The organism is Corynebacterium sp. CCM 9204 (assembly GCF_041357695.1).
Classification (GTDB): Bacteria; Actinomycetota; Actinomycetes; order Mycobacteriales; family Mycobacteriaceae; genus Corynebacterium.
Map to the genome: position 1 here is coordinate 1 of NZ_JAUERX010000004.1, position 57,205 is coordinate 57,205.

At 62.6% G+C, this 57,205-nt stretch carries 55 protein-coding genes, 6 tRNA genes and 1 other RNA gene (1 of these 62 cut by a window edge); 29 read left to right on the top strand and 33 right to left on the bottom strand.

Annotated elements, in window-relative coordinates; translation table 11 throughout:
• Positions 1-298: 298 nt before the first annotated feature.
• Both QWU43_RS08720 and QWU43_RS08725 read right to left on the bottom strand, forming a co-directional pair.
• On the bottom strand, positions 299-1,330 hold the full coding sequence (locus QWU43_RS08720) for an aspartate-semialdehyde dehydrogenase (protein ID WP_370917638.1): 1,032 nt from the start codon (positions 1,328-1,330) through the stop codon (positions 299-301).
• Positions 1,331-1,405: 75 nt separating this feature from the next.
• Entirely contained in the window at positions 1,406-2,671 is a 1,266-nt protein-coding gene (locus tag QWU43_RS08725) for an aspartate kinase (protein ID WP_370914697.1), read from the bottom strand.
• Positions 2,672-2,841: 170 nt separating this feature from the next.
• Between QWU43_RS08725 and QWU43_RS08730 the strand changes: the two genes are divergently transcribed.
• Together QWU43_RS08730 and QWU43_RS08735 are read left to right on the top strand one after the other, a co-directional pair.
• Positions 2,842-3,696, top strand: a complete 855-nt coding sequence (locus QWU43_RS08730) for a DMT family transporter (protein WP_370914698.1) — start codon at positions 2,842-2,844, stop codon at positions 3,694-3,696.
• Between the two features lie 120 nt (positions 3,697-3,816).
• On the top strand, positions 3,817-3,939 hold the full coding sequence (locus tag QWU43_RS08735; protein ID WP_370914699.1) for a hypothetical protein: 123 nt from the start codon (positions 3,817-3,819) through the stop codon (positions 3,937-3,939).
• A 294-nt stretch (positions 3,940-4,233) separates the two neighbouring features.
• Here QWU43_RS08735 and QWU43_RS08740 read toward each other — a convergent pair whose 3' ends face one another.
• On the bottom strand, positions 4,234-5,118 hold the full coding sequence (locus QWU43_RS08740; protein ID WP_370917639.1) for a GAF domain-containing protein: 885 nt from the start codon (positions 5,116-5,118) through the stop codon (positions 4,234-4,236).
• Positions 5,119-5,598: 480 nt separating this feature from the next.
• On the opposite strand from QWU43_RS08740, the gene leuA reads away from it, so the two are divergent.
• A complete protein-coding gene (gene leuA, locus QWU43_RS08745; protein WP_370914701.1) occupies positions 5,599-7,440 on the top strand; it encodes a 2-isopropylmalate synthase in 1,842 nt (613 codons plus the stop codon).
• 154 nt (positions 7,441-7,594) lie between these two features.
• Here leuA and QWU43_RS08750 read toward each other — a convergent pair whose 3' ends face one another.
• A complete protein-coding gene (locus QWU43_RS08750; RefSeq protein ID WP_370914702.1) occupies positions 7,595-7,720 on the bottom strand; it encodes a hypothetical protein in 126 nt (41 codons plus the stop codon).
• 718 nt (positions 7,721-8,438) lie between these two features.
• On the opposite strand from QWU43_RS08750, the gene QWU43_RS08755 reads away from it, so the two are divergent.
• Complete coding sequence (locus tag QWU43_RS08755; protein ID WP_370917640.1) at positions 8,439-8,990, top strand: recombinase family protein; 552 nt, start codon at positions 8,439-8,441, stop codon at positions 8,988-8,990.
• A 127-nt stretch (positions 8,991-9,117) separates the two neighbouring features.
• Here QWU43_RS08755 and QWU43_RS08760 read toward each other — a convergent pair whose 3' ends face one another.
• Positions 9,118-9,465 (bottom strand): hypothetical protein, encoded by a 348-nt coding sequence (locus QWU43_RS08760; RefSeq protein ID WP_370917641.1) that lies wholly within the window; start codon positions 9,463-9,465, stop codon positions 9,118-9,120.
• A gap of 20 nt (positions 9,466-9,485) precedes the next feature.
• On the bottom strand, positions 9,486-9,911 hold the full coding sequence (locus QWU43_RS08765) for a hypothetical protein (RefSeq protein ID WP_370917642.1): 426 nt from the start codon (positions 9,909-9,911) through the stop codon (positions 9,486-9,488).
• A gap of 613 nt (positions 9,912-10,524) precedes the next feature.
• On the opposite strand from QWU43_RS08765, the gene QWU43_RS08770 reads away from it, so the two are divergent.
• Positions 10,525-10,773, top strand: coding sequence for a hypothetical protein (locus QWU43_RS08770; protein WP_370917643.1), 249 nt, complete (start codon positions 10,525-10,527; stop codon positions 10,771-10,773).
• Between the two features lie 126 nt (positions 10,774-10,899).
• On the opposite strand, the gene QWU43_RS08775 is transcribed toward QWU43_RS08770, so the two are convergent.
• Positions 10,900-11,580, bottom strand: coding sequence for a TetR/AcrR family transcriptional regulator (locus QWU43_RS08775; RefSeq protein WP_370914707.1), 681 nt, complete (start codon positions 11,578-11,580; stop codon positions 10,900-10,902).
• 55 nt (positions 11,581-11,635) lie between these two features.
• On the opposite strand from QWU43_RS08775, the gene QWU43_RS08780 reads away from it, so the two are divergent.
• From QWU43_RS08780 to QWU43_RS08790, 3 genes are read left to right on the top strand one after another with little or no spacing between them, the layout of a single operon-like run.
• Positions 11,636-12,742: a DNA polymerase III subunit epsilon gene (locus QWU43_RS08780; RefSeq protein WP_370917753.1), complete on the top strand. Its 1,107-nt coding sequence runs from the start codon at positions 11,636-11,638 to the stop codon at positions 12,740-12,742.
• A 30-nt stretch (positions 12,743-12,772) separates the two neighbouring features.
• Positions 12,773-14,056, top strand: a complete 1,284-nt coding sequence (locus QWU43_RS08785; protein ID WP_370914708.1) for a MurT ligase domain-containing protein — start codon at positions 12,773-12,775, stop codon at positions 14,054-14,056.
• On the top strand, positions 14,053-14,805 hold the full coding sequence (locus tag QWU43_RS08790) for a type 1 glutamine amidotransferase (protein ID WP_370914709.1): 753 nt from the start codon (positions 14,053-14,055) through the stop codon (positions 14,803-14,805). The genes QWU43_RS08785 and QWU43_RS08790 overlap by 4 nt, the downstream gene beginning before the upstream one ends.
• Here the strand turns inward: QWU43_RS08790 and QWU43_RS08795 are convergent.
• From QWU43_RS08795 to ffs, 6 genes are all read right to left on the bottom strand, one after another.
• Positions 14,802-15,458 carry a recombination mediator RecR gene (locus tag QWU43_RS08795; protein WP_370917644.1) on the bottom strand — a complete coding sequence of 219 codons (657 nt, stop codon included), beginning with the start codon at positions 15,456-15,458 and terminating at the stop codon, positions 14,802-14,804. The genes QWU43_RS08790 and QWU43_RS08795 overlap by 4 nt on opposite strands.
• 199 nt (positions 15,459-15,657) lie before the next feature.
• Positions 15,658-15,987, bottom strand: coding sequence for a YbaB/EbfC family nucleoid-associated protein (locus QWU43_RS08800; RefSeq protein WP_370914711.1), 330 nt, complete (start codon positions 15,985-15,987; stop codon positions 15,658-15,660).
• Positions 15,988-16,100: 113 nt separating this feature from the next.
• Positions 16,101-18,590: a DNA polymerase III subunit gamma and tau gene (locus QWU43_RS08805; protein ID WP_370917645.1), complete on the bottom strand. Its 2,490-nt coding sequence runs from the start codon at positions 18,588-18,590 to the stop codon at positions 16,101-16,103.
• Positions 18,591-18,623: 33 nt separating this feature from the next.
• Positions 18,624-19,286, bottom strand: a complete 663-nt coding sequence (locus QWU43_RS08810) for a hypothetical protein (RefSeq protein ID WP_370914713.1) — start codon at positions 19,284-19,286, stop codon at positions 18,624-18,626.
• Positions 19,287-19,343: 57 nt separating this feature from the next.
• A complete protein-coding gene (locus QWU43_RS08815; RefSeq protein WP_370917646.1) occupies positions 19,344-20,615 on the bottom strand; it encodes an aminotransferase class I/II-fold pyridoxal phosphate-dependent enzyme in 1,272 nt (423 codons plus the stop codon).
• Between the two features lie 193 nt (positions 20,616-20,808).
• Positions 20,809-20,905: signal recognition particle sRNA small type (gene ffs / locus QWU43_RS08820), an RNA gene on the bottom strand.
• A gap of 115 nt (positions 20,906-21,020) precedes the next feature.
• Here ffs and QWU43_RS08825 point away from each other — a divergent pair.
• Both QWU43_RS08825 and QWU43_RS08830 read left to right on the top strand, forming a co-directional pair.
• Positions 21,021-21,108, top strand: a tRNA-Ser gene (locus QWU43_RS08825).
• Positions 21,109-21,392: 284 nt separating this feature from the next.
• Positions 21,393-21,821, top strand: a complete 429-nt coding sequence (locus QWU43_RS08830; RefSeq protein WP_370917647.1) for a M48 family metalloprotease — start codon at positions 21,393-21,395, stop codon at positions 21,819-21,821.
• A 26-nt stretch (positions 21,822-21,847) separates the two neighbouring features.
• On the opposite strand, the gene QWU43_RS08835 is transcribed toward QWU43_RS08830, so the two are convergent.
• Together QWU43_RS08835 and QWU43_RS08840 are read right to left on the bottom strand one after the other, a co-directional pair.
• Positions 21,848-22,312 (bottom strand): hypothetical protein, encoded by a 465-nt coding sequence (locus tag QWU43_RS08835; RefSeq protein WP_370914717.1) that lies wholly within the window; start codon positions 22,310-22,312, stop codon positions 21,848-21,850.
• On the bottom strand, positions 22,312-22,914 hold the full coding sequence (locus QWU43_RS08840; RefSeq protein WP_370917648.1) for a hypothetical protein: 603 nt from the start codon (positions 22,912-22,914) through the stop codon (positions 22,312-22,314). Before QWU43_RS08840 ends, QWU43_RS08835 begins: the two co-directional genes overlap by 1 nt.
• 150 nt (positions 22,915-23,064) lie before the next feature.
• Between QWU43_RS08840 and QWU43_RS08845 the strand changes: the two genes are divergently transcribed.
• Positions 23,065-23,433, top strand: coding sequence for a hypothetical protein (locus tag QWU43_RS08845; protein ID WP_370914719.1), 369 nt, complete (start codon positions 23,065-23,067; stop codon positions 23,431-23,433).
• A 302-nt stretch (positions 23,434-23,735) separates the two neighbouring features.
• Here QWU43_RS08845 and gluQRS read toward each other — a convergent pair whose 3' ends face one another.
• The gene (gene gluQRS, locus QWU43_RS08850; RefSeq protein ID WP_370914720.1) at positions 23,736-24,659 is read right to left on the bottom strand and encodes a tRNA glutamyl-Q(34) synthetase GluQRS; all 924 of its coding nucleotides are present in this window, start codon (positions 24,657-24,659) and stop codon (positions 23,736-23,738) included.
• Positions 24,660-24,734: 75 nt separating this feature from the next.
• Here gluQRS and QWU43_RS08855 point away from each other — a divergent pair, with 75 nt between their 5' ends.
• Complete coding sequence (locus QWU43_RS08855) at positions 24,735-25,442, top strand: queuosine precursor transporter (protein WP_370914721.1); 708 nt, start codon at positions 24,735-24,737, stop codon at positions 25,440-25,442.
• Positions 25,443-25,529: 87 nt separating this feature from the next.
• Here QWU43_RS08855 and tgt read toward each other — a convergent pair whose 3' ends face one another.
• From tgt to QWU43_RS08885, 6 genes are all read right to left on the bottom strand, one after another.
• Positions 25,530-26,774, bottom strand: a complete 1,245-nt coding sequence (gene tgt, locus QWU43_RS08860) for a tRNA guanosine(34) transglycosylase Tgt (RefSeq protein WP_370914722.1) — start codon at positions 26,772-26,774, stop codon at positions 25,530-25,532.
• Between the two features lie 36 nt (positions 26,775-26,810).
• Positions 26,811-29,273, bottom strand: a complete 2,463-nt coding sequence (locus QWU43_RS08865) for an MMPL family transporter (RefSeq protein WP_370917649.1) — start codon at positions 29,271-29,273, stop codon at positions 26,811-26,813.
• Between the two features lie 177 nt (positions 29,274-29,450).
• Positions 29,451-29,541: transfer RNA gene (locus tag QWU43_RS08870), tRNA-Ser, on the bottom strand.
• A 65-nt stretch (positions 29,542-29,606) separates the two neighbouring features.
• Complete coding sequence (locus QWU43_RS08875; protein WP_370914724.1) at positions 29,607-29,804, bottom strand: CsbD family protein; 198 nt, start codon at positions 29,802-29,804, stop codon at positions 29,607-29,609.
• A gap of 194 nt (positions 29,805-29,998) precedes the next feature.
• On the bottom strand, positions 29,999-30,526 hold the full coding sequence (locus tag QWU43_RS08880; RefSeq protein WP_370914725.1) for a nucleoside deaminase: 528 nt from the start codon (positions 30,524-30,526) through the stop codon (positions 29,999-30,001).
• A 14-nt stretch (positions 30,527-30,540) separates the two neighbouring features.
• Positions 30,541-31,077 (bottom strand): tRNA adenosine deaminase-associated protein, encoded by a 537-nt coding sequence (locus QWU43_RS08885; protein ID WP_370914726.1) that lies wholly within the window; start codon positions 31,075-31,077, stop codon positions 30,541-30,543.
• A 37-nt stretch (positions 31,078-31,114) separates the two neighbouring features.
• Here QWU43_RS08885 and QWU43_RS08890 point away from each other — a divergent pair, with 37 nt between their 5' ends.
• Positions 31,115-32,128 (top strand): prephenate dehydrogenase, encoded by a 1,014-nt coding sequence (locus tag QWU43_RS08890; protein ID WP_370914727.1) that lies wholly within the window; start codon positions 31,115-31,117, stop codon positions 32,126-32,128.
• Between the two features lie 57 nt (positions 32,129-32,185).
• Here the strand turns inward: QWU43_RS08890 and QWU43_RS08895 are convergent.
• The 3 genes from QWU43_RS08895 to QWU43_RS08905 all read right to left on the bottom strand — a co-directional run bounded on the left by QWU43_RS08895 (position 32,186) and on the right by QWU43_RS08905 (position 32,610).
• Positions 32,186-32,258 (bottom strand) — tRNA-Arg (locus QWU43_RS08895).
• A 165-nt stretch (positions 32,259-32,423) separates the two neighbouring features.
• Positions 32,424-32,496: transfer RNA gene (locus tag QWU43_RS08900), tRNA-Arg, on the bottom strand.
• Between the two features lie 22 nt (positions 32,497-32,518).
• Positions 32,519-32,610: transfer RNA gene (locus QWU43_RS08905), tRNA-Ser, on the bottom strand.
• Positions 32,611-32,737: 127 nt separating this feature from the next.
• On the opposite strand from QWU43_RS08905, the gene hisC reads away from it, so the two are divergent.
• Positions 32,738-33,760, top strand: a complete 1,023-nt coding sequence (gene hisC, locus QWU43_RS08910) for a histidinol-phosphate transaminase (protein WP_370917650.1) — start codon at positions 32,738-32,740, stop codon at positions 33,758-33,760.
• Positions 33,761-33,949: 189 nt separating this feature from the next.
• On the top strand, positions 33,950-35,698 hold the full coding sequence (locus tag QWU43_RS08915; RefSeq protein WP_370917651.1) for a DUF5635 domain-containing protein: 1,749 nt from the start codon (positions 33,950-33,952) through the stop codon (positions 35,696-35,698).
• Positions 35,699-35,903: 205 nt separating this feature from the next.
• Here QWU43_RS08915 and QWU43_RS08920 read toward each other — a convergent pair.
• Positions 35,904-35,993, bottom strand: a tRNA-Ser gene (locus QWU43_RS08920).
• A gap of 153 nt (positions 35,994-36,146) precedes the next feature.
• Entirely contained in the window at positions 36,147-37,025 is an 879-nt protein-coding gene (locus tag QWU43_RS08925) for an alpha/beta fold hydrolase (protein WP_370917652.1), read from the bottom strand.
• A 200-nt stretch (positions 37,026-37,225) separates the two neighbouring features.
• Between QWU43_RS08925 and QWU43_RS08930 the strand changes: the two genes are divergently transcribed.
• Positions 37,226-38,185 (top strand): NAD(P)H-quinone oxidoreductase, encoded by a 960-nt coding sequence (locus QWU43_RS08930; protein ID WP_370914731.1) that lies wholly within the window; start codon positions 37,226-37,228, stop codon positions 38,183-38,185.
• Positions 38,186-38,187: 2 nt separating this feature from the next.
• On the opposite strand, the gene QWU43_RS08935 is transcribed toward QWU43_RS08930, so the two are convergent.
• A complete protein-coding gene (locus QWU43_RS08935; protein ID WP_370914732.1) occupies positions 38,188-39,444 on the bottom strand; it encodes an aminotransferase class V-fold PLP-dependent enzyme in 1,257 nt (418 codons plus the stop codon).
• 114 nt (positions 39,445-39,558) lie between these two features.
• Here QWU43_RS08935 and QWU43_RS08940 point away from each other — a divergent pair, with 114 nt between their 5' ends.
• Positions 39,559-40,428: an ABC transporter permease gene (locus QWU43_RS08940; RefSeq protein WP_370917754.1), complete on the top strand. Its 870-nt coding sequence runs from the start codon at positions 39,559-39,561 to the stop codon at positions 40,426-40,428.
• 14 nt (positions 40,429-40,442) lie between these two features.
• Positions 40,443-41,267, top strand: a complete 825-nt coding sequence (locus QWU43_RS08945) for an ABC transporter ATP-binding protein (RefSeq protein ID WP_370917653.1) — start codon at positions 40,443-40,445, stop codon at positions 41,265-41,267.
• A gap of 23 nt (positions 41,268-41,290) precedes the next feature.
• Here the strand turns inward: QWU43_RS08945 and QWU43_RS08950 are convergent, their stop codons facing one another.
• A complete protein-coding gene (locus QWU43_RS08950; protein WP_370917654.1) occupies positions 41,291-42,061 on the bottom strand; it encodes a FadR/GntR family transcriptional regulator in 771 nt (256 codons plus the stop codon).
• Positions 42,062-42,383: 322 nt separating this feature from the next.
• Here QWU43_RS08950 and QWU43_RS08955 point away from each other — a divergent pair, with 322 nt between their 5' ends.
• From QWU43_RS08955 to QWU43_RS08990, 8 genes are all read left to right on the top strand, one after another.
• Positions 42,384-43,961 carry an ABC transporter substrate-binding protein gene (locus QWU43_RS08955; protein ID WP_370917655.1) on the top strand — a complete coding sequence of 526 codons (1,578 nt, stop codon included), beginning with the start codon at positions 42,384-42,386 and terminating at the stop codon, positions 43,959-43,961.
• Positions 43,962-44,096: 135 nt separating this feature from the next.
• Positions 44,097-45,053, top strand: a complete 957-nt coding sequence (locus QWU43_RS08960; RefSeq protein ID WP_370914736.1) for an ABC transporter permease — start codon at positions 44,097-44,099, stop codon at positions 45,051-45,053.
• A 1-nt stretch (position 45,054) separates the two neighbouring features.
• Positions 45,055-47,028, top strand: a complete 1,974-nt coding sequence (locus QWU43_RS08965; protein ID WP_370914737.1) for a dipeptide/oligopeptide/nickel ABC transporter permease/ATP-binding protein — start codon at positions 45,055-45,057, stop codon at positions 47,026-47,028.
• A gap of 8 nt (positions 47,029-47,036) precedes the next feature.
• Positions 47,037-48,020: an ABC transporter ATP-binding protein gene (locus QWU43_RS08970; protein ID WP_370914738.1), complete on the top strand. Its 984-nt coding sequence runs from the start codon at positions 47,037-47,039 to the stop codon at positions 48,018-48,020.
• A 48-nt stretch (positions 48,021-48,068) separates the two neighbouring features.
• The gene (locus QWU43_RS08975; protein ID WP_370914739.1) at positions 48,069-49,031 is read left to right on the top strand and encodes a dihydrodipicolinate synthase family protein; all 963 of its coding nucleotides are present in this window, start codon (positions 48,069-48,071) and stop codon (positions 49,029-49,031) included.
• A gap of 43 nt (positions 49,032-49,074) precedes the next feature.
• A complete protein-coding gene (locus tag QWU43_RS08980) occupies positions 49,075-50,010 on the top strand; it encodes an ROK family protein (RefSeq protein ID WP_370917656.1) in 936 nt (311 codons plus the stop codon).
• A 22-nt stretch (positions 50,011-50,032) separates the two neighbouring features.
• Positions 50,033-50,722 carry an N-acetylmannosamine-6-phosphate 2-epimerase gene (locus QWU43_RS08985; protein WP_370917755.1) on the top strand — a complete coding sequence of 230 codons (690 nt, stop codon included), beginning with the start codon at positions 50,033-50,035 and terminating at the stop codon, positions 50,720-50,722.
• A 95-nt stretch (positions 50,723-50,817) separates the two neighbouring features.
• Positions 50,818-51,735, top strand: coding sequence for a glycosyltransferase (locus tag QWU43_RS08990; protein ID WP_370917657.1), 918 nt, complete (start codon positions 50,818-50,820; stop codon positions 51,733-51,735).
• Between the two features lie 73 nt (positions 51,736-51,808).
• On the opposite strand, the gene QWU43_RS08995 is transcribed toward QWU43_RS08990, so the two are convergent.
• The 4 genes from QWU43_RS08995 to QWU43_RS09010 all read right to left on the bottom strand — a co-directional run bounded on the left by QWU43_RS08995 (position 51,809) and on the right by QWU43_RS09010 (position 54,548).
• Positions 51,809-52,279, bottom strand: coding sequence for a GtrA family protein (locus tag QWU43_RS08995; protein ID WP_370914919.1), 471 nt, complete (start codon positions 52,277-52,279; stop codon positions 51,809-51,811).
• 138 nt (positions 52,280-52,417) lie between these two features.
• A complete protein-coding gene (locus QWU43_RS09000; protein ID WP_370917658.1) occupies positions 52,418-53,350 on the bottom strand; it encodes a hypothetical protein in 933 nt (310 codons plus the stop codon).
• Positions 53,351-53,427: 77 nt separating this feature from the next.
• Positions 53,428-54,042 (bottom strand): hypothetical protein, encoded by a 615-nt coding sequence (locus tag QWU43_RS09005; RefSeq protein WP_370917659.1) that lies wholly within the window; start codon positions 54,040-54,042, stop codon positions 53,428-53,430.
• Positions 54,043-54,086: 44 nt separating this feature from the next.
• Complete coding sequence (locus tag QWU43_RS09010) at positions 54,087-54,548, bottom strand: hypothetical protein (RefSeq protein ID WP_370917660.1); 462 nt, start codon at positions 54,546-54,548, stop codon at positions 54,087-54,089.
• 66 nt (positions 54,549-54,614) lie between these two features.
• On the opposite strand from QWU43_RS09010, the gene QWU43_RS09015 reads away from it, so the two are divergent.
• From QWU43_RS09015 to QWU43_RS09025, 3 genes are all read left to right on the top strand, one after another.
• Positions 54,615-54,854: a hypothetical protein gene (locus QWU43_RS09015; RefSeq protein ID WP_370914746.1), complete on the top strand. Its 240-nt coding sequence runs from the start codon at positions 54,615-54,617 to the stop codon at positions 54,852-54,854.
• A 142-nt stretch (positions 54,855-54,996) separates the two neighbouring features.
• The gene (locus QWU43_RS09020) at positions 54,997-56,463 is read left to right on the top strand and encodes an FAD-binding protein (RefSeq protein ID WP_370914747.1); all 1,467 of its coding nucleotides are present in this window, start codon (positions 54,997-54,999) and stop codon (positions 56,461-56,463) included.
• A gap of 42 nt (positions 56,464-56,505) precedes the next feature.
• Positions 56,506-57,205 carry the 5' portion of a decaprenylphospho-beta-D-erythro-pentofuranosid-2-ulose 2-reductase gene (locus QWU43_RS09025; RefSeq protein WP_370914748.1) on the top strand. 62 nt of this gene lie beyond the right edge of the window, so the window shows 700 of its 762 coding nt (coding positions 1-700); it begins with the start codon at positions 56,506-56,508; its stop codon lies beyond the right edge, outside the window.

Genomic DNA, 57,205 nt, shown 5'->3' on the forward strand with positions numbered 1-57,205 from the left:
CCTTATGAGGACCCAAAGATAGCTTCCAGTAAGACAACCACTCGCTAACCCGCCCCCCACTAAGCAAGCGTCGGAAATAGGCGACATCCCAAAGGCACTCTCATCAGAGCGCGGAAGATCGCACCGAGGCACCCTCACACAAAAAGAATGCACCCACAAAGCGCCATGACGGGGAGGGGCGGACACCCAAAGGTGTCCGCCCCTCCCCGTCATCATGTGAAAGTTCCCTCCCGAAGGAAAAGAAAACAGAGACTCATCGGCGGATCAACCCCCACAATCCACCACCCTGCGCAACTATTTAGATCAGCAGCTCCGCGATCTGAACCGTGTTCAATGCCGCGCCCTTACGAAGATTATCCCCGGAGACAACCAGGACTAGTCCCCTGTCTCCGTCGATGCTCTGATCCTGTCGTATACGACCGACCAGAGAGTCGTCACCACCCGTCGCTGCCAGGGGCGTAGGTACATCAACAACCGTTACCCCGGGCGCATCCTTGAGCAGGTCCGTCGCCTCCGCAGGCGTTATGGGCCGATCAAACTCAGCGTGAATCGTCAGGGTGTGACCAGTGAACACAGGTACCCGTACACAGGTTCCCGCCACCTTAAGATCCGGGATACCCAGAATCTTTCGGGACTCGTTGCGTAACTTTTGCTCCTCATCGGTTTCCTCCGAGCCATCCTCGACGAGGTTCCCTGCCAGAGGAACGACGTTGAACGCGATCGGAGCAACATAGGGCGTGGTGTCGGCAGGCGCCACAGCTCCAGGGTCCAGCGCCAGGGAGGTAGCCCGGGCCCCGACGGCTGCGGTCTGATCCGCGAGCGCCTCCACGCCGGCTAGACCCGATCCGGAGACAGCCTGATAGGAGGACACATGCAAGCGAACGAGTCCCGCAGCGTCGTGCAATGGCTTGAGAACCGGCATCGCAGCCATGGTTGTGCAGTTGGGGTTCGCGATAATGCCCTTAACCAATCCGTCCCGGGCTTCCGGATTCACCTCAGAGACGATCAGCGGTACTTCGTCATCCTTGCGCCAGGCCGAGGAATTATCCACGACCGTAGCTCCAGCAGCAGCAAACACGGGGGCATACTTCTTCGAGGTCGACCCCCCGGCCGAGAACAGTGCGATGTCAATGCCCTTCAGCGATTCCTCAGTTACCTCTGCGAGGTCCTCCACCTTGATGTCTTCTCCACGGAACGGGAGGACAGTGCCCGCGGAACGGGAGGACGCGAAGAAACGAATACCGTCCAACGGAAAATTACGTTCTTCAAGGATGGCCCGCATGACGCGGCCAACCTGTCCGGTGGCGCCAACGACGGCTAGGGTGGTCATGGAATCAGAACTCCTTGTTTTTACATGGGAACAACCGGCCGAAGGCACTCAATGCCGGTCAAGTGGTGAAGATAACTAACGCCCGGAACCGGCGTAGACGGTAGCTTCGGTATCGCCGCCCAGTTCGAAAGCATCGTGGAGTGCACGGGCAGCAGCCTCCACGTCAGTTTCCCGGATAAGCACCGAGATCCGGATCTCCGACGTCGAGATCAGTTCAAGGTTGACGCCCGCGTCGCGCAGTGCCTCACAGAATACGGCAGTGACCCCAGGGTGGGACTTCATTCCCGCACCGACGAGGGAGACTTTGCCGATCTGATCGTCGTACAGGACATTCTCGCAGGCATCCTCCGCCTGCAGCTTCTTCAGCAGTTCCACCGCGCGCGGCCCATCGGATCGTGGGCAGGTGAATGTGATGTCGGTGCGGTTGTCCTCCAGAGACGAGATATTCTGCAAGACCATGTCGATGTTGATTTCGGCGTCGGCGAGCACGCGGAATACTCGGGCTGCTTCGCCTGGCGAATCGGGGATTCCGAGGACGGTGACCTTAGCTTCGGAAAGATCGGTTGCGACGCCGGTGAGAACTGCTTCTTCCACGGGAATATCCTCCATTGAACCGGTCACGAGAGTGCCGGGATCGTTGCTGTAGGACGAGCGTACCCGGATCGGGACGCCGAATGCACGAGCGTACTCAACACTGCGCAGCACCAGGATCTTCGACCCGACCGCCGCGAGTTCAAGCATCTCCTCAAAACACAGATGATCGAGTTTGCGGGCATTCTTCACGATACGGGGATCAGCCGTGTAGACCCCGTCAACGTCTGAATAGATCTCACAGACATCAGCGTTGAGGGCCGCAGCGAGAGCCACCGCAGTGGTGTCAGAACCGCCGCGACCGAGCGTAGTCACGTCCCGGGTGTCCTTGTTAACCCCCTGAAAACCTGCGACCAAACAGATGAAACCCTCATCCAGAGCCTCCCGAACCCGATCAGGCGTGACATCCACGATACGGGCATTGCCGTGCCGCTCCGTCGTGAGCACACCCGCCTGGGAACCAGTGAAGGACTGGGCCTTGGCACCAAACGACTCAATGGCCATAGCCACCAACGCATTTGAAATACGCTCACCTGCAGTGAGCAGCATGTCCATTTCACGCGCCGGCGGAACCGGGTTTACCTGCGCTGCCAGATCAAGGAACTCATCAGTGGTGTCACCCATGGCGGAGCAGACCACGACAACGTCGTTTCCCTGCTTCTTCGTGGCGACGATCCGCTCAGCCACACGTCGGATGCGTTCAGCGCTCTCCAGCGAGGAACCACCATATTTCTGGACGACCAGTGCCACCGCGTCACCTCTCGGTTTTCATGTCTGTTGCAAAATAGTCAACACCATCGTACTAGGCAGCACCATCACTGTATTCCACGGGCACACCACTGCCGCCCGGAAACCCGCCGACAACAGTATGGAGCTCACACGAATGGGCGTCATCAAGTGCATCCGCTAGCGTGGAACGGGTGCACAACAACGTCATCGCAGTGTTGTTCGCCCTCGCCTCCGCCCTGACCATCGCCTGGGGAACCGTCATCCGCCACCGGGTAGCGGAAGAGGCCCCGGGTGACGGCACGACACTCCGGAACACACCGATCCTCGCGGTGATAACCCGGCCCCTGTGGTGGGCCGGAACCTTCGCGGCGCTCCTCGGCTACGCGCTACAGATCGCGGCACTCGCATTCGGGACTCTTCTCGTGGTCCAGCCCGTCCTCGTACTCTCCCTCATGTTCACGTTCCCCATGTCCGCGGTCTACGACGGACGCCGTATCAGCAAAGCGGAAACCTTCTGGTCACTCGTCCTCACCATCGCCGTCGCAGTCCTCGTCATCCACGGCAAACCACGACCGGGACTCCTCGAACCTCCACTTGAACGCTGGCTTCCCGCACTCGCGGTCGGCGGTCTGCTGCTCTACATCATCAACCGACTCGCCTACACGCGGGTCCGGCGACAGAAAGCCCTCCTCCTCGGCGTGGTCACCGGTGGAGTCATGGGATACGTCGCCGTACTCTCGAAGGCCTTCGTCGACGTCTTCGTTCACCAGGGATTCACCGGAATCCTGCTGAGCTGGGAATCCTACGCACTACTCGGCGGAGCGATCCTGGGTACCGCCGTCCAACAATCCTCCTTCAACGCGGGAGCACTCCAACAGTCCCTCCCAGCCATGACCGTCACTGAACCCATCTTCGCGTTCGCCCTCGGCTACACCGTCCTCGGAGAGACATTCTCCGTCAGCGGATTCGACTGGACATGGATGGCCCTCGCACTTCTCGCCATGATCGTCTCCACATTCCTGCTCTCCCGCCGCGGAGTCAGCTAACACATGCAGACGGAACAACCGATAGAATCAGCACAGACAGAGCCGCTCACCGATTCCACCCCAATGACTATAAGGAACCGGTGTATCCCCGCCCCACCGCATGAACCCCACAGGAGAACCATGATCATCATCCCGATTCCCGTCCCCGTCGTCGTCGAGGGCCTCCGCGACACAGGCTCCGCCGCCATCGACGCCTACGTCGCGTTCATCGACTGGGTCCGGGCAGCAACCGGCTCCGCATAAAACAACACACCAGACGGCTGAACCCCACCAGGAATACCGGGGTGGGGTTCAATCGTCCGAGTCGCTCAAACCTTCGGATGCTGCTCCTGCACCTGAGTTCGCGGGCGCCGAGTCTCTTGAAAACCGAACGGCACACGCGGAAACTCTCGGTAGTACCGTTCCGGATCACACTCCAGCAGACGCATCCTACTCAGCAGCATCTCATCGGTCGGTCGTGATCTGTTGTCCACTGTGCACTTCCTCAAAAAAGTAGGCTCTGCCTCCGATTATCCCATGCCACACACCAATCGTCCGTCAAGCGGCACCGTCTGTGTCGGCCCGGATACCGGGGGCACTCTTCTCCACGGCGAATGTCAATGACATCACCGCAGCGAAGGTGCGGAACATATCCACATCATGGTCGGTTATATCACCAGCAGCGGGCGCATCAATGGTGAGTATCCCGTAGAGGGTACCTCTGATTAGCAACGGCCACGTGGCGAAAGTCTGATACCCATTACCATACTCTTCATGTACACCAGTGTTAAGAGTATCTCTCTCAAACCTATTGATACCCTTGATAGAGTCTGCAAAAGTCTTGTCTCCCCTTTGAAACACACGGTCCGACAGTTTTCCGCGGGTCCGGCCATCCTCCTGCCAGGCGGACAACGACAACCGATCAGGATTAACCGTGAACAGACAGGCACGGACCCCGTCAGTCGGCCCCAGGTCCTGGCGAATCATGTTCAGGATGAGCTTCCGCACAGATTCCATCTGGAGGCGAAGCGGCTCCTCACTCATATCGCTCATTCCATCCGCAGTCTTCAGGATCGCGCCTGACAGCTCGTTCATCGCCCAGCGGAATGCCTTGTCGTCCTGTTCAATCTGCTTCGCAACCTCCGACTGCATCTCCTCCCGTAGATCCTTCTGCTGCTTGGAGAGCTTCTCGCGCAGGTCTTTCTGCTGCTTGGAGAGCTTCTCGCGCAGGTCTTTCTGCTGCTTAGAGCGAAGGCTGATAAGCGCCAACCCGATAAGCAGAGACAAGACACCGAGAATGACCATCCACGTCCGGCCATCGTTCCCGAGAACGTAGAAAGTAACCGAAGGCCCAATCGTCACACACGCTGTGGTCAGCCACTCAGGCGCATCAGTAAGAAACCCGGATATCCGTTCCTGCAGGGTTTTTTTCTCGTCGCCCACCACTCACCTCCATTTGCCTTCATAACAACCGCCGCCCTGGCCAAATCATCCCCTTAGCAAGTCTGCATCCTTGAGGCATTGCAGTCCATTCCCTTTCATCGAACGAACCATCCGTCACCCCCGCACCACACCCGTGCACAGATTTTATGGCGACGACATGTTCAGAACACAGCGGTGAGCAAATACGTTTAGATGCCGTAAAAAAGGCCTGACCAGGAAAAATGATGACCGCACGGCGAGGACCCCCACACTCTGAATATGTCGCAATGTCCATATAGTGGAATTGCTCTCCCAAAATCGAGGTTCTGTTGTACCGTATGCCCCATGCAGCGAGCGCTTCTCCTTAGCCGCCGCGGCGGGTGGAACAAGGTCTGACACGACCGGCACCCCGTCGCGGAGTAGAGTTCTGCCGCCGGTCGTGACTTCACCACCACAACCGACCGGCCCTCATATAAGGGTCCAACAAAGGATTGAACTCTCATGGCTCCCTCTGACGCATTCATCTCAGCTCCCGCAACCATCAACACCCCCTCCGGCCCGCGTGCCGAAGATCAGGCCTCCTGGAACATGCAGCGCGGATCCGATATGCCGATCCACCGCTACCAGCCCTTCCACGAGGAAGTGGAGCCGATCAGCCTGCCGGACCGCACCTGGCCTGACCAGCGCATCACCCGCGCCCCGCAGTGGTGTGCGGTGGATCTGCGTGACGGCAACCAGGCACTGATTGACCCGATGAGCCCGGAACGCAAGCGCCGCATGTTCGAACTGCTCGTAGAGATGGGGTTCAAAGAGATCGAGGTCGGTTTTCCCTCCGCATCCCAGACGGATTTCGATTTCGTCCGTGACATCATCGAGAACAACCGCATCCCGGATGACGTGACGATCCAGGTACTGGTGCAGGCCCGCGAGCACCTGATTCGGCGCACGTTCGAGGCGTGCGAGGGCGCGAAGAACGTCATCGTGCACTTCTACAACTCCACCTCCAAGCTGCAGCGCCGCGTAGTGTTCCGCAAGGATAAGGAGCAGATCAAGAAGCTGGCGACGGATGCTGCGGAACTGGTCAAGTCCCTGGCCGCCGACTACCCGGGCACCAACTGGCGGTGGGAGTACTCCCCCGAGTCCTTCTCCGGCACCGAGGTCGCCTACGCCAAGGAGGTGTGCGACGCCGTCGTCGATGTCCTGGAGGGGACCCCGGAGAACCCGGTGATCCTGAACCTGCCCTCCACAGTGGAGATGATCACCCCGAACGTCTACGCCGACTCCATCGAGTGGATGCACCGGAACCTGGCGAAGCGGGATTCGGTTATCCTCTCCCTGCACCCGCACAACGATCGGGGTACGGGTGTCGCAGCAGCCGAGCTGGGCTACATGGCCGGTGCGGACCGCATCGAGGGATGCTTGTTCGGCAACGGTGAGCGCACCGGCAACGTTTGCCTGGTCACCCTGGGTCTGAACATGTTCACCCAGGGCGTCGACCCGCAGATCGACTTCTCGGACATCGACCGGATTCGCCGCACGGTGGAGTACTGCAACCAGCTCCGTGTGCCCGAGCGGCACCCCTACGGTGGCGACCTGGTCTTCACCGCGTTCTCGGGTTCCCACCAGGACGCCATCAACAAGGGCCTGGACGCCATGGCCGCCGGTGTCCGCGCGGGCGCAACACACACCGACGTCTCTCCCGAGGAACTGCGCGGATCAGTCTGGGAGGTGCCGTACCTGCCCATCGACCCGCGTGACGTCGGCCGTACCTACGAGGCTGTGATCCGCGTCAACAGCCAGTCTGGCAAGGGCGGCGTCGCCTACATCATGAAGACCGACCACGGCATCGCACTGCCCCGCCCGATGCAGGTGGAGTTCTCCGCCGCGGTGCAGGCCGTCACCGACGCCGAAGGCGGCGAAGTCAACTCGAAGAGCATGTGGGACATCTTCGCCGGTGAATACCTGGATCAGCGAACCCCGCTGGAACAGGTCTCGGTGCGCGTCGACGCCGCCGAAACCGAAAACGACCAGGCCTCCATCACCGCACACGTCATCCACAATGGTGAGGAGAAGACGGTCACGGGCCACGGCAACGGCCCCGTCGCTGCCTACGCCAACGCCCTCGAAGCACTGGGCATTGATGTTGAGGTGCAGGACTACAGCCAGCACGCCCGCAGTGCCGGTGACGACGCCGAAGCCGCGGCCTACATCTACGCCGATGTCAACGGCACCCGTGTCTGGGGCGTCGGAATCGCGGGCTCCATCACCTACGCATCACTGAAGGCCATTACCTCCGCCGTCAACCGGGCGAACGCAAAAGCCCCCGCATTCACCGGAGCGTAACCGCACCTTACAGAACCAAACGGCGTCACCCACACGCCTCGACTTGACCACGAACGCGGGGATCATCAAGGCCGACTACTTCATACAGCAGACCCAACACCACGTGTTGAGTCTGCTTTTCTTTTTGTACGGGTACTTGGGGTGTGGGGTGAACTCAATCCTCCAACCGCTCTCGCTCACGCTCTTCGAGTGAGACAGTCGCACGCTCCCGGCGGCGCGCGGCTTCATGCTCGGCACGCACCGAGTAGACATGCTCCAACTCGTCAAGGTACTTACCCAACGCTTCACGGATGTAGAACGCACGCGGGCATCCTGTTTTTCCGCCAGTGCATCCAACCGGTTTTTCTCATCATCCGTAAGCCGAAGACTCACAACCCACTCATGTAAACATGTTTACACTTCCCCGGTATCCCCACAAGAATCTCAGTGGGCAGTGCAGGGCAGGCACGCAGCAGGCGAAGGGGCACGGGATCAGACCATTCGCACGCGCACACCTGGCACGCCAGAGGAACGCGCACACCGCATGAAAAACGCACGCCGCTACGACACTACGAAGCACTTCACGCACAGATAACTGGCACACTTCGAAGCAAAAGTTACCCACTTTTTCCGCCGCAGACGGTCGCCTCCGGCGAGCACAACAAGACCGATCCGTGCCACAAAAAGTCGCGACACCGGACCACCTACGGACACAAAACCGGCCACACTATCGGCAGCACACTAACCCACAAACCGGCAACAAGTAGCGACTCCCCCCGCCTTTAACGCGCGCTCCCGTCCTCCGCTTCGCTCCGGTTGGGCCGTGACAATGGTGGAGACACAGCACAGGACAACGCACCGGAACGTGACACAACAGAGAGAAAGAAGCGCCCCTTTTCTTCTTTCACTGGCGTTAAACCCATCGTTTTAGAGCCACTTGTAGACGCGCGTAAACCGGCTACTGTTTTACCTGTTGGGCGGTCTGTTAAACCCCGGCCGTTAACCGGTCGGGTCGGGGTGTGAGTGTTTACGGGTATGCGAGGGTATCGACCAGGACGCAGAAAACCGACCGGCAAACAGACGAACTAACAGCCGCTGGTGTCGAGCACATCTACACGGACCACTACACCGGGCGCACGATGCAGCGCCCGAACTTTCAGGCATGTCTTGAAGTGCTTAGCGAGGGCGACACCCTTGTGGTGTGCGATCTAGACCGGCTAGGGCGCACCACCGTAGAGATCATTCACACCGCCGAGGAACTTCAACAGCGTGGAGTGCGGTTGAAAATTCTTCGACTCGGGGTGGACACATCAACCAGTGAAGGAAAATTTTTCTACCGGCTCGCCGCATCCCTTGCCGAGCTAGAAGCCGACCGGCTCAGGCAACACACCATGCAAGGACTAGAAGCCGCACGCAAACGAGGCCGGATCGGTGGCCGCCCCAAAGCCTTAACCCCCGCCCAGGCCGACCGCGCCCGCGAGCTACACGCAGCCGGGGAATCCCAACGGCGATTGGCTGAACTGTTCGGAGTCAGCCGCACTGCCATCATCACCGCTCTCAACCAGCAGTAGCCCCATAACGAAAAATGGGAAAAGCCCCCAAGGGTGTTCTGGGGGCTTTTCCCATTTTTCGTTATTGCTCTAGTGCTCGGCAACGGTTCAACTAGGCCATTCCCGCGCAAATACTGGCCGCGACGGTTTACGAACGGCGGTGTTTCCACGCTACGTTTGAAGCTGCCAGCACACTGGCCGCCACACCAATCGAAAAGAACGTGACCATCCCTTTTGCTTGGAGATCCAGCACAGCGGTGACCACGCAACCAATCGCGAAGAGACCACAGATCGCTGCGATGACTACCGGCTCTCCCCGGCCATCACCGTCGGGGAGACGCCACTTCCAGTACTGGTAGGCAAGTACAGCACTCGCCGCCATCGTGGTCGACGCCGAGAAGTACCAATACTCGAAGGACGAGGCACCAGAGCCGCCGCCAAAGTAGGCCAGAGCCAGCGACAATGAACCAATGGTGGCCAGTATTACAGTGGCCACCGCAACAGACCCGGACCGCATCATTCTGGCTCAGGTGCATTCAAGAACGGAGCAAGCTGGGCTGCTGTGATGCCGACGACACCCAGCGCGGCTGCGATCCGTTGACGGTTCTGCCAAATCAGCTTCGCGACTTTCGTAGTCAAAGCGGAAGCGAATGGGATGCCAGCACATCCCATAACAAGGTCCGCTAATTGATAGTAGATTCGATCCGCATCGTAGCCGTCACGGAACACCCACGCGGCATTGAGAACACATCCGACAATCGCTGTAGGGCCAGGAAGTGGGATTCCACGCTCTTCCTCCACAGCATTCCTATTTTCATAAGCCTTACGTATCTCTTCCGGACTCGCATCACCAAGCCAAGTAAGAGCTTCTTCTATAGTGGCCAAATTTGCATCTTCGGAACGGTCCCCGGCCGCCGTCGTATTACCTGCACGGTCAGTCATCAAAACGCCTGCGTTGGCTGGCACGATGAATCCACTTGCGAGAGAGATGGCCGTAATTGCCACTACCACACAACGTCTCGTCTTCACCGTATGCCGACACGGTCGGGCATACCCAAATTGCATCACGATCACGCCTTTCCGGTCGAGAATACTTGTCGTCCCCGGCAGTCAAGAACCTATTACGTTTGGAAACAGATTTCCAATAGGTGCGTGTATAAAATCACCCCCGAACCACCCCCTATTCGGACTATTCTACTGCCGGATAGAACTGGTAACGGGGGCTTTCTCGACATCTTGAAAATGGTCCACACTCGACCAGCTATCAGGCCAGGACATGACTGCCAAAATGTCATAGTTGACCGAACAGCGCTTTTCCATTCGCCACCATCGGGAAGACCAGACAGGCGTTATCACTCTCACCAGCCGGGAAAGAAGCCGCCGCACCCGCCCATAAAACGGGCTTCACATTGGCGAAATGCCGTCCGCCGGCAATCGCCCCACCTATGCAGGTCAGAGGCTGACTGCCAACTTGTCACAGTGGGACGAACAGGGAAAACAGGATCACCGGAAAACCCGGCTTCAGGCAGCCACACATCACCACAGCTAGAGGGCTGTGCGCCAATCTGACACGGGGGGGCTGACTACCGAGATAACCCGCGTCCAGGAGCGCGGCGAGACCAAAGCCGAGATGCTGGAAACCGAACGGCAGCGTGACGAGGAAAGGCACCAGGCCGAGCTGTCGCGGATGCAAGCCACCATCGACACCATCTTGGCCAGTGCCAAAGCCGCCACCCCGGCCAAGAAGACCGCCAGGAAAACCACCCGGCCGGCCGCAGCGAAGAAAACCACCGCAGACAAGTAACCCTCCCTCCCTCCAAAAAGCCCCCAGCAACGCCACTGGGGGCTTTTCACGTCCCAAAGAAACGCCTCATCCCGGTCACGAACCGGGGTGAGGTGTCGTTCTTCTTGCTGGCACAGATAAACCCGGTTACACCTCCGGTCGCCGATCCTCCAGACCCGCGATGATGAAATCGAGCTTCGAGTCCAGGAATCCCCTCCCGATCCAGGACTCCTGTGGCTTGAACGCATCATCCTCCTGCGCCACCTCGACCAACTTCTCAAACCCTGTCCGGCCGTCCTCCCCCGTGCCTCGCATCGTAGAAATGCTGATGTGCGTGGATATCACCGTGTCCCCGATGAAATCCAGTGCGAACAGAGCCTGGGATTCAGTGAACCCAAATTCATGAAGCGCATCGACGAGCGTCCTGGCGATTCCCTGGATGTGACGAAACGCCCCGGGGAACGTGAACAGAACCTGATCCAGACCCTGATACCGCTCACACACCATCCACGTCGTCTCCGCCCACTGTCTCAGCAGTTCCTGCCACGATCCAGCGGCGGCGTCCGGCCACTCCACTGACGCCGCTCCATGCGCCAGACACGCATCAACGAGATCATCTCTGCTATCGAACACGCGATACACCGCCGACGTCGATACCCCAATCTGCTTCGCCACCTCAGCCAGGGTGAAACGCGCAATACCGATCTCCAACGCAGCATCCACAACATCCTCGACCGAAAAACTGGGCTTCGGGCCCGTCTTACGTCCTACCCGGCGCACCGGGTGGTGGGGAGAACTCATCGGGATCATGCCGTCCAGATTAGTCATGAATCCCCGATACCTGCGCACCGACCTCACCACCATTGAGCCTATGATGGAGGTGATGACAACGACGATGCCCGACACCACAGACAGCGCGAACGAGCGCTCCGGAGACAACCGGGACCGCGCACAACGCCAGCGCGATCGCGCTGCGGAGATCGCCGCCGCGCCATATGTCGTTGCGGCGATCCAATCCACGGGCATCCACCCCAGCACCGCACGCCTCGTCGCCATCGACCTTGTCACCTACTCACCCACCGGCGATGAGGTCGATTCCTACCACGCAGTCCTCAACCCGGGTACGGATCCCGGCCCTCCCCATCTCCATGGCCTGAGTTTCGCAGAGATCCGTTCCGGACAGCGATTCGACAACGCTCTGCGCTCGGTGACCAGGCTCATCGACGGCCGTACCCTCCTGGTCCACAACGCGCCCCGGGTCTGGGGATTCATCGTCTCCGAGTCCCGGCGTGCCATCCGGAGCAACACCAACCGGACGAACCGAGGCCGTCGGGCCCGGGGCCGTAAGCGCAGACCCGGGCATGTGCCCCGACCCGTGGCGATCATCGACACACTCGCGACCGCCCGCAGGCGGTCGGTCCAACTCGATGACACCCGGATCCGAGGTGTCGCCCGTACCCTCGGACTTGATGCGCCGACGCCAGTGGCATCCGTGGAACGAGCGGATATTCGCGAATCCGAACACACCCGCACCGACAACCGGCTCATCGCGCAGCTCTTCTTCGACGCCTACGGTGGCCCAGCGGCCCTCGATGAGCAACGCCCCTTCGCGCGCCTGGACCCCGGCAACCTCCACAGTGACCGCTTCGGTCTGCAACGTAGCCACCTCCGCGTCGATGCCGCCGATGCGGAACGCCGCTTCATCAACCCCGGCCCCTGGCAGCGCGGCACACCGCTGACCGAGGGCATGGAAATTGTCGTCTCCCCGGAGATCGCGGCCGATCCGGACGACATCATCGCTGCAGCGGTCGGCGCGAACCTCAACTACTCTGAGAAGCTGACCCGCGCCACGAGTCTCGTCGTGTGCAACCAGACCACCGACCTGTCCGGGAAGGCGATGCACGCCGCGCGCAAGGGCATCCCACTGATCAGCGATTCCGCTTTCCTTGAAATCGTCGGCGGCGACATCGTACCGGGCACCCGGGAGTGACCAGTAGCATCGGGCGGTAGACTCGGCAGAATGAAACTCAACCTCCCAGCACCCGTGAAGCGGTTGCGCACCACCGTCGCCACCCTCGCGGCGACGGCCGCGACGGCGGCGTCACGGGCCACCGGACGTGGCGCGGGCGGCATGATCGGCGGCCTCGTCGCCGGCGCCATTGATCCCGCGATCATGGAGGGGCTCGGCAAAGGCCGCCCCGTCACCCTGATCACTGGCACCAACGGTAAGTCCACCACCACCCGCATGCTCGTCGCCGCGCTCCGTACCCGGTTCGACGTGGTGACCAATGAGGGCGGCGACAACATGGACGCCGGCATCATCTCCGCGCTGCTCGGCGGGCGCGACGCCAGCCACATCGTCCTTGAATGCGATGAACTGCACGTGCCCGGTGTGACGCGTCGGCTCCGCACCGACTGCCTGGTGCTGCTCAATCTGACCCGCGATCAGCTCGACCGCGTCGGGGAGATCAACTCCATCGAACGCGCGCTGCGGCAGTGCGTCACCGACAATCCGGACATGACCGTCATCGCGAACTGTGATGACGTGCTGATGACGTCTGTCGCCTACGACGCAGCGAACGTCGTGTGGGTCGCTGCCGGTAACGGCTGGCACGGGGACTCGGTCTCCTGTCCCCGCACCGGTGGGCACATCGTCCGAGACGGCGACGACTGGTATGCCGTGAAGCAACTACCCGACGGTCGCGAGTTCCGCCGTCCCACACCGGCGTGGACGATCACCGGCGACGGTCTCACCGGACCAGATGGGGCGACCCATCCCGTGAATCTCACCCTGCCCGGTACTGCGAACCGGGGTAACGCGGCCCAGGCCATCGCCGCCGCCACAGGGCACTACGCTGTCCCCGTGGGGGAAGCGTTGACAGCGGTGGAGGCGGTGGACAACGTCGCCGGACGGTACTCCACCATCCGGTTCGAGGGCCGTGACGTGCACATGCTGCTGGCGAAGAACCCCGCCGGCTGGCAGGAGGCGCTGAGCATGGTCGACCGCACCGCCGACGGGCTCGTCATCGCCGTCAACGGTCAGGTCGCCGACGGTGAGGATCTGTCCTGGATCTGGGATGTCCGTTTCGAGGACTTCGGGGAACTCTCCGTCATCGCCGCTGGTGAACGCGGCACCGATCTGGCGGTCCGGCTCACCTACGCCGACATCGACCACACCCTGGTCAAGAACACCGTCGACGCGATCCGCGCCTGTCCCGAGGGACGCATCGAGGTGCTCGCGAACTACACGGCCTTCCGCGATCTGCGCCGCGCACTGGCCAAACTCACGGAGGACAAGCAATGACCCAGATGACTATCGGCCTCATCCTCCCGGAGGTTCTGGGCACCTACGGTGACGACGGCAACGCCCTGGTCCTCCGCCAGCGTGCCCGCATGCGTGGTATCACGGCAGAGATCCACACCGTATCTCTCGGCACCCCGGTGCCGCAGAGTCTCGACGCCTACTGCCTCGGTGGCGGTGAGGACACGGCCCAGATCCTCGCGGCGGAGCACCTCATCAGCGACGGTGGTCTACGTCGGGCGGCGGACGCCGGGCGGCCAATCCTCGCGATCTGCGCAGGCTTGCAGGTGCTGGGTACCTCCTTCCGGGCGGCGGGCCGCACCGTCGACGGTGTCGGGCTGCTCGACGCCACCACCTCCACACTGGCGCAACGCACCATCGGTGAGGTCGCGTCGATGCCCACCGGCGCAGGTATCAGCGCAGCTCTCGACCAGCCGCTCACCGGCTTCGAGAACCACATGGGTGCCACGATCCTCGGTCCCGATGCCGAACCCCTCGGCACCGTCACCCGGGGTGTCGGTAACTGCGACACCCACGGCGCCACCGGAGCCGACGATCCCGGCGCGCAGACCACCGCAGAAGGGGCCGTCCAGGGCAGCGTCATCGCCACCTACATGCACGGCCCAGCGCTCGCCCGCAACCCGCAACTCGCTGACCTCATCCTCGCCCGGGCACTCGGTACCGAGCTCACGGACCTCGCTCCGCTGGACCTCGACATCGTCGACAAGCTGCGCGCGGAACGACTGCGCTAGAGCGTCAACCGACCGCTGAGCGCCCTGGACAACGTCAGCTCGTCGACGAACTCCAGATCCCCGCCCAGCGGCATGCCCGAGGCCAGCCGGGAGACCGTCAGGCCCGGGAAGTCCCGCAGCAAACGCGCCAGATACGACGCCGTCGCTTCCCCTTCCGTGTTCGGATCGGTAGCCAGAATCACCTCGGTGATCTCCGGCGCGTCATCGAACTTCGGTTCCTCCGGCGTCGAATCCGCCAGTTCACGATCTGGCAATACCCCGCCGATGCGCTGCAGCAGTGGGGAGATGTTCAGGTTCTTCGGGCCGATGTTCGCCAGCGGATCCAGTGCGCCCCCGAGCACGTGATAACGACCGTTGTACTCACCGGTCCGTTCGATGACCTGGATATCTTTCGGCTCTTCCACCACGCAGATCAGACCCTTGTCACGGCCTGAATCTGCACAGATCCGGCACACCGACTCCCGCGAGATGTTGCAGCATATCCGGCAGAAGGCCACCCCATCCCGGACCGCCCCCAGCGCATTCTGCAGCCGGGTCACATCCTCCGGTTCGACGGTCAGCAGGTGGAACGCGATGCGCTGCGCCGACTTCGGCCCCACGCCAGGTAGCCTGGACAACTCATCGATGAGGTCCTGGAGTGGTCCTTCAAACACCGGCGCTTCTCTTTCCTGTTCGGGGATGGACTATGCTGACCGACCTGAACAGCAGGCCGAACACCCTGATCAGACTACGGTTCGCCACGGCCCGAGGACAAAGTGCGAAATGACGCGTCCACCCGGCAGCACGGAACCCGCCTCACTCTGCGGGAGCGGTGGGGCGGGTTCCGTGGGAAAATTCGGGCAGAGGGGAGGATCAGCCCATCAGCCCGCCGAGGTCACCACCACTGAAGCCCTGCGAGAGCGGCGCCATCTTGGCTTCGGCGATCTCCGCGACCTTACGGTGCGCGTCCTCGTACGCTCCGACAATCAGATCCTGAAGGGTGTCGATGTCCTCGGGGTCAACGACCTTCGGGTCGATCGTGACGGCAGTGACCTGGCCGTTACCGGTCATGGTGGCCTTCACCAGACCGTTTCCGGCTTCACCGACGACGCTGGAGGCCAAGATCTCCTGCTGGGCGGCTTCAAGTTTGGCCTGCATTTCCTGGGCCTGCTGGAGAATCTGGTTCATGTCGGGCTGAGTCATTGAGTGACCTTCCTGGTGTGGGTTCCATTGGTGTGCGGTACTTCGCACGCTGTCATGACCCCCGGTGAAAACCGGTGGCCGTCTGTGCGCAGTCTACCTTCCGTTGCTCCGGTTCAGAGCTGACGTGCGCCGAGTTCCGCCGAGAGAAGCTCCATCGCGATATCCCGGGATGTACGCCGGTCGAGGGTTCCTGGACCGGATTCCGCTTCCCGTAGCATGTCCTCTTCCTCCTCGTCGATCCCGTGTACCGGGTCCGGGTCAGCAGGTCCGGGTTGCTGCGGCTGGTCATCGGTACGTTCCCGACCCACATCGGGGTGGGAGACCTCCGACGATGAAATGGCCTGTCGCGGCATGGGTGCTTCCCCGACACGCGGAACACCCTCATCATCGGAATACCCGTAAGGGTCATCGGGCATGGGGGCATCGTCATCGAAAGGCTCTGGAGGTAAAGGCACGCCTCCGGTGAAGCTGTGTGTGTCCTCGCTCGCGCCCTCCTCCCGTGGGGTGGGGTATTGTTCCCGCTGTTTGGTGACGCGGGTGATGGTGCCCTTCCATGACCGTTCCCCCGGGGAGGTGAGCCGCTCGGGCCGCTCCCCCCCGTCACCGGTGCTCCCGGTGTCTGCCGGGGTCTCGGATGCCGGGCCACCGAGTGGCGCGGGCGCGGCCCAACCGTCGACGGGCGGCTCATCGACAGAGGTCTCCGTGGCGGGGCCTTGGCGCGCCTGCTTCATGTCCTCTGTCTCGGGGCTCGGTTTCGGTGCTATCTCCTGGTGCGGCGTCATCTCCCGGTCTGGCGCAGGTTCCGGTTGAGGCTCCGACTCCGGTTTCGGCGCACTTTGGGCAGGGACCTCCGGCGGAGCCGGGGGCGCGAAGTCAAAAGGGCTGGTCCCCACCTCACAGACAACATCGAAGTCGAGCTGGAGTTCGTTCTTCAGTGCCGCGACGATGGCTCCGTTGTTGGTGGGGGCGTTGAGGCGTGCTGCGAGTGCCCCGGTGTTGTGCCCGATGACGAGGGTTGTTCCCCGGACTCCGAGCACCGTGGCTTCGGTGAGCATGATCTCGGCGACTTTGTTGTTCGCTCCAATGGTTCTACGGAGTTGCTCCCAGTTACGCCGAACGAGAGCAGCGGGGTCCTCGGCGGCAGGGACTTCCTCGCGTTTATCGACGCCGCGGGCGGCACTGTCCGTGTTTTCTGCCGGGGGGTGGCCCGGTTCCGGGGTGGGTGTCGGCGCAGGGGTTTCTGTGGGTTTCCGGGTGCGGGAGGAGCCGCGGCGGGCGATGCGTTCCGCGGTTTCACGGGCTCGGCGAACACTCTCCCTGGGTGACCCCGGCGATGGTTGCGTAACCCCACTATCGGCTGAGGTCGAGGCTTCGGACTGCTGCTGACTCTGCTCCTGATTACTGGCGGCGAGTGCCGCCGCCCGGGCGGGGGGCGGCGCGTCGGGAAGCTGACTGAGCCCTTGTTCGATGAGATCGAGTCGCTGGCTCACCCCAGCAACGCTGTCTGTGCCTGCGGGCAGCAGCATGCGGGCACAGAGAATTTCGAGGAGCAGTCGGGGGGCGGTGGCACCACGCATCTCGTCGAGGCCGTCATTGGCCAGTGCCGCCAGCCGAGCGAGCGCGGACCCCCCGAAAGCGGAGGCCTGTTCGGTGATCCCGGCTACCTGGGCGGCGGGCACGTCAACAAGCCCCATCTCAATAGCCCCTGGAACCGCTTGCAGGATCATGAGATCACGCAACCGGTCGAGGAGGTCGGAGGTGAAGCGGCGTGGATCGTGCCCGGCTTCGATGACGTCGGCGACAGTACGGAACATCGTTGCACGGTCCCCCTGCGCGAGGGCGTTGACGGCGGCGTCGATGAGAGAAGAATCCGTGACGCCGAGCAATGGGACAGCCATCTCATAGGTCAGACCGTGGGGGCCCGCCCCCGCGAGAAGCTGATCCATCACCGACAGCGAATCCCGCGGCGAACCACCACCCGCACGGATCACGAGTGGATAGACGGCGTCCTCCACATCAACGCCCTCGGCTCTGCAGGTCCGCTCAAGGAGACTGCGCATCGCGGGCGGGGTGAGAAGCCGGAACGGGTAGTGGTGGGTCCGGGAACGGATGGTACCCAGAACCTTCTCGGGTTCCGTGGTGGCGAAAATGAAAACGAGATGTGCCGGGGGTTCCTCAACGATTTTCAGCAGTGCATTGGCCCCCGCAGTGGTGATCATGTGAGCTTCGTCGATGATGAACACCCGGTACCGGGACTCCGCAGGCGCGTACAACGCCCTGTCGCGAAGTTCACGCATGTCATCGACTCCGTTGTGGCTGGCTGCGTCAAGCTCGGTGACGTCGAGATTCCCGGGTCCCCCCGGAGCGAGTGACACACACGAGTTACAGGTGCCACATGGCGTCGACGTAGGCCCCTCGACACAGTTCAGCGAACGCGCCATGATCCTCGCGGAAGACGTCTTACCGCAACCCCGTGGCCCCGAGAAGAGATAGGCGTGGTTGATCCTGCCGGAATCTAACGCCACGCTCAGCGGGTCGGTGACATGCTCCTGGCCGATGACCTCGGAGAACGTTGCGGGACGGTACTTACGATAAAGAGCCACTCCCCCAGCCTACCGGCGTGCGGGCACCTCAGTTCAGCGCCCCAGATCGAGCAGGTTGACGTTCTGCTCCACCATCGCCTGCTGGAGTGCCGGAATGCCGTACGTCCTGGCATAGGAGAACTCGTCATCGGTAAGCATGATGAGCTGAAGCAACACCGTCAGACGGGCATTCACCGGCCGCGTACCGACCCCCGGATCAGAGCCCACCTCCCCAGCTTTCTCCAGCATGCGGGGTACACCCCGCGCCCAGACGTACGGCACGACGAGGAGCCCGTGACGCACCGTCACATCCGGTTCCGCAATGAGACCCCCGAGAACACCGACACCCGGCAGCAGTTGCCCCGGGGACGCCGGAATCCTACCCATGGCGTCCCGGAGAAGCGACGCTGACGCCGCGACCACACGATCAAGACAGTCATAGGTGTCCGCAGCGACAGCGAAGATCTCACTGCGCACATCGACGGGGCAGGCGTCGAGATCGGTGGGCACCGTCGGCACACTATCAGCAGCAGACTCCGAGATACTGGACGCATCGGTGATCAGCCCGGTGTCGATCCGCCCGAAGTCGAGAGTGGTGGCGAGGCGTTCCCCGGAATCGAGGACACCGGAACCGATGTGGAAATCACCGATCCGGTGCACCTCCAGTGACCCCGGAATGAGATCGTTGATCCAGTAGGTCGTTTCCTTGAGGTCCACCGGGCCCCTCCTTCTCGTCACCGGTCACATGTCGGTGAAACGAGTATAGGGCCAGGATCAGCCCGCGAACTTCTCCGCCGCGGCAAGGAGCACACAGGTGGCAACGCCGTCCATGGCAACCTCAAGTTCCTCAACGGGCGGGAGTGACGGAGCGAGTCGGATATTGCGGTTGTTCGGATCATCGTGGAGCGGGAACGAGGACCCGGCACCGGTCAGCGCAATCCCGGCCTCCTTCGCGAGCTGAACCACGCGGGAAGCGGTGCCGTCGACAACGTCAAGAGAAATGAAGTATCCACCCTCCGGCTTCGTCCAGGTGGCTACACCGTGCGCACCGAGGCGGGTGTCGAGGATGTCGAGGACCTTGGCAAATTTCGGGGCCAGCGATTCGGCGTGCCGACGCATGAGGGCCCGGACCCCCTCGGCGTTGCCGAAATAGCGGGCGTGCGCAAGCTGGTTGACCTTGTTCGGACCGATGCCCCGGACACCCGCGTGAGTGCCGTACCAGGCCAGGTTTTCCTTCGAGGACGCAAAGATCGCAACACCCGCACCCGCGAACGTGATCTTGGAGGTTGATGTCATGAACCAGAAACGGTTCGGGTTACCGGCCTTCTCCGCAAAATCGATGACATTGTGGATGACCGGGAATTCATCGGTGAGGGTGTGCACCGCGTAGGCGTTGTCCCACACGATACGGAAATCCCTGGCGGCGGTCTCCATCTCAGCGAGTTCACGACAAACCTTCTCCGAGAAGGTGACACCGGTCGGGTTACCGAACACCGGAACGGTCCACATACCCTTGACTGACGGATCCTTGACCAGATCACGGACGACATCCATGTCCGGGCCCTCATCCGTCATCGGAACAGTAACCATCTCGAAGCCGAGATGCTCCGTGATGGTGAAATGACGGTCATAGCCCGGGACCGGACAGATCCACCGAACCTTATCGAGCTCACGCCAGGGCACTTCCGAATCATTATTTCCCCAAACGTAGGACGCGAGAATCAGATCGAACATGATATTCAGGGAGGACGCGTCACCAGCCCAGATCTGGTCCACCGGGATCCCCAGCAGATCAGAGTAGATCGCGCGAATATCAACGATGCCTGTCAACCCACCGTAATTGCGGACATCAATGCCATCAGCCGTGACGTGCTCACCGGTGCCCGGCTGGCTGAGGAGTTCCTCGGAAAAATCAAGCTGCTCCGCCGACGGCTTGCCGCGCGTCAGATCCAACTTCAGGTTCCGGGCCTTAAGTTCGTCATATTTCGCCGAGATCTCCCCGGTGAAATCGGCGAGTTCCTTCGCATCGAGATCCTGCAACGGCATGGGTGCCACCTTCCACGGTGAATGGGTGCAAAACAGTCCTGGACACCCGCCCGGGAATCAGCCCCGGCAGCAGACGGTGTCTTTCGCAATCCACTGTAGCCGCCGACGGGCACCACGGCTGGAGCACGCCCCCAGAAAGAAGCGGACACGCAAAAGGTGCACCGCCAACTACTGCCGGTGCACCTCCGAGAAAAATAAGGGGACCCCGCGCACCCGTCAGAGCTCGCTGACCCTTGCTGCATTCCTGCCCTGGGGGAGTTCACAAGATGTACGCCGCACGGGGTCCTGATGACAGGGTAACCCACAATGCACCAAAGCCCCAAGCCGATAGCCGGTTTGGCCCAGAGAGCAGGTTTAGGTATAGTACACCGCAGACATGACGGGGAAACCTGCCGTGGCTTTTCTGGAGGATTCGACTAGCGGCCTATGTCGCACGCCTGGAACGCGTGTTGGGAGCAATCCCTCAGGGGTTCAAATCCCCTATCCTCCGCCACAAAAACCGTGGCCCGGAAATTTTTCCGGGCCACGGTTTTTTGCGTTCCTCACCACGATTCCCCAGCGGAAAACCGCTGGTTGCGCCGGTCCTGCTCGATACCGTCACGAACTCAAAACTGGGCGATGCGGGCATTCTCCTGGGCCTGATCACGCCCGTCGTCGCCGTCGTGTTCATCCGCGTGATGTACTGGAAAACCCCAGCCAACAGCATCCAGTTGACGGAGAAACAGCTCTCTGAGCTCTACACCGAACTCGGCACATGGATGGACTTCAACCAACCGAGTGTCCACAAACCACCGAAGCTCTACCTGCACAACCTCAAACGGCACAATAAACGCCTTCGCCAACAAGTACAGAATGCGTACCTACATTGTGCTGCACTCCGACATCTTCGATCTCGCGTACAGTCACGGGAACTTCGGTGGCCTCCGTTTCAGCATGGCCCACGAACTCGGCCATGCGAAGTGCGGGCACATCTCACTGTGGCGTCTCATTTACTCACCCGTCATGACTCTGCTGTTCCTCAGCAAATCAACGACCCGCACACAGGAGTACACCGATGAGTACTTCCACACAGTCGACGCACACAAGGACAGCATCTGGCTGCGCTTCGCCAACTTCAGAGCCGATCACGCCGTCGGATTCCGCCTCATGAGAGCCCTCCACCGAAACACCACCGAGGGGCTGGAACGTACACGAAAGATGCTCTGATCCGCCTGGAAGTGCCGCCGTCCGGATCAGTCCTCCGACAACCAGGCCGCGAGCTCATCAGCCGCGCGCCTGGCCTGGTGGATAGCCATCCCGAGCTGCGTGTCCTCCGCGGACACACAGAGCAGTAGATTTCCCACCGGTTCGTAGACGATACTCACCACGATGAGGATCTCCCCGGGCATCGTCACCGCGACCACGGTTTCACCCCCAACGGCACCGGGATGCCCCATCAGCTCCACCTGAGCTCCAGTGACACCGAACATCGAGGAGTTCAGTGCCGATAGTCTCGCCGCATCCTCCGGTCCACTCATGCCGAGGGAACACACATGGATACCGTCACCGGTGCCGAGCACGACCGCTCGTATTCCGGTGACCTCCTCCCGAATCGTGGAGAGATAGGGCAAGGCCGCCCGCGCGATCTCATTCGCACCGAGTTCCCGCCCCCGGATTCGGCGGTGCTGCGCGCCACCAGCATGACCACGTGCACTCATCAGTATCCCCCCGTCAGTCGGATGGCCGCCGTCACGAGCCGGACCATGTCATCCATATTCCGGGGATCGACTTCGACAACCTGAATCGAGTCATAGCCCAACCCATTGAGTGAGGCCCGAGCCCGTTCCAGAGCACCGGGCACCGTGAAATTTAAAGCAACCATCATCCGGGCCGCCACATCCGGTCCTCCCGCGGCGGCAATCCAGTATTCAAGTTCATCGTCCAGGTTTCCCCGGTCACCAAACAACCAAACCACAACCCCCGCATCGGGATTATTCAATGCGGCCCGACTGTGACTGAAGCGGTCCTGCCCGGCGGTCCCGAACAACCCGACGAGGGTTCCGTCACCTCGCTCCCAGATCCCGTAGTCGATACCTACCGTGGTGGTTTGTTTGGCGGTGTCCCCGAATTCTGCAGCATCATCGACCATCAGGACTTCAGTGGTCACAGGCGCAGCAGTCGACAACGTCGTGACAGCAGTCGTTTTCCCGACACCAGGCGGACCGACAAAAACAACTTCCGAATCCGAGGGAGAACCAATGATCGCATCGATCGGCAACGCGGGTTCCGATTCCTCGGATCTCATATGGGAATGATTCACGGGGGCTCCTGAAAAGACGGTACTCTACAGCCTCAGTCATGCTTCTCCAGGTGTTTCGGTGTTCACCTAGGGCACCACACCGATACTCACGAGAATTAGTAGCACAATACGCTACGCTCAGAGCATCCACCCCCTTTCGAAAGGATCACCATGTCCCGTCAGGAAGACCTGAACAACCTCATCGCCAACATCTCCAGTGATCTGGATGGTTTCATCGGCGCTTCCATCGTCGACCTCGATACAGGCATGTCCCTCGCGAGCGCCTCCAAGATGGCAAACTTCGACCTCGATGTCGCCTCCGCCTACAACAGCGAAATGGTCAAGGCCAAGTACAAGACAATCAAGGCCCTGGGGCTCAAAAGTGGTCTCGAGGACATGCTGCTCACTCTCGACGATCAGCTACACCTGATCCGCATGCTCGACGACCAGTCCTTCATCTACGTAGCCGTCGACCGGGAATCCTCCAACCTCGCGCTCCTGCGCACCTCCGTCAAACGGCGGGTCGCCGAGATCGCTTGAAGTACCCTCGGGATCCGCGGGAGGCTCACACCCGAGACCCAAAACTCCCCGGCCCCCAAGACACCTCCTGAAGCGTCGTCCTCCACACGCCAGGAAGCAGAACCGGCAGATGACACCGCAACGGCCAGCCTGCCGGTCGTCATCGCGAATCCGGCCCCCACCGAGCAGAAGACGGAAACACCCCGCGCCATCGTGCACCGAATCTGGCGACGTTTCCTCGGGCATTAAAAGAGAGACACCTCTGTGGTGTCTCTCTTTTTGCTCACATCAGGGGCACCTCGCCACACATACACCCGTGCCACTCAGCCGGAAGTAGCCCACACCACATCATCATCGGGGAGCAGCGCCGGATCGAAACTCTCCAGCAGCTCAGCCATGTCCGATACCCCGGGAACCCCCACGGAATCCGCTATCCGTCCCCGAATCCACTCGATCGACTCATGTTCGAGCATCTGCCGCAACGTCACCGCCCCATCTCGCTTCGCCAGACGCTTTCCCCCCGGCCCGAGCACCAACGGCACGTGCACGTACCCCACCTCCGAATAACCGAGCAGGTGTGCCAGGTACGCCTGGCGGGGCGCCGACGACAACAGATCCCGCCCCCGCACAACCTGATCCACCCCCTGCGCCGCATCATCGACCGTCACCGCAAGGTTGTACGCCCAGTCCGGGCACTGCCCACCACGGCGCAGCACCAGATCATCAACCTCCCCGGTGTACTCCCCGGCGTAGAGGTCATGGACTGTCCACTCCCCCACCCCGGAACGCAGCCGGAGCGCCGGAACCCGATTATCGGCGGCGAGTGCCGCCCGCCGTCGCTCCCGCGTCGCATCATCCAGATCACGGCACGTCCCCGGATAACAGCCCGGGAGCACATGCGGTGCACCGGATGCCTCCCGAATCTCCCGGCGCGAGCAATAGCATTCATAAACCAGCCCACGGGCACGCAGTTCGTCCACCGCAGCCGCGTACGCCGGATACCGGTCCTGCTGCACCCACACCTCACCATCAAAGTCGAGCCCCAGCAGAGTCAGATCCTCGATCTGCCGCCCCGCGGACTCCGCCGAGGACCGCTGCGTATCGATGTCCTCCACCCGCAGCAGAAAACGCCGCCCCGACCGCCGAGCAAACAGCCAGGCGAGCACCGCTGTCCGCAGATTGCCGAAGTGCAGGTCACCACTGGGTGAGGGCGCGTAACGACCGGCGCCGGGCGAAGAAACGGACATGGGCCCATGCTAACGGTGCCAAAGAGTCGGGCGTCGATAAGCAGCCACGCGCCCCCGTGTGGCACGATGTTCGCCATGACAAAAGCCATGAACTCCCTGCCTGGGCAGGGCGCTGCCGACACGTCCGCAGCGTCCGCAAACGCCCGCTTCATCCCCGTCCAGCGCTCCTACTACCCCGTGCTGCTCGCCCTGTTCGTCTCCGTGTTCGTGATCTCGAACATCACCGCCACCAAAGGCGTGACACTCGGCCCCATCATCACCGACGGCGCCTTCTTCCTCTTCCCCCTCGCCTACATCATCGGTGACGTCCTCGCCGAATGCTACGGTTTCCGCGCCACCCGGCGCGCCATCTGGACCGGCTTCGCCGTGATGCTCCTCGCCGTCGCCGCCTTCACCATTGCCATCGCGCTCCCCGCCGCCGACTTCTACGACGGCCAGGACTCATTCGCCAGCGTCCTCGGCGTGGTCCCCCGCATCGTCATCGCCTCGCTCGTCGGCTACCTGGCCGGGCAACTACTCAACTCTTACGTGCTCGTCGCCATCAAGAAACGCACCGGCGAGAAAACCCTCTGGGCCCGTCTCATCGGATCCACCATCGTCGGCGAGTTCGGTGACACCCTGCTGTTCTGTCTCATCGCCGCCCCCGTCATCGGAATCACCACCATCGGCGACACCATCAACTACACGCTCGTCGGATTCCTCTGGAAAACAGGCATCGAGGTCATCATGATGCCGCTAACCTACGCCGCGATCGCCTGGGTGAAGAAACGCGAGAACTACTGACCCCGCCTCCCGCGGGACTGTCACCGACGACGGCCCCAGCCCGGCCGGGGCCAGCCGACACCAGTACCGCCCGGGGATTCGATCCGCCTACCGCTTCGACGCGTAGTAGCGGCCCATGAACTCGTCCCGGAACGCCTCATAGTCACCGTTGTCGATCGCGGCCCGGATGCCGTCGACGAGGCGGATCATGAAATAGAGATTGTGCATCGTGCACAATGTGCCCGCCAGGAACTCCTTCGCCTTGAGCAGGTGGTGGAGGTAGGCGCGGGAGTAGTTCTCACTGACGTAGCCGCCGAGTTCCTCGTCGATACCCGTGAAATCCCGCTTGAAGCGCGCTCCGGTCAGTGTCATGCGCCCATCGAGGGTGTACACGCCACCGCGTCGCCCAAGCCGCGTCGGCGCGACACAATCAAAGGTGTCGGCACCGGATTCAATCGCGGTGAACAAGTCATCCGGCTCGGAGATACCCAACAGATGCCGGGGCACCTCGACGGGCAGTTCATCACACACCCAGCCGACGATGGTGCCCAGCCGTTCCTTCTCCAGGGCGCCACCGATGCCGTAGCCGCCGAAACCGCGCTTCCCCTCCGCGCGGAACTCCTCCGAGAGGGACACCAGACCGCGCGTCGCCTGCCTACGCAGATCCTCGTACTGGGCACCCTGCACCACCCCCCACAGGGACTGCAACGGCTTGCCGACGCGCTCCTCGGTCAACCGGTTGTGCTCCTCCAGGCAACGGCGCGCCCACCGGTGGGTCCGCTCCACGGATGCGTCCTGGTACTCGCGGGTGTCCATCAGCGTGGTCAACTCGTCAAAGGCGAACATGATGTCCGCCCCGAGCTGGTGCTGGATCTGCATGGAAACCTCCGGGGTGAAGCGGTGCCTCGACCCGTCGATCACACTGCGGAAATCAACACCATCCTCATCGACATGCGCGAAACGGTCCTTGTTCCGGGCCTTCACGTCGGCGGCGGTGAGATTGGTGGTGTCCATCGCCAGGACCTTCTTGAAACCGACGCCAAGGCTCATCACCTGGAACCCTCCGGAATCGGTGTAGGTGGGGCCGTGCCAGTTCTCGAACGCGGAGACGCCACCGGCAGTATCAACGATGTCAGGGCCAGGCTGCAGGTAGAGGTGGTAGGCGTTGGAGAGAATCGCCTGCGCGCCGGTTTCCCGGATCTGCTCCGGAGTCAGGGTCTTCACCGTCGCCTTGGTCGCCACCGGAATGAACGCCGGAGTGGCGATGTCGCCGTGCGGAGTGTGGATCACCCCGGTACGCCCGTGCGGGCTGGATTCCAGGCGGGTACCGAGGGTGAAGGAGGTATCAGTCATGTCAGACACTGTAGTGCCGGTGCGAGCCGATGACGGTCAGCCGCCTGCACCCACGGCCGCCGGCGTCCGGTCCTCAGTGGTTTTTCCAGGCTCGTTGAACTGTTCCTCCAGCACGGCACCCTCGATGTCGAGGGTGGGGAGGATGCGGTCCAGCCAGCGTGGCATCCACCAGGTCGCGCGGCCCAGGAGGAACATCGCGGCGGGAACGAGGCCCATGCGGATGAAGAAGGCGTCGAAGAGGACACCTGCACCGAGGGCAAAGCCGAAGATCTTGATGAACGGCAGGGGTTGGTCGATGAACGCGGCGAACACCGCGATCATGATGAGCGCGGCGGAGGTGACCACGCGGGCCCCCATGCTGAAGCCCTCGATGATGGATTCCTCGACGGCGTTGTAGCGGGAGCCTTCGGTGCGTTTCCCTCCGGTGGCGATCCAGTGTTCGCGCATGCGGGTGACCAGGAACATCTGGTAGTCCATCGCTAGGCCGAAGGTGACCCCGATGAGGAAGATCGGCATGAAGGAGATGATCGGGGCGGGTGTGTCAACGATGCCCCACAGTCCCTGCTGCCAGAACAGAACGGTGACGCCGAATGCGGCACCGACCGAGAGCAGGAACCCGAGGCCCGCGATGACGGGCACCATGATGGAGCGGAATACCACGAGCAGGAGCACGATGGCGAGTCCAACGACGACAGCGAGGTAAATGGGCATCGCCTCGGCGAGTTTCTTCGTCACATCACGCTGGATCGGGGTGAGACCGGTGACGCCGATGTCGACACCGGTGGCGTCCTCGATTTCAAGGTCGCTGGCGCGCAGTGAGCCGAGGAGTTTCGAGGTGATCGGGTCCGCTGGGCCACTGCGTGGGGTGATCAGGAGCTGGGCGGCGCGCCCGTCAGCGGACAGGGCGATGATCTGGACGTGCTTGATGTCCGGGTTCGTGCTGTAGCGCTGCGCGACATAGGCGTAGGAGGCCATCGCTGCCGCGCTCTCGGGGTTGAATTCCTCGGGGTTACCCTCCCGTTGAGCGTCAACGAGGGGGCGGAGGATCTGGGCGTCGGGATTGACGTCGTGGGCGTCAATGATCATGAGGAACGGTGAGTTGATGCCCTCCCCGAAGCCTTCTGCCAGGAGATCAGCCGATTTGCGGTGGGTGGAGTTCTTGCTGAAGGTGCTGTCGGAGGGTAGCGCCATCTGGAGGTCGAGGACGGGATAGGACAGGGCGGACAGTCCTAGGACCACGACGGTGAGCACGAGGGCAGGTACCCGGTGTACAAACGTGGCCCAGGCTCGGCCCATGGTGCGCTTCTCGACGCCCGCTCCTTCCGCTGCGTCGGGAGTTTTTCCGCGGCGGCGCCCCAGGCCGGGAACCCGGCCCGCGAATGCGAAGCGGCCGAACAGTCCGAGGAGCGCCGGGAGGAGGGTGAGGGCGACGGCGACGGCGACGGCGACGGTGAACGCTGCGGACACGCCCATCCAGGAGAGGAAGGGGATGCGGACCATCGTCAGTGCGACGAGCGCGATGATGACGGTGAGGCCGGCGAACACGACGGCGGACCCGGCTGTCCCAACGGCCATGCCCGCAGCGTGTTCGGCGGAGTCCCGCCCATGTCCGTGGTTCCGCTCGGCGCGGTAGCGGGAGAGGATGAACAGGGTGTAGTCCACCCCCACCGCGAGGCCGAGCATCACGGCGAGGACCGGGGTGACGTTGTTCAGCGGGGCGAAGTGGGTGGCGATGAGGATCGCGGAGGATCCGACCGAGATACCGGCGACGGCGGTGATCAGTGGCAGGCCCGCAGCGATGAAGGAGCCGAAAGTGAACAGCAGGACGAGGAAGGCGACACCGAGGCCGATGATCTCGCTCGTCGATTTGATGACCAGAGGGTCACCGAATGCTGGGCCTCCGGCTTCAACCTGCAGTCCGGCTTCCCGGCCAACGGCCATGGCCTGCCGGATCGTGGCTCGCTGTTCATCGGTGACGTCGGCGGGCAGGGGGACGTCGAGGCTGAAGCTGGTGTATCCGATCCGCCCATCCTCACTGACCAGTGCCAGGTTGTTCGCGTCCGCTTCAGCGGTTTCCTTCGGGAGGCCCGCGCCAACCGACTGGTCAATGACCATCTTCTGGAGCTTCGGGTTGAGTGTCACGGGATTACCGAACCGCTCCCGGTCGATCACCCCGGGTACGTGTTCGTCAATGTCCGCAATGACCCGGTCGATGGCCTCGGTGTAGCGGGACTCATCGAGCCGTTCGCCTTCCGGCGCGGCGAAGACGATGGTCACACCGGTGGATGCCAAGGGGTTACGTTGGTCCGGAAAATTCCGGACCAGGGAATCAGCGGCCGCCTCGGAGGCAGTACCGGGAATGTTGAAGATGTCATTGAAACCGCGCTGGAGTGCGCCTGCACTACCGCCGATACCCGCGACAATAATCACCCAGGCGACGAGGACAACCCATTTCCGCCGGTAGGACCAGCGTCCGAGTTTGTACAGCAGCTTGGCCACAGGTGCTCTCCTCTGTCGCGGCGGGATCCATCAGAGTAGTCCGGACATGGGGTCCGGTACTCCATCGCACCGTCAACGGCGCGGTACCGGTGTCACTGTAATACGATTCCGCCCTCAGCCGCACGGCCCGTGATCCCACACGGAAAAGACCCCCGGTTTCCCGGGGGTCTTTTCGACTGGCGGTGGCGGGGGGATTTGAACCCCCGGTTGGGGATTACCCAACACTCGCTTTCGAGGCGAGCACCTTCGGCCGCTCGGACACGCCACCGCCGACCAGCCTAACCGCACAGGGCGTCAAGGAACAAATTCCCACGACACCGTGCGGTTTGAGGACTAATCTTTCTTGAAGATGTCCTTGACCTTATCGGCTGCGTCACGGACGACCTCTTCGGCCTTCTCAACGCCTTCCTTGATGTCGGACTTCACCTGGTCGGCACGACCCTCGTTGGCCAGGTTCTCGTTATCGGTGGCCTCACCGACACCTTCCTTGATCTTGCCGCCGAGATCGTTGGCCTTGCTTTCAAAACCCATGATGAAAACTCCTTTGTTGATGGGTGAATAGGATGGCCCCATCTTAGGTGCCTTCTTTGGAACAGGCACGCCCGGACATCAACTTTATCCGTACCGTTATCTGCCACAGTCATTCCGAAGCAGCGACCGAACAGCACCTCAGCGACCACACAGGCTCCACACATTAAATAGATTGAGCTGGGTAATCTCCACCATCACGGACAGTTCCCACCACCCCTTCCCGTCACTTGCACCCCCGCATGCCCACGGAATCGATCAAAGAAACCGGTCATGAGTTCAGCACACTCCACACCCAGCACGCCCCCACGCACAGCAGGCCACCGCACAGCACCAGATGGCCGGAGAACATCGCGGACACTGCCACAGGCACCGGTCCTGGGTTCGAAGGCACCGAAAATGACGGCATCCACCCGGGCATCCATCAACGCTCCAGCGCACATCGTGCACGGTTCCAGGGTCACGACGAGTGTGCAGCCCGTGAGACGCCAACCATCACCGTGAACGCGGGCGGCACTCCGGATCGCCAGTATCTCCGCGTGGGCCGTGGGGTCACCGTCCACCTCGCGCCGGTTCGTCGCCGCCGCAAGCTCTCTGCCTGCCGCATCGATAATGAACGCCCCAACCGGAACGTCATCCTCCGGTGTCGTGCGGGCAATCCGGATGGCCCTGCGCATGAGCGCCTCCGCCCGGACCAACCCCTCCGGTTCAGGCAGCACCGACACGACTGAAATCCCCGTCAGTCAATGTCGAGATCGACGGCATCCGCCAGCTCAGACTCGAAGCCGAGCTCAGCGGCGATCCGCAGCAACTGCTCGGAAGCCCACAACTCCGAGTCATCACAGATGACCGTCATCACCTGTTCGCTGACACCCAGGTCAGCGAGGATCGCGATGTCACCCTCAGCCCACGGATCAACCTTGTCCAGCTCATCAGAATCCAGTTCCGGAATATCCGCCCCGATCTCATCCAACGCCCCGGCCGCGAGTTCATCACCGATCGCCATGGTCGCATCAGACAACAAAATGCGGACACCCCCAGGAGTGGGACGGAGAATCAGGAAGTACTCATCATCCACACAGAGCATCGCGAATGAGGCGCTCTCGCTCCTCAAACGCCCGACCGCGGCAACGGCATCATCGATCGAATCGAAGCAATCATCGATCTCACGGACATCCCACTCACCGCCTGCACGCGAGACGGTCACGGCGAAACAGAGATCATCGTCATGTTCGGCGGCATCACCGTCGAAACCGTCAAAGCCATTGGAATCCATACCGGTAACCGTAGTCGCGGTATGGGAGAATTGTCAGATGACCACCACCGTAATTTCCCGCCCCGTCTGCATCCTCGGCCTCGGGTTGATCGGCGGATCGCTGCTCCGCGATCTCGCCGCATCCGGGCATCCCGTATTCGGCTACAACCGCTCCCCCTCCGCAGCCCGCACCGCCGCAGGCGAGGGCTACGACGTCTCCGATTCACTCGTCGATACGCTCACCCGGGCACAGGAAAGCAACGCACTCATCGTGTTGGCGACTCCAATGCCCGCGATTCCCTCCCTCCTGGACACCATCGACACACACGCCCCCGACTGCGGTTTCACCGATGTGGTCAGCGTGAAAGCGAAAGTGTTGGAACTCGTCCGTGAGCGCGACATGACTGACCGCTACGTCGGCGGTCACCCCATGGCCGGAACCGCGGACAGTGGCTGGACAGCCAGCCAGCACGAATTGTTCAGGGGAGCCGCCTGGGTGGTCACCTTCGATCGCGCTCTCGACGACACACCCCCGCCATCCGACTGGGTGTCCCTCTGGATCGACGTGGTGCACATGGCGACCCGCGTCGGCGCCGAGGTCATCCCAGCTCAGGTCGGCAACCACGATGCCGCAGTAGCACGCATCTCACACCTCCCACACCTGCTCGCCGAATCCCTCGCCATCGTCGGAGACAACGGTGGTGCGCTCGCACTTTCTCTCGCTGCAGGCAGTTTTCGCGACGGTACCCGTGTCGCGGGCAGCGCCCCCTCCCTCGTCCGCGCGATGTGCGAAACCAACAATGAGGCACTCCTCGAAGCACTCGACGAGACTCTCGCACTACTCAACGATGCCCGTGCCAACCTCACCGGGGAACGCCCCAGCATCGAAGAACTCGTCGATACCGGATACCGCTCCCGAATCCGCTACGAAGCCCGCTCCGGAATGCACACCAGCGACGGCAGCCTCCTCGCCTCACCCCGCCCAGTGATCCGCTTCCAACCCGGTACCCACGGATGGGTCAACCAGCTCGCTCACGCAGAGATGCTCGGCGCACGTATCGAGGTCTACTGACACAGAAAAAGAAGAACCCGGTACCGCGTGGTCATGGTACCGGGTTCTTCCGAACGGTGCGCCCGGAGGGATTCGAACCCCCAACCTTCTGATCCGTAGTCAGATGCTCTATCCGTTGAGCTACGGGCGCATGTCATCATGACCGAGATGGCCCTGGCAACGAGGAACTACATTACACCCGCACCGGATGGCTCTACAAACACGCAGGTGAATGAATGCCTTCGTGTACACAAAAGGAACGGCCCCGAACCAGTTTCCCAGTCGGGGCCGTCGCCATTTCTGTCTCAACACAGAGTGCGCCCGGAGGGATTCGAACCCCCAACCTTCTGATCCGTAGTCAGATGCTCTATCCGTTGAGCTACGGGCGCTTATTCAATTAACCCTTACGGGTGGCGGAGGCGAGAGGATTTGAACCTCCGGTCCTCTGTTAGGAAGACAACTCATTAGCAGTGAGTCCCATTCGGCCGCTCTGGCACGCCTCCATCGACCCCACAAACACTGCACGAATGCAGACGATGTGAAACCAGCGATGATATTACCCCGCGCACACCCACCACAGCAAAACCACAGGCCATACAGCCACATTCACCGGGTTGTAGTCTTGAACACATGATCCGCGATGATGTTTCCGCCATTCCCGCCTACGTTCCGGGAAAGGCAATGCCCGACGCCCTCAAACTCTCCAGCAACGAGGCCGCACACCCACCGCTCCCCAGCGCCGTGGAGGCGATGATCGACGCGGCACGTGCCGTGAACCGCTACCCGGACATGGGCGTCGTCACGCTGAAAGCGGAACTCGCCGACACCCTGGGACTCACCCCCGAACAGATCGCCGTCGGCTGCGGATCCTCCGCACTCTGCCAGCAGCTCATCCAAGCCACCTGCCGAGCCGACGACGAAGTCATCTTCGCCTGGCGTAGCTTCGAGGCATACCCAATCTTCTGCAAGGTCGTCGGCGCGAAACCCGTCATGATCCCCCTCGACGACAACCACCGGCACGACCTCGACGCGATGGCCGCCGCCATCACCGAGCACACCCGGCTCATCTTCGTCTGCAACCCGAACAACCCCACCGGCACCACTATCTCTGACGCCGAGTTCACCGCCTTCATGGACCGCGTCCCGAACGACATCGTCGTCGTCCTCGACGAGGCGTACATCGAATACGTCCGTGACGAGAACAACCCGGTATCCACCGAACTGATCCACCACTACCCGAATCTCATCGGCATGCGCACCTTCTCCAAGGCCTACGGCCTCGCCGGGGTCCGCGTCGGCTACGCCTTCGGCAACCCCCTGGTCATCGACGCCGTCAACCGCGTCGCACTCCCGTTCAGCGTCAATGCCGTCGGCCAGGCCGGGGCACTCGCATCCCTGGCGGCAGCCGATGAACTGCTGAGCCGCACCGACGAAGCGGTCACCCAACGGAACATCGTCACCGCCGAGATCCCCGGTGCGGTGGAATCCCAGGCCAACTTCGTCTGGATCCCCACCGGAGACGCCCGCCACATCGCCACCGAACTCGCCGGTCACGGCGTGCTGGTCAGGGCATTCGACGAAGGAATCCGGGTCACCGTCACCACAGACGACGAGACCCGGACATTCCTCGACGCCTGGCGGCAACTCATCTAGCGGAGCCCCTAATCTGCACGGTTTCACCACACATGGCCCAAACCGTGCAGAATAGCGCCCCCTAATCTGCACGGTTTCAACGCGCCGGACCCAAACCGTGCAGAATAGCCACCCCCCTAATCTGTTGATACGGTGGAGGCGGCGGCGTAGCCCCCAACCACCGTAGGTCGCATCAAGGCAAGGGTCCCCATGGAGAACTTCAACCCCACCCGCAGGTCAGAGCTTGAGAATCTGGTGGAGTCAGTGTTGTCCGCCGAGCGGGACGGGCGCCTGCTCAAGACAGACGAGTCCGAGGCCCTCGATTTCAAAGAAGAAGCCGGGCGCCGACGCGGTCGCGAGCTCGAACCAGGGCAACCGACCAATCCTGAAGCAGCGCAGAAGCTCGCCGACGAAGTAGCGTGCATGGCCAACTCTCCCGGGGGCGGGGTGCTCATCGTCGGTGTCGAGGACCGCAGCGGTCGGCTCATCGGTACCGAGCTGGACAGCGAATGGCTTCGACAGAAAATTCACCATGCAGTCGACGTGGCCCCCCGCATCGATGTCCGGCACGTTGCCGGCTTTCGACTCCTGGTGATCTATGTCGCCGAGGCACGCGAACCCGTTCCCGACACGGGAAACAATTTACGCTGGCGCGTCGGTGATTCCTGCACGAAAGTTGACCGCGCCGAGTGGTGGGCCCACCGCGATCGAGCCCGGGGGCTCGATCCCCTCGCTGCCCAAAGCGACAAGAATCTGGATGCTGTTCGACCTCATGCGCTGGAACTCGCACAGAGTTGGTCCCGCGATCACTCCTCCACCCCGGAGGAATACCTCCGAAAAATCGGTGCGCTCAGCGCCGACGGATACCTGACAGTGGCAGCAGAAATACTCTTCACCGACACCGGCAGAACGTGGCTTTCCTTCGCCGCCATCGACGTGGAGGGCGGTCACGTCCTTGACCAGTACGACGCGAACCCGAGGCACAGCCTCCTCGAACAGATCGCCGCCATTGAACAACGGGTAGACGCCCACAACACCACCTTCACGCAGAAAGCGGGGCTGTCACACCGTCGAATCCTGGCTGTCCCGCAGGAAGCGGCGCGCGAAGCGATGCTCAACGGACTCATCCACCGCGACCTCGAACGACGGGAACCAACCGACATCAGGTGGATGACCCTCGACAGCACCCATATCGTACGGAGCCCCGGCGCCTTTCCCGACGCGATCAGCACCGACAACATCCTGAGCAATAGAAACGCCCGTTATCCCGCCCTCGCCGACTTGTTCCGGGCGATTTCCCTCGTTGAAAAGCAGGGGCTGGGGGTTGACCGAATGTACCTGTCGATGATGGCTCTCGGCCACCGGCCGCCCCTCATCACCGAGGTCGCCGGGCCCTTCGTCGAGTGCATTCTGCAGGGTGGGGAACCCCTGTACCCGATGATCTCCCTCGTCGATCATCTGCGCCCGCAGGAGCGTGCCTCAGACCTACGTATCATCGCAATTCTCTACCGGCTACTAACCCACGCCTTTATCACCACCGGCGAAATCGCGAGCATTCTCCAAAATTCCTCACAAGCCGCAGAAATCGCCATCTCCGCGGCTCGGCAGACCACCATTGCCGGCCATCCGCTCATTGAATCGATCCAACCGAGCGCCTGGGTACTGGGGAAAGGCGCCCGAAGCGTGGCTCTCGAAGAAGGCGACGCATGCAGTGCAGACGATTTCGTCGGATACCTCAACCCCACTACGGAAGGGCCACTCACCGAAACCGCCCGTCAGTGGCTCCATCAGTTCGAGGAGATAACGACCGGTCAGCTCATGTCGCTGTGCGACATCGGCAGAACCAAAGCGAGACGCATTCTCGACGGTCTCGTATCCTCCGGGGAGGCCACGTTCATCAAGGCTGGGCGAAGCAGCCGCTACCGGGCCATCGTCGCCACAGATACCCCGGGACATTGACCGACCGGTCCATCGCCGTCTTCATCCCCCTAATCTGCACGGTTTCACCACACCCGGCCCAAACCGTGCAGAATAGCCACCCCCTATTCTGCACGGTTTCAATGCACCAGGCTCAAACCGTGCAGAATAGCGCTCCACCACTAAACGACATCCGTACGTGATCCCCGAAGATCCAGAAAACCCCCTGCTGCACAGGGGGTTTCTCTGGCGGAAGTAGAGGGATTTGAACCCCCGGTCCGTTTCAAGGGACGCTCGCTTTCAAGGCGAGTGCATTCGGCCGCTCTGCCATACTTCCAGAACCATCGCAGTGGTCGGTTCCATCGACAGAGCCGACGGGACCGAGTCAAAAACAACGGTGTCTTCCGATGATAATCAATCTGGTATCGGTTATGCACATCGAGGCGGTGTGACACCCTCGGGTGTTCCACCAAACACGGACGCGACGTGTCTAGCAACCCGCGCTCCCCGTTGCCTGCCGGAGATGGTCGGTCACGGCGGGCAGGACTTCCTCCAGGTTTTCCTCGACAACGAAGTGCCCGGCATTGACGGCCCCACCTCGGACGCGGGGGAACCACGCCCGCCACGCATCGAGCGGATTCACCTGCCGCCCCACCACCCCCTGGTCTCCCCAGAGTACGAGCGCCGGGATATCGGAGATTTTGTCGAGGTCTGCGCGGTCGTGTTCGACATCGATCGTCGCTCCGGCGGCATAATCACCGCACCATGCCGCGATGACCTCGGGGCGGAGGGCAGCGTTCTCGTAGTCCTGCAGGGCTTCCGGATCAAAGGAATGGGACGTGCCGCCCATTCCGGCGAGCTGCGCCCGGAGAAATGCCAGGGGGTTCCCGCCAATCAGACACTGGGGTAGTGGTGCGGGCTGCGAGAGGAACACCCAGTGGAAATAGCGTTTGGCCAGGGTGGCGTCCATGATGTCCCAGACCAGGTAGGTAGGGAGGATATCCAGGAGGGCGACGGAGAGCACCATACCTGGATGGTCGAGAGCCATGCGGTAGGCGGCGCGGGCACCTCGGTCGTGGGCCACGACGTGGAACCGATCTCGTCCGAGGTGTGCCATGAGTGCGATGAAGTCGGCGGCCATCGTACGGAAGCTGAAGTCTCCATCATGGGCTGCGGATTGGCCATATCCGCGAAGGTCCGGGATGACGACGAAATGATCCTCCGCGAGGTACGGGGCCATCCGGTGCCACATCGCGTGCGTCTGTGGATATCCGTGCAGCAACAGAACCGCTGGGCCGGTACCCCCGGTTCGGGCATGGATGGCAGCTCCGGGTACCGGAACCCTGATGGTGTCGAATCCCTCGTACACGGCGAAAATCTACCATCTGATAGCGCGGAGCAGTGCCATTTTTACGGCGCCCCGTGCCCCGATGCTACCGATGCCCGCCCTCAAAGATCCATCTTCGACGTACCGTCCTTCCTGCTTTCCGGACGTCCAGTAGGGGTGGTGGCCAATGTGAACTTGAAAGCCTCAGCGCGACATAGGCCATCTCCCCTACGCTGGTCCATATGAAGGCAATCACACTGGCGAATCCCGACGACAAAACATCACTCACATGGAGTGAGGTCCCCACCCCCACCATCAGGCCCGGTGAGGTGTTGGTCGAGGTGAAGGCCGTGGGTGTCAACCGTGCCGATCTATTACAGGCTGCGGGTCACTATCCGCCGCCGCCCGGGGTGTCCGAGATCATCGGTCTCGAGTGTGCGGGAGTGATCGCGGACCCGGGTGACTCCGGCCGGGAGAAGGGGGAACGGGTGGCATGTCTGCTGGCAGGTGGCGCATACGCGGAGTATGTCGCGGTTCCGGCCGGTCAGCTCCTGCCGATCCCGGAGGGGTACTCTTTCGCGGAGGCGGCCTCCGTCGTCGAGGTTGCCTGCACCCTGTGGTCAAACCTGGTCATGGTCGCAGGACTCCACGAGGGGCAGACGGTGCTCCTGCACGGTGGCGCAGGCGGGATCGGCACGTTCGGCATCCAGTTGGCGAAGCAACTGGGCTGCACTGTCGCTGTCACGGCCGGGTCCGCAGAGAAACTTGCGACGTGTCGTGAGCTGGGCGCAGACATCCTGGTGAACTACCGGGAGGAGGATTTCGCAGAGGTGCTGAAAAATCGCGCCGACGTGATCTTGGACATCATGGGCGCCAAGTATCTCGACCCGAATCTCCGGGCGTTGGCGATGGGCGGGCATATCGTGGTCATCGGTATGCAGGGTGGCGTGAAGGGTGAGCTGAACATCGGCCGACTACTGTCCAAGCGTGGCTCAATCTCGGCGACTGGTCTGCGTGGCCGTGATCTGGAGGACAAGGCGCGGATCGTAGCGGAGGTCATCGAACACGTATGGCCGATGCTTGACGACGGTCGCATACAGGTCACCATCCATCGCACGCTCCCGATCAGTCAGGCCGCAGAAGCACACCGACTACTGGATTCCGGCGAGGTCACGGGCAAGCTGATCCTCACCGTCGAGTAGCCTCAGCCGAAGGAGGCGACGGCGCGGGTCAGTTGGTCAATGTCGGCCGTGGTGTTGAACGGGCCGAGGGCCACGGTCACTGATCCACCGGCCTCCCACGCACCCATCTGTTCCAGAAGTGGGTCCGACGGGCTGACCGTGGTGATGAGCCGGTTGGCCAGGAGCCGCTGCTGCACGACCTCCGCGGCGACGCCGGGAACCACGAGGCTGACCCTCGGGACCCGATCCTGCCGGTACACGTCGCCTGCGGTCTCCCCTGTGATCCCGAGCAGGTGAAGACGACCGAGCCACTGGAGGGAGTCGATGAGGTGAAGGGAGAGGAAGTGCATGTAGTCCTCCAACTCACCCGTCGACGCGATGAGTCGGTTCCGTCGACTGCCACGGGCGTTCTCCTTGAGATCGGCGAGGTGATCCACCGCCGGGGCAACACCTCCGAGGAGACCTGTGGGTAGGGGGCCAAGCTCAAGTTTCGCCGCACTGTTTTCCGGCGCACCGTCCCAGATGGCGTCGAGACGCGGGAACATCGTCGTGTCCCGGAACACCAGCGCCGATATCTGGGGTCCACCGAATGCCGCACAATCCACGAGGACGATATCTGCACCCCACTCGTCCATATCAATGCCACGATATGGCGCAATCGCCGACGCATCAACCAAAACCCAGGCGCGTGATCGGGAGTGTACGGTCTCCGCGATCTCCCGGACCGGAGCCACGGTACCCAGGAGCCGGTGCGCCGCGTTGACAACGACGAGTCTGGTCGAGCCGTCGACGAGCTCCCGGTACTGCCAGGCTGGCCATTCCCCGGTACCCAGATCCGGCTCCGCCCATCGCAGCGTGACCCCCTCACCCGCCCCCAACGCGGTGAACGGCCCGTTCAGCGACGGATCCGCGAACCTGCTCAGAATGACTGATCCGCCTCGACGTAGCCGCGGGCGGACCGCGTCAGCGAGGGAACGCAGGAGTACATCCCGATTCGGCCCCAGCACCACCCGGTCTGCGGACGCGCCGACGAGATCGGCGAGGGCACGACGGGCGGCAGTGGCGTGTGCTCCACCGATGAGCTCGCCCCCCGGGGCGGTCAGACCATGGGTACCGGTGGCAACCTGGCTCTGCGCGGCTGAGGCGGAGGTACGAAAGGCTGTGGCGACACCCGATGCGACCCGTTCCGGGATCTGCGGGAGTTCGTGTGCGTTGAGATACGTCCACCCGTCACTCAATGACACATAGAGTCCGCGCACTCGGGCAACATCAAGCGCCATGTCCGCCTCCTCTTCCATCCGGGTGATCATCCGCCAGTATGCCCGCCCACCGCGCACAGCGCATCCGGGGCCGCTAGGGTGTTCAGTGTGTCAGATAGCCATTCAACCAAAGACCTGTCAGGGGACATAGCGCGGCTGGTCCGCACGGAAGACCCCGGCGAACATCGTTCTCGGTCGACCACGTTCGCCGCGGCGTGGTCTGATCTCGTGCGTGGATTCTTCCAGCATGAGCTGTGGCTTCAACTCGGCTGGCAGGACATCAAGCAGCGTTACCGACGCTCCGTTCTCGGCCCGCTGTGGATCACCATCGCCACCGGCGTGATGGCTGTGGCCCTCGGACTACTCTATTCCGTCCTGTTCCGGATCCCGGTGTCCGAGTTCCTGCCGCATGTGACCGTGGGCTTGATTATGTGGAACTTCATCTCGGGCGCGATCAAGGACGGCTCGGACATCTTCATCGAGAACGAGGGGTTGATCAAGCAACTCCCCAGCGCACTGTCGGTGCACGTCTACCGGCTGGTGTGGCGGCAACTGCTTTTCCTCGCGCACAACATGGTGATCTGGCTCGTGCTGATCATGGTCTTCCCCCGCCCACTCGGGATGCAGGGGTTCCTCGCCCTCCCGGCGCTGTTTCTTCTCGTACTCAACGGCGTATGGGTGTCTATGTTCTTCGGCATCATCGCCACCCGCTACCGCGATGTCTCCCCGCTCCTCGAAGCACTGGTACAGCTATTGTTCTACATCACGCCCATCGTGTGGACCACAGAGACCCTCAAAGGTCAGGGTGGGGAGATCTCGGAGCGGGCGAAACTCGCTCAACTCAACCCGTTCTACCACTACATGGAGGTGCTGCGGGCACCGCTCATCGGTGCCGATCTGCCCGCATACCATTGGTGGATCGTCATCGGCTGCACCGTCCTCGGCCTGGGCCTGGCGTTACTCGCCATGAAGCAGTGGCGATTCCGCGTCAGCTACTGGGTGTAAGGAGAAAACACCACATGGTTTCCATAGACACCTACAACGCCTGCGTCGATTTCCCAATCTTCGACGCCAAATCCCGCTCCATGAAAAAAGCGTTCCTCGGCGCCGCGGGTGGAGCCATCGGACGGAACTCCGACAATGTCGTTGTCGTCGAGGCTCTGAAGGACATCAATCTGCACCTGCGGGAGGGAGACCGCGTCGGCCTGGTCGGACACAACGGAGCGGGCAAATCCACACTGCTGCGACTACTGTCCGGCATCTACGAACCGACCCGTGGCAGCGCGCACATCCATGGCCGGGTCGCACCCGTGTTTGATCTCGGGGTGGGGATGGACCCGGAGATCTCCGGCTACGAGAACATCATCATCCGCGGTCTCTTCCTCGGTCAGACACGGAAGCAGATGAAGGAGAAGATGGATGAGATCGCGGATTTCTCTGAGCTCGGCGAGTACCTGGCGATGCCACTGCGCACCTACTCCACAGGTATGCGGATCCGCCTCGCGCTCGGAGTGGTCACATCGATCGAACCGGAGATCCTGCTTCTCGACGAGGGTATCGGAGCAGTCGATGCGGCATTCATGGCGAAGGCACGCGCGAGGCTGGAGGAACTGGTGTCCCGTTCGGGCATCCTCGTGTTCGCGTCGCATTCCAACGACTTTCTCGCCCAGTTGTGTGACACGGCCCTGTGGGTCGATCACGGCCAGATCCGGCAGGCGGGTCGCGTCGATGACGTGGTCGAGGCTTACGAGGGCAAGGGGGCCGCGGATCACGTCCGGAACCTGATCCGTCGGATGGAGCGGGAAAAGACAGGCATCGACGGGGACGGAACTGACGGGGGCTGACCACCCCAAACCGCGAGGTGCGGTTACCGGTTGTCGAGGATCATCTCCAGCGGCCGATAGTGATCCCGAACCGCCCGCTCATAGGCGCGGACATCGCCCGCCATCGCCGCCTCGAGCATGTCACCGTGGGCGTGCGCGGTCTGGACGAGTCCCTCGTGTACGGCCAATCCCAGGGTGGGCACCACCGCCTGATGAATCTGCCAGAAGGAACTGACCAGTTGCCGGACAACCTCGTTCCCGGCAAGGGCGAGCAGCCCGTCATGGAACGCGAGATCCGCATCCGAGAAAGTTTCTCCCCGTTCGGCGCTGTCCACCATCGAATGAACCAGTGCGGTCAACCCAGGTTGATTCGTTCCGCGCAGTTTCCCGCAGAGCGTCTCCGCCATACCCAGATCCAGGAACCTGCGAACCCGGACCACCTCACGCAGTGTGGCCAGATCGCCGCCCGCGGACAACGTCGCTTTGAAGATGAGGGCCTCCACCAGCGGAGACATAGACAATGCGCCCACGAATGAACCTGCCCCCCGGCGGACGACGACAATATCGAGTGCCTCAAGTCGGCGCAGTGCCTCCCGGACGGAGGATCGAGAGACGTCCAGTGCCTCAGCCAGACTGGTCTCCCCGGGGAGGGGATCCCCCGGGCGTAGCTGATTATCCAGAATGAACTGTTTGATCGCCTCGCTGGTGGCATCCTTCCGGTTAGGCACCTGCGCCCGGGCTCGTGACACCGACCGCCCCACGGGCCGCTCCTCCACCGAGTCTGTCCCCGGATCTCCGGCATGCGTCCTGCTCATGCTCCCAAGCTATCACGGTTGTCCGACATGCCAATCCCATAGATGACACTGTGGCGGGAATCTATCAGTGCACCAACTGTGCCTGTGGCCATAGTTTCAGTATATTCAGACACATCTCACTTCATGGAACTATCACGGATTACCCGTTTAACACACCCCCGTGGGGGTAGTGTGCAATCCTAAAAGCACATGTCACGAACCAATATATTGAGTTTGTTCACCATGTGTTTCGGATATCGTTGAGCTGGCGTTATTCACCACGTATCATGAACATCGTTAGATGTCTGACAAGTTTCCCGCGTCCCCCACTGAGGAGCCCCTAATGCGAGCACCCACTTCACAGCGCACACTGGCCCGAATGGCCGGGCTGGTAGCCATCGCCGCTCTCGGCCTGACCGCCTGTGGCGGCGGCACCACCACCGGCACAAACTCAAGCGGCGGTGCCTCCGGTGACACCGGCGACGGCACCAGCATCATCACCGCCGCCGTCGGATACGACACCGACAACTACGATCCCGGTACGACCACCTCCGCTCTTGCCCTCGCCGCCAACTGGCACACCATGGAGGGTCTGACTGAACTCGACCCGGCGACGCGTGAGGTTTATCCGGCTCTCGCCGCGGCGCTGCCCGACAAGGTGGACGACACCACCTACGAGGTCACCCTGCGTGACGGCGCCAAGTTCTCCGATGGAACCGACGTGACCTCCGCCGACGTCGTCGCCGCATTCAACCGCACCATGGAAGGCTTCTACGCCCCCATGCTGAGCTTCATCGACACCGTCGAAGCCAACGGCGACAACTCCGTGACCATCAAGACGAAGTACCCCTTCTCCCTGGTCAACGAACGCATTTCCTTGGTCAAGGTCGTCCCCCAGGACCAGACCGACGACGAGCTGAAGTCCGCACCGATCGGTACCGGCCCGTACAAGATGACCGAAGCCATCAAGTCCAAGCACGTCAAGTTCACCAAGAACGAGAACTACAACGGCGACCGCCCCGCCGGTGCCGATGAGATGCGCTGGGACATCCTGGTCGACGACACAGCGCGAGTCACCGCCATGAGCGAAGGCTCCGTCGTCGCCATGGAGAACGTTCCCTCCGTGAGCAAGAGCCTGCTCGAAGGCAAGGTCGAAATGGAGTCCAAGCAGGGCTTCAACCTCCCCTTCGTCATGTTCAACACCCAGAAAGCTCCCTTCAACGACCCGAAGGTCCGCCAGGCGGTACTCTACGGAATCGACTCCCAGGAGCTGATCGACAACACCCTCGACGGCAACGCCAAGGTAGCAACTTCCTTCCTCCCCGAGGCACACCCGAACTACCACAAGGCGTCCGAGGTCTACTCTTATGACCCCGAGAAATCGAAGGAACTGCTGAAGGAGGCCGGTGTCGAGGATCTGCACTTCACCCTCAACACCACAGACCACGGCTGGATCGCCAACATGGCGCCGCTCATCCAGCAGCAGCTCGCCGGTGCCGGCATCACCGTCGACACCATCGACACCCAGGCGTCAGGCGCAATGTACTCCAACGTCACGGACGTGGATGACCCGCAGTTCGACGTGGTGCTCGCTCCCGGAGACCCCTCGGTCTTCGGCAATGACCCCGATCTGCTGATGAACTGGTGGTACGGCGACAACGCCTGGACCCAGAAGCGCTCCGGCTGGAAGGGGTCCGAGGGCTACACCAAGCTCCACGAACTCATGGACAAGGCCGTCCGTGCCACCGGCGACGAGCAACAGGATCTGTGGAACCAGTCCTATGACGTTATCGCCGAAGAAGTTCCGATCTACCCGCTGTTCCACCGCAGCGTCACCTCCGCGTGGAACAAGAACAAGATCGAGGGATTCCAGCCGATCGCTCTGACCGGCATCTCGTTCCTCGACGTCAACACCAAGTAACACCCCCACCCGAAGCAGACACCGTGGCCCCCGCCCCGCTTAACGCGGGGGCCACGGGTCGCATCGTCCACAACCGGGCGTCGTGACGCCACCGCACCCGGATCCCCGTCCGTGACAACTACTTGAGGTACTCACGTGTCCAACCTGATCAGGCTCATCGGGCGCCGCCTCCTGGCACTCCCCGTCATGATTCTGGGCATCACATTCCTCGTCTTCTTCGTGATGTCCTTCAACCCGGTTGATCCGGCGTACGGCGCCCTCGGTGAAGGCGCGTCAGCCGAACAGATTGAGGCCTACCACGAGGAATACGGCCTGAATGACCCACTCTTTGTCCGCTACTTCGCTTTCCTCGGCGGCCTCCTACACGGCGATCTCGGAACCTACACCTCACAGCGGCTCCCCGTCTCCGGACGAATCGCGGAGGCGTTCCCGGTCACCATCTCTCTAACCTTTTACGGCCTGATCATCGCGGTCGTCATGGCTCTCATCTTCGGTGTTCTCGCAGCGCTCTACCGCGACTCCTGGATTGACCAGATCATCCGTATCTTCTCGATCATCTTCGTTGCGACGCCATCCTTCTGGCTCGCTGTTCTGCTGATCCAGGCGTTCACCATCAACAATGACATTCTTCCGGCATCCGGCCCACTCATCGCCTTCGAGTCCGATCCCAAGGCCTACATGATGCGGATGCTCATGCCCGCCTTCGCCCTCGGAATCCCGGTCGCCGGTTCCCTGATCCGCGTCGTCCGTACCTCCATGGTGGAGGAACTCGACAAGGATTACGTACGTACCGCGCTCGGTGCGGGCATCCCCAAGCACGTCGTCGTGGCCCGCAACGTCCTGCGCAACGCACTGATCACGCCGGTGACCGTTCTCGGCCTCCGGATCGGCTATCTCATGGGTGGCGCCGTGATCATCGAGGTCATCTTCGCCCTTCCTGGCATGGGGCAGGCGATCCTCGAGGGCATCCAGTCGAACTATGCCGACCTCGTCCAGGGTGTGACGCTGACGGTGGCGCTCGCCTTCGTTGTCGTCAACATCGTCGTCGACATGCTCTACATCCTCATCAACCCGCGTATCAGGACGGTGTGACATGCGCAGAGAACTCACCACCAAACTGTCCAGGCCTGGACTGAGGTTCGGCCGCTGGCGGGCGATGTCGGTGCCGTCACGCATCAGCGTCGTCATCCTCGTCTCAATCGTCATCATCGCCGTGTTCGCGCCGGTGTTCGCGACCCACGATCCACTCCTGATCACCAGGCCGAATGCGGCGCCGGACTCCGAGTACTGGTTCGGCACCGATTACCTCGGCCGTGACGTCTACTCGCGCATGGTCTACGGCGCCCGGATCTCCCTGACCATCGGAATCTGCGCGACCCTCTTCGCCCTCGCGTGCGCAGCCGTCCTCGGCTCCATCGCCGCAGTCAGCTCCCGGTGGGTGTCCGAGACCCTGATGCGCGTACTCGACATCATCATGTCTTTCCCCGGGATCGCACTCGCCGCCGTCTTCATCGCGGTCTTCGGGAACTCAATCCCGATCCTCATCTTCTCCATCGGGTTCCTGTATATCCCCCAACTGACCCGTGTCGTGCGCGCCAACGTCCTCGACCAGTGGGGGGAGGACTACGTTAACGCCGTCGTTGTCTCCGGTGCTGCCCGCACCTGGATCCTGATCAAACACGTCGCCCGTAACTGCGTCGCACCGATCCTCGTGTTCGCCACCGTCCTCGTCGCCGACGCGATCGTCTTCGAGGCCTCCCTGTCCTTCATCAACGCCGGTGTCCCCGAGCCCGACCCCTCCTGGGGTTCGATCATCGCCTCCGCACGTCAAGGTGTGCTCACCGGTTTCTGGTGGGCCGCAATGTTCCCCGGCCTCGCCATCATGATCACCGTTCTCTCCCTCAACGTACTCGCGGAAGGAATCACCGACGCCCTCGTCGCCGCACCAGGGGCGACCAAGATCGATCCGGCGGGCACCGACGGCAAGCGTGAGGCCGACCGCCTGGCATCCGATCCCGTCGCCGCCTACCGGGAACAGGAGGAGGACCTAAACAAGCGACTCGCCGAACTACGCGAGATGGAGTCCCGCCGTACGGACCGATTCATCCCCGATTACTCCGTTCCCCCACTGCTTGAGGTCAACGATCTCTGCCTTCGCTTCCCACGCCACGGAGACGTCGATGTCGTCGACCACGTCAGCTTCGAGGTCCGCCCCGGGCAGACGATGGCACTCGTCGGTGAATCCGGCTGCGGCAAATCCATCACGGCACTCACGATCATGGGTCTGCTCGATCACCGGGCGACGATCACCGGCCAGATCCTCTACGACGGCACCGATCTGCTGAAGCTCTCGACAAAACAGCACGCGGCGCTCCGGGGCCACGAGATCGCGATGATCTACCAGGACGCACTCTCCTCGCTGAACCCGTCCATGCTCATCAAATCCCAGATGAAACAGTTGACCAAGCGTGGCGGCACCCGGAGTGCAGAGGAACTCCTCGAACTCGTGGGCCTCGACCCGAAGCGCACTCTGGAGTCCTACCCGCACGAGCTCTCCGGTGGCCAGCGGCAACGTGTCCTCATCGCCATGGCGCTGACCCGGGACCCGAAGCTGATCATCGCCGATGAGCCGACCACCGCACTCGACGTGACGGTACAGAAGCAGGTCATCGAACTGCTCAACGATCTACAGGACAAACTCGGCTTCGCCATGATCTTCGTCTCGCACGATCTCGCACTCGTCGCGGAAGTCGCGCACTCCATCACCGTCATGTACGCCGGCCAGGTCGTCGAGCAGGCTCCCACGGTTGAACTGATGACCGATCCCCGGCACGAGTACACCCGTGGTCTCCTCGGCTCGGTGTTGTCCATCGAGGCCGGCTCCGGGCGACTGCACCAAGTCCCCGGTGTCGTGCCCAGCCCGCGGGACTTCCCCCGCGGTGACCGTTTCGCGCCGCGTTCCTCGCATCCGACCGTCGGTCTGGACACCCGCCCGGTGCTCACCCGTGCCGGTGGCGAGCACCATTACTACGCAGTGCAACCCGAACTCGCCGAGCGCGGAAAGTGAGCACATCGATGTCCAAGCACAACAAGCACGATTCCAACGAGGTCATCCGCACCGAGACCGAGGCAGCCCTGGATTCCTTTCAACAGGGGTCCGTTGAATCCGTTCCCGATCACGCTGACGAGACGATCCACGGTCGTCGGGTCGATACCACGGGTCGCGCAAACCCCCGGCACGACGGTTTGACCCCCATCATCGAGCTGCGGGACGTCTCCGTGACCTTCCGCTCCCGATCCGGCGGCATCTTCAGGCCGAACCTCGTACACGCCGTCCGCGGCGTCACCATGAAGCTGAATCCCGGTGAAACCCTCGGCTTGGTCGGTGAGTCAGGCTGCGGAAAATCCACCACGGCCCGCGTCATGTGCGGCCTGCAGGACCCCACCGAGGGCGAGGTGTACTTCCAGGGCCGTAAGGTGACCAAACGCTCCGCGAAGGATCGTAAACAAATCGGCCGCGTCGTGTCCGTCGTCTTCCAGGACCCTGCGACCGCCCTGAACGCGCGCATGATCGTCGCCGAACAACTGCTCGACCCTATGGTCGTTCACAAGATCAACAACAAGAGCTACCGCGAGGAACGAATCCGGGATCTCATCCACCTGGTCGGACTCCCCGAGAGCGTTCTACAGGCCCTCCCAGGTCAGTTGTCGGGTGGCCAGCGGCAACGTGTCGCCATCGCGCGCGCCCTGTCGTTGAACCCGGACGCGATCATCGCCGACGAACCGACCTCCGCACTCGATGTGTCGGTCCGCGCCCAGATCCTCAACCTACTCTCGGACCTCAAAGAGGAACTCAATCTCGGCATGGTGTTCATCTCCCACGACATCCAGACCGTGCGTTACGTCTCGGATCGGATAGCCGTCATGAACGGCGGCACCGTCGTCGAAGAGGGGCCCGCACAGCAAATCCTCGAGAATCCACGCGACGAGTACACGCGTACCCTGCTCGGTGCGGCCCCGTCACTCCTGCACCCCGCGAAGTCCGCATTCGCCAACTGACGGCCAGTCCGCCGTACCAACATCTGAAAAATCACCTAGGAGCCCACAGTGGAATCCCCCTTCACCGGTGTCATCCCGCCGGTAGTCACACCACTCGACGATGTCGGCAACTTTGACCGTGCCAGCTTCGACCGCGTGGTCAACCGCATGATCGACGCCGGTGTACACGGCCTGTTCTTCCTCGGGTCATCCGGAGAGGTCGTCTTCTCCACCGATGACCGCCGCCGCGAGATCATCACCGCCGCCGTCGAGACCGTCGCGGGGCGTGTCCCCGTCCTAGTCGGGTGCATCGACACGGAGACGAACCGGGTGATCGAACACGCCCGCACCGCCGCCGAACTCGGCGCCGACGCGATCGTCGCCACCGCGCCGTTCTACGCCCTCGGCGGGGTCAACGAGATTGAGCGCCACTTCCGAAAGATCCACGAAGCTGTGGCACTGCCCCTGTTCGCCTATGACATCCCCGTCTGCGTACATGTGAAGCTGCCCGGTGATCTACTACTCAAGTTGGGTCTGGACGGGGTTCTGGCGGGTGTCAAGGATTCCTCCGGAGATGACGTGTCCTTCCGTTTCCTCGCCCGCGACAATGCCGCCGCAGGTCATCCCCTCACACTGCTCACCGGCCACGAGGTCGTGGTCGACGGTGCGTACATGTCCGGCGCCGACGGGTGTGTACCCGGCCTCGGTAACGTCGACCCACACGCCTACGTCCGTCAGTGGAACGCCTACCGTGCCGGTGACTGGGACACGGTCCGCGCCGAGCAGGACCACCTCACTGACCTCATGCGCATTGTCCTTGTCACGACCGGGGCCGTCGGCTTCGGCGCAGGGGTCGGCGCCTTCAAGACCGCGTTGATGCTCCTCGGTGTCTTCTCCACGAACCGCATGCCAGAGCCCGTCGCCGCCCTCACCGGTGGGAACCTCACCGCCATCGCCGAGGTACTGAGGTCGTGCAGCCTGGAGCCGACGGTCGACCCGGATGCCGTCCGGATCGCCCCCTTCGCCTCCTGATCCACCGGATCACAGCCACAAGCACCGAGAGAGGACGGCCCCCGTGAACAGTGACAGTGCCGACAGCCGCGTTCTCGCGGTCGACATCGGCGGCACGAAGATCAACGTGGCCCTCGTTGACGCGGACAACACCGTCAGGGGGATGTCCACCGCGGCGACCCCGAGCCGCGAGGACGGTGCCGCCGTCATCCGGCAGGTGCTGCGGGTCGCGCGCCGCGTCATCGACGCCGACCCGGGCACGGCACCGACGCACGTCGGAATCGGCAGTGCCGGTGTCGTCAGCCCCGACGGGCGACGCATCACCTCCGCGACCGACGCCATCCGCGGGTGGGCGGGCACCGAGCTTGCCACGGAGATCGAGGGAGCACTCGGCATTCCCTGCACCGTGATCAACGACGTTCACGCCCATGGCCTCGGCGAACTTGCCGGAGGTGCCGGGCGTGGACACAAGTCGATGCTGATGGTCGCCGTCGGCACCGGAATCGGCGGAGCCATCATCACCGACGGCCATCTCATCCCCGGGGCACACGGTGTCGCGGGGCACATCGGGCAGATCCGGGTCACCACGACGACTCCCGAGAGCTGTGCCGGACACACCGACACGCTGGAGAACCTCGCCGCAGGCCCCGGCATGACACGTTTCTACGCCGAGCTCGGTGGGCGGGGTGTGGACAACGGGCACCAGCTCCAGGCGGCCGCCCGGACCGACACCCTCGCCGCAGATGTGATCACGGCTGCGGGGTCGATCACCGGCCAAACCGTGGCCTCACTGGTCAACGCGCTCGACCCGGAACTGGTCGTCATCGGCGGTGGCGTCACCCGAATGGGTGAGTCGTGGTGGGGTCCGCTCCGTGGGGCTTACGCTGAAACCCTGATGGCCCCGCTCCGGGGCACTCCCCTGGTCGCCGCCGAGCTGGGCGACAACGCCGCGCTCGTCGGAGCGGCACACCACGCCCGCAACACCCTCACTATCCGATAAGGAGCCCCGCCCAATGAGTGACATGAGCATCGACGCCCTCCTCGACCGCCTCCGCGGCGGACTGGTGGTGTCCTGCCAGGCCTATCCCGGCGAACCGCTACGGCGCGCGGAAATCACCGCGGCAATGGCCCAGGCCGTCGTCGAAGGAGGCGCCCGAGCGGTCCGGGTGCAAGGCGTCGCGGATATCGCCGCCACCCGGCAGGCCGTCGAGGTTCCCGTCATCGGGTTGATCAAGCACGGCCACGACGGCGTGTACATCACCCCGTCCGTGGCGCACGCCCGGGCGTGCGCGCTGGCGGGCGCGGATGTCGTCGCCATCGACGCCACCCTCCGCGAGCGGGGCAACGGTGAATCCTTCGCTGACGCAGTGGCGGCCATCCACACCGAGTTCCCCGGTGTCGCGGTCATGGCGGACTGCGCCTCCGTCCCCGATGCGGTGGCCGCCGCTGAGTCGGGTGCGGACATCATCGGCACGACGCTGGCGGGCTACACCCCCGGCTACGAGCACGCCCGGGAGAAGACCCCCGGCCCCGACCACGCGTTCATCGACGAGGTGCTCGCCGTCGTGGACCGGCCGGTTCTCGTGGAAGGACGTCTGCACCGACCAGAGGATGTCGCCGGCGTCTTCGAGCGCGGTGCGTTCGCCGCATGCGTCGGAACCGCCATCACGCACCCGACGACGATCACCAGTTGGTTCGTACCTAAAGGCTGACGGGGTCTGCACCGCTTCCGCGCGCCAGCCGGGTTTCCCCCTAAGTCGGCGCGTGACGACGTTCCACGGCCACATCCCTGTGCGACAATGGGCGCATGGCTCTCACCACCTCGGACCGCGTCGCAGCGGTCATCGTCACCCACCGTCGCGCCGATCTCCTGCGGGCCTCCCTCGAGGTCGTCGCCACCCAGTCGGCGCCCGTGGAGTGGATCATCGTGGTGGACAACGGTTGCGAGCGGGCCGTGTCGGACGTGGTGGCGGAGATCGCCGGGGACCGGGGCATCTACCTGCCCTCGCACACGAATCTCGGCGGCGCGGGCGGTTTCGCCTACGGGTTCCTCACCGCACTCGCCCTGGGCGCGGATGCCGTGTGGTGCGCCGACGATGACGGTCGGCCAGAGGGGCCGGACGTGCTCGCCACTCTGCAGGAGTGCGCGCAGCGGCACGGCCTGGACGAGGTCTCCCCCGTGGTCTGCAATCTCGATGATCCGGATCTCCTCGCCTTCCCTCTCCGGCGAGGGCTGGAGTGGCGGCGCAGGCGCGGTGAGCTCATCGACCCGGCGAATCCGGACGATGATCTCCTGCCCGCTATCGCCTCCCTGTTCAATGGCGCGCTGATCTCCGCGGCAGCCATGGAACGTATCGGTGTCCCGGATCTCCGGCTGTTCATCCGGGGCGACGAGGTCGAGTACCACCGCCGACTGACCCGCTCCGGGCTGAAGTTCGGTACCTGCCTGCGCTGCGCCTACCTGCACCCGGATGGCTCGGACGAGTTCAAGCCGATCCTGGGTGGGCGGATGCACACCCAGTACCCCGACAACGAGGGGAAGCGTTTCTTTACCTACCGCAACCGCGGCTACCTGATGAACCAACCCGGCATGCGCCACCTTCTCCCCCAGGAGTACGCCCGTTTCGGCTGGTTCTTTCTGGTCAAGCAACGTGACCCGGCGGGGTTCCGGGACTGGCTTCGGCTGCATCGCATGGGGCGCCGGGAACGTTTCGAACGCCCCTGACCGCGGACGCGCTGCATCACACAACGAGCCATGCCCGGCGCGGCGTCGACAGGCGGCAGTCCGTGTCCCGAGGTCAGCGGACCTTGAAGATCACGGTGCGCTGAACGACGAAGTTCACCACGGTCGCGATTCCCTGTGCGATAACGAAGGCAACCACCAGGGAGAACAGGTCCGGGACATCCCGCTCCACGAGGAACCCGAACAGGTACTTATACAACTGGGTGTTCAGTACCCAGGTGAGCGCATAGAGCACGGTCACGGCGATGAATCGGGCCCGGGAGGGCGCGGCCTGGAACGTCCAGCGTCGGTTGATGGCATAGGCGGTGATCGTGCCGAAGATGAAGCCGATATTGCGGGACGCAAACGGGCTCAGGCCGAAGACCATCTGAAACAGCCACGTCAGACCGATGTCCACCACGGCGGAGATACCGCCGGAGATGATGAACCGGACCCCCTGTGTCTTCACGTCGCGGCCATCGGAGGCGGGGACCACGGGGATGGGGCCGGTGTATTCGTCTGCACCGGCGGCGACCTCCTCCGCCATCTCTTCGGAGGAGACGAAAAGCCTCTCTCCAGGGCTCCCGGTGGGCGGATCGGTGCGCCGCGGATCGCGGGTATCGGGGGCGGTGTTGTCGTCGTAGTCGGCCACGCCAGGTGATGCTACCCGCTTCTCCCCCGCTGTTCAGCGACGCAGGAGATAACGGTAGAGATCGAGACGTTCAACGGGAGGCAGGGAAGTGGCACCGTAGCCGCCGACGTCTGCGAGGGCTTGGAGGGAAGCGGCGCAGAGTTCCCGGGTCCGGGTTGCCGTGAGCACGCTGTCATCATCGTCGACCCACCCGATTTCGGCCATGGTTGATTCGATGACGTTGTCACCGAGGTCCGCATCCACGAGTGATGCCAGCGTGAGAACTGTAACTAGGAACGCATCCCGGGCCTCGGGGGTCCGTTCCAGTGGTAGCTCATCCAGAATCATGCGGGTCCGGCGCGGGAGAAAGAGCGGTCGTTCCAGATCCAGCGCTTGGAGGAGCGGAATGAAGTCGAAGATACGGGAGCGGTTGATCAGATCCGTGACCTCTGTGTCCACCAGGGCGAGAGTTGCGGTGATCGTCGCTGTACCTGTCAGTTCGGCATTGATGTCGGCGGGATCGAAGTCCATCTCACCCGTCGCATCGGGTCTGAGGCTTCCGGAGCCGCCGATGCAAAGTGCCCGTGGGGTACCGCGATCCCGCGGATACGATTCTATGACCTCGATGAACATGCGCCACAGTCCCCACGTGTAGATGGCGACGTCGCCGGGTGCGGCGAGGACCGTGTGCACGCAGTCACTGGTTCTCACCTTGTGTTCTCCGGCGGTGAATGACCAGGGCGCCCCGCCCTCGTGTCCGCGGAAACCGAAGCAGGTGGACAGAACACGGTGCAGCTCGGACAGCGACATCGCATCGTTGAGTCCAACCTGACGGTGGATCTCCCGATCCGCGCACCACAATGTCGCCCGGACGATCAAGGTCCGTGGTGCGCGGTACTCCTCAGACCTGGTCCCGGTCACGGCAGCTCGGGCGTCGCGCCTGGGCCTTAGTTCGATGACGTTTCCGCGGGTCTGGTCGGTGGACATGCTCACCAGCGTAGCCAGCTCACGGAGCCCGTGCCCGCGCGGTGGGACCGGTGCCATGCCTCCGGAGGGGTCCGGGTTCAGCTCAACGGGAGTGGTCGAACGTCCGGACCATAAGTTTCCTTGAGATGAGCGCGGCTCCGGCGCTGCCCCTCGATCGCGAACCACTGTTCAACGAGATTGCCGACGGCCTGAGCAGTGCACCAGGCGGCCCGGGCGATGCCTTCACCATGGAAAGCGGCACCGTTGTCCGGGTTGTCGTCGGGAAGAGTGGGGGCGGGCAGTCGCGGCACGATGAGGTGGGGGTTTGCCTCGTGGGCTTTCTTCGCGGCGGCACGGATCTCACTGGTTTCCCGGTCGACGGCTGCGTGGATCTCCCTCAAGCTGGTCTGGCCCGCACGGGTGCCCGCACCCTCGACGGTGTCCGGATCCGTACCCCCGACGGGCAGCACGATGGTGTGCCGTAGGAGGGATTCAAGGAGGGTGACGGGGTCCGTGGGGTCCGTGTCCCGCGTGGCGACGACATCCGTACCTTCCGACTCCGGTGTTTCACTACCGGTGTGTGCGGGAGTTTCCCCGACGATCCAGGCTCCGCTGTAGCGCCCGGTCGCCGAGTTGGGGTCGGTTTGGACGTGCCAGACGACGCGGAGGGTCGGGTCGGTGGCGTCGAGGACGGAAATGACGGGATGACGCACGGGATCTGCTGTACCCCCAGTGGATGTGTTCTTCTGTGTGCCGGTCACTGTTTCGTTGTCCCATCACTTTCGTTCACGATGTCGTCCAGTGCGCAGGACGCCAGCAGGATCGGCACGATGCACGCGCCGAGCACCGTGTGGGGTCGGGCGACTCCCCGGGAGCGGAGCAGCCCCACCAGTGTCGCGGTGATCCTGTGATCCAGCCGCACCACCGCGCAGAGGAGTGCGGTTCCTGTGACAAGTAGCGGCCAGGGGGTCTTCGGGTTCGCCTGGCGGCTGGTACCGGGCTGCGGTTCCGCTGATGCGGTGTCGGCAGAACCAGCGGACACCATCGGTTCCAAGGCCTCCGTGCCGACGGTAGCCGCGGCAAGGACCGCGGCGTCAACACTCCAGCGGGTCAATCGATGGTCAATGTAGTCGGGCATCGCGGTAACAACTCCACCCGCGACGGCGAGCGGCAGATCAGCGATGATCCTCGCTCGCAACCCCCGGTCTGTCGTTGCCATACCGGGAGCATACCAACCGGGACGGGCGTCGCATGAGCAGGTGTTGTCTCCGGTTAGACTGGCCGTATGTTCGGACTGTTCAAGGGCCAGAAGCGGAATTCCGGGGAGACGCCGGGGCACATCGCGGCGGAGCGCACCCAGCTACCGCTGAACCAGCACATGACAATGCTGATGGCGCAGGAACTTCCATTGCTCGATAGCGTCGACAGGGTGCGGGTGTATGAGATTCTGCGTGAGTACGTCGGCCCTGAGATCACGTCCCAGGAGGAACTCCCGGACGAGATACGGCAGATGATGGATCTGTAGTCGTCCGCCACGGGCATCGGCGTACGGGTGCCCGACCGCGTGGGATTGTGGGAAATCACACGCTGTGTTCTTCCTGGGAAACTGCCCGATCAGGCCCGATCGGCCCCCACCAGGGTTGTTCGGGGAGTAGCGTGGACAGGCGATGACGAGCGATAAGGGCGCGTCCAGCACCGTTGCTTCGAACGGTGCCTCCGGAGCCCTGAACACAGAAGCCAAGAAACTGACCGGCTGGGGCCGTACGGCCCCCACGACCGCCGAGGTTCTGTCAACGGAAGACCTCGACACGATCGTCAAGGCAGTGCAGCTGGTCGCCGAACAGAACGAGAGCAAGCCCGCCCATCTGCGTCGTGGCGTGATCGCCCGCGGTATGGGGCGTTCCTACGGGGATCCGGCGCAGAATGCCGGCGGTCTGGTCATCGACATGACCGCGCTGAACCGCATCCATTCCATCGATTCGGCGTCCGCCGTCGTGGACGTCGATGGCGGTGTCACCCTCGACCAGTTGATGAAGGCTGCGCTGCCGTACGGGCTATGGGTTCCGGTTCTGCCGGGTACCCGGCAGGTCACCATCGGTGGTGCGATAGGCCCCGACATCCACGGGAAGAACCACCACTCGGCCGGTTCCTTCGGGGATCACGTGGTCTCGATGGAACTGCTCGTGGCCGACGGTCGGATCCTGCACCTGGAACCGGAGGGTTCCGCCGACGATCCGGACGGTTCACTGTTCTGGGCGACAGTCGGTGGAATGGGGCTGACGGGCATCATTGTCCGCGCACGAATCAAGATGACCCGGACCGAGACCGCATATTTCATCGCCGACGGCGACATGACACACAGCCTCGACGAGACGATCGAGTTCCACTCGGATGGTTCGGAGAAGAACTACACTTATTCCTCCGCCTGGTTCGACGCGATCTCCGGCCCGCCGAAGCTGGGTCGTGCGGCAATCTCCCGGGGTTCCCTGGCTACTCTCGCGCAACTGGAGGAGCTCGCCCCGAAGTTGGCGAAGGATCCGCTGAAGTTCAATGCACCCCAGTTGGTGACCGTCCCGGATATTTTCCCGTCATTCACCATGAACAAGCTGTCGATGATCGCGGTCGGTGAGCTGTGGTGGCTGAAGTCGGGAACATACCGTAATAAGGTGCAGAATCTGACGGAGTTCTACCAGCCGCTCGATCTGATCGGTGAATGGAATCGCGGCTACGGGCCCAAGGGTTTCCTCCAATACCAGTTCGTCGTGCCGCGTGAGGCCGTGGAACCATTCAAGGACATCATCCGGGACATCCAGGCATCGGGCCATTACTCGGCGTTGAACGTGTTCAAGCTCTTCGGTGAAGGTAACCGTGCTCCATTGTCCTACCCGATGCCCGGTTGGAACGTGTGCGTGGACTTCCCCATCAAACCAGGTCTGGGCCAGTTCCTCGACGAACTGGATCGCCGGGTGATGGAGTTCGGTGGCCGGTTGTACCTGGCCAAGGAATCGCGGACCACGGCGGAGAACTTCCACCGGATGTACCCCCAGATGCAATCCTGGCTGGATACTCGCAACACGATTGACCCGAACGGGGTCTTCGCGTCCGATCTGTCCCGTCGCCTCGAACTGCGCTAGACCGCACCTCCGCACGAGAACAATCAGGAAGTAGAACACGACATGCTCAATGCTGTGGGCAAGGCCCAGAACATCCTGCTACTCGGCGGCACGTCCGAGATCGGTGTCGCCATCGTCACCGAATTCCTCGCCGCCGGACCCGCCGCGGTCACTCTCGCCGCGCGGAAGAACTCTCCGCACCTCGAAGAGGCAAAGGTGCAGCTTGAACGCGCCGGCGCCAGTGAGATCCGCGTCATCGACTTCGACGCCACCGATTTCGACAGTCACCCGGCCGTGATCGAGGAGGCATTCTCGAACGGTGATGTCGATATCGCGATCGTCGCTTTCGGTACCCTCGGCGACAACGAGGAACTGTGGCGTGATCAATCCAAGGCCGTCGCCTCCGCCCAGGTCAATTACACCGGTGCCGTCTCCGTCGGTGTCCTGCTCGGGCAGCGCTTCTCGGCGCAGGGACACGGAACGATTGTCGCGCTGAGTTCCGTCGCAGGCATGAAGGTGCGGCGATCCAACTTCGTCTACGGCTCAACGAAAGCCGGGTTCGACGGCTTCTACAGTCAACTCGGTGAAGCCCTGCGGGACTCCGGAGCCAAGGTCGTGGTCGTACGCCCGGGTCAGGTCCGTACCCGGATGAGCGCCGATGTCGACGAGGCACCGTTGACCGTGGACCGCTCACAGGTGGCCGAAGCCGTTGTGGAAGCCGTCACCAACGGTAAGGACACCGTGTGGGTTCATCCGCTGTTCA

Excerpts from the sequence above, each read along its gene's own strand:
- QWU43_RS08845 (WP_370914719.1), top strand. The coding sequence starts at position 23,065 with ATGTCCCGTCAGGAAGACCTGAACAACCTCATCGCCAACATCTCCAGT.
- QWU43_RS08800 (WP_370914711.1), bottom strand. The coding sequence starts at position 15,987 with ATGACTCAGCCCGACATGAACCAGATTCTCCAGCAGGCCCAGGAAATG.
- QWU43_RS08815 (WP_370917646.1), bottom strand. The coding sequence starts at position 20,615 with ATGCCGTTGCAGGATCTCGATGCGAAGGAACTCGCCGATTTCACCGGG.
- QWU43_RS08970 (WP_370914738.1), top strand. The coding sequence starts at position 47,037 with ATGTCCAAGCACAACAAGCACGATTCCAACGAGGTCATCCGCACCGAG.
- QWU43_RS08890 (WP_370914727.1), top strand. The coding sequence starts at position 31,115 with ATGACCACCACCGTAATTTCCCGCCCCGTCTGCATCCTCGGCCTCGGG.
- hisC (WP_370917650.1), top strand. The coding sequence starts at position 32,738 with ATGATCCGCGATGATGTTTCCGCCATTCCCGCCTACGTTCCGGGAAAG.
- QWU43_RS08855 (WP_370914721.1), top strand. The coding sequence starts at position 24,735 with ATGACAAAAGCCATGAACTCCCTGCCTGGGCAGGGCGCTGCCGACACG.
- QWU43_RS09015 (WP_370914746.1), top strand. The coding sequence starts at position 54,615 with ATGTTCGGACTGTTCAAGGGCCAGAAGCGGAATTCCGGGGAGACGCCG.
- leuA (WP_370914701.1), top strand. The coding sequence starts at position 5,599 with ATGGCTCCCTCTGACGCATTCATCTCAGCTCCCGCAACCATCAACACC.
- QWU43_RS08835 (WP_370914717.1), bottom strand. The coding sequence starts at position 22,312 with ATGAGTGCACGTGGTCATGCTGGTGGCGCGCAGCACCGCCGAATCCGG.
- QWU43_RS08885 (WP_370914726.1), bottom strand. The coding sequence starts at position 31,077 with ATGGATTCCAATGGCTTTGACGGTTTCGACGGTGATGCCGCCGAACAT.
- QWU43_RS08775 (WP_370914707.1), bottom strand. The coding sequence starts at position 11,580 with ATGACTAATCTGGACGGCATGATCCCGATGAGTTCTCCCCACCACCCG.
- QWU43_RS08955 (WP_370917655.1), top strand. The coding sequence starts at position 42,384 with ATGCGAGCACCCACTTCACAGCGCACACTGGCCCGAATGGCCGGGCTG.
- QWU43_RS08915 (WP_370917651.1), top strand. The coding sequence starts at position 33,950 with ATGGAGAACTTCAACCCCACCCGCAGGTCAGAGCTTGAGAATCTGGTG.
- QWU43_RS08790 (WP_370914709.1), top strand. The coding sequence starts at position 14,053 with ATGACCCAGATGACTATCGGCCTCATCCTCCCGGAGGTTCTGGGCACC.
- QWU43_RS08950 (WP_370917654.1), bottom strand. The coding sequence starts at position 42,061 with ATGAGCAGGACGCATGCCGGAGATCCGGGGACAGACTCGGTGGAGGAG.
- QWU43_RS08780 (WP_370917753.1), top strand. The coding sequence starts at position 11,636 with ATGACAACGACGATGCCCGACACCACAGACAGCGCGAACGAGCGCTCC.
- QWU43_RS09000 (WP_370917658.1), bottom strand. The coding sequence starts at position 53,350 with ATGTCCACCGACCAGACCCGCGGAAACGTCATCGAACTAAGGCCCAGG.
- QWU43_RS08735 (WP_370914699.1), top strand. The coding sequence starts at position 3,817 with ATGATCATCATCCCGATTCCCGTCCCCGTCGTCGTCGAGGGCCTCCGC.
- gluQRS (WP_370914720.1), bottom strand. The coding sequence starts at position 24,659 with ATGTCCGTTTCTTCGCCCGGCGCCGGTCGTTACGCGCCCTCACCCAGT.
- QWU43_RS08965 (WP_370914737.1), top strand. The coding sequence starts at position 45,055 with ATGCGCAGAGAACTCACCACCAAACTGTCCAGGCCTGGACTGAGGTTC.
- QWU43_RS08875 (WP_370914724.1), bottom strand. The coding sequence starts at position 29,804 with ATGGGTTTTGAAAGCAAGGCCAACGATCTCGGCGGCAAGATCAAGGAA.
- QWU43_RS08985 (WP_370917755.1), top strand. The coding sequence starts at position 50,033 with ATGAGCATCGACGCCCTCCTCGACCGCCTCCGCGGCGGACTGGTGGTG.
- QWU43_RS09010 (WP_370917660.1), bottom strand. The coding sequence starts at position 54,548 with ATGGCAACGACAGACCGGGGGTTGCGAGCGAGGATCATCGCTGATCTG.
- QWU43_RS08765 (WP_370917642.1), bottom strand. The coding sequence starts at position 9,911 with ATGACTGACCGTGCAGGTAATACGACGGCGGCCGGGGACCGTTCCGAA.
- QWU43_RS08785 (WP_370914708.1), top strand. The coding sequence starts at position 12,773 with ATGAAACTCAACCTCCCAGCACCCGTGAAGCGGTTGCGCACCACCGTC.
- tgt (WP_370914722.1), bottom strand. The coding sequence starts at position 26,774 with ATGACTGATACCTCCTTCACCCTCGGTACCCGCCTGGAATCCAGCCCG.
- QWU43_RS09020 (WP_370914747.1), top strand. The coding sequence starts at position 54,997 with ATGACGAGCGATAAGGGCGCGTCCAGCACCGTTGCTTCGAACGGTGCC.
- QWU43_RS08945 (WP_370917653.1), top strand. The coding sequence starts at position 40,443 with ATGGTTTCCATAGACACCTACAACGCCTGCGTCGATTTCCCAATCTTC.
- QWU43_RS08990 (WP_370917657.1), top strand. The coding sequence starts at position 50,818 with ATGGCTCTCACCACCTCGGACCGCGTCGCAGCGGTCATCGTCACCCAC.
- QWU43_RS08935 (WP_370914732.1), bottom strand. The coding sequence starts at position 39,444 with ATGGCGCTTGATGTTGCCCGAGTGCGCGGACTCTATGTGTCATTGAGT.
- QWU43_RS08720 (WP_370917638.1), bottom strand. The coding sequence starts at position 1,330 with ATGACCACCCTAGCCGTCGTTGGCGCCACCGGACAGGTTGGCCGCGTC.
- QWU43_RS08930 (WP_370914731.1), top strand. The coding sequence starts at position 37,226 with ATGAAGGCAATCACACTGGCGAATCCCGACGACAAAACATCACTCACA.
- QWU43_RS08995 (WP_370914919.1), bottom strand. The coding sequence starts at position 52,279 with ATGGCGGAGGAGGTCGCCGCCGGTGCAGACGAATACACCGGCCCCATC.